This is a genomic window from Nostoc sp. UIC 10890, from assembly GCF_054786515.1.
The window spans coordinates 2,261,371-2,319,041 of record NZ_JBSGKF010000001.1 but is presented as its reverse complement, the minus strand read 5'-3'; the positions used below and the strand labels follow the sequence as shown (position 1 = coordinate 2,319,041).

Sequence of the window (57,671 nt, the reverse complement as noted above, 5' to 3'; positions counted from 1 at the left end):
CTACCAACTTGAAGCATATCAGCGTGAGCGGCGACTACTTCAATTTGGGAAATTGACATCACCTCAGTGACAACTGGCAGATTGTAATGCGATCGCACCTTTGCCAAAATCTCTAATCCTTCCACTCCCATACCCTGGAAAGCGTAGGGAGATGTGCGGGGTTTGTAGACACCCCCACGCAACCCATGCACCGATGCAGTAGCTAGTTTTTGGGCGACTATCTCCATTTGTTCTAAGCTTTCAACAGTGCAGGGGCCACCAATAATTACCAGTTCTTTGCCACCGAAAGCGACTTTTTTTGAGATTTTAACGATTGTCTGGTGGTTCACATGGGATTGTGCGGCAAGTTTGGCATTAATCATGGTTTTATTCTCCTGAAAAGTTAGTGATTGGGGAATGGGGATTGGGGATTGGGGATTGGGGATTGGGGATTGGGGAAAAAGTTAGAGTGGTAAGGTACAGGGGAGAAGATGGTCCCCTCTGCTTCCCAGTCCCTAGTCCCCAGTCCCAAATAACAACAAAAAAGCCCGAAACCTTTAAAAGTTCCGGGCGCGTTCTGATTTATCGGCATAACGCTATTTACCCGGAACTTACTCTGGGCCAAAAGTAAAAGCCATAAAACCAGCTAGTGAAATAAGTCATGACGATGAAATTCTCCTTAAAAAAACAAAAACCGCAGAGTTTCCTCTGCGGTTCACCGGTCGGTTTCCATTAGGAAACTCGATTCACTCCCGGTGAACCACCCTAAACCAAAAATAAAAGTAGGAATTTGTGTTAAGCATTTGCGGGGCTTTTGCTGGAAAACTTAAAAAATATACCTATGTAAGGTAACATTATCAGGAAGAGTAAGCGGTGTCAAGACCTCCACAAACTATAAAAAAGCGATAGACTCATTACAACTGTGGGGATCAACACTATAAAGCTTTGGGGAATTCAAAATCACGCCCTGTTCTAAATTGTTTGGTATGGCAATTTTCTAACGAATAGAATACAGCCAACTTAAGTTAATCAGAGAGAATTCTAAGCGGTGGCTTCCATCCTTTAGAAGTTCAAAGAGGAAGGATTGAGAAGTTAGAATATATAATTCTCCTGACTTATGACCTCATCTTGCGAAAGCTTATTGCAGACAATTGACAATCGCCATACATTATTCTTACCCAAGTCTTCATTGACAAGATCAACTTTTTAGGATCACCAGTTTCATTATGCCTAGTTCCAAAATCTTAGCCCAATCTTTCGACTATCATGGAGCTTACCCCTGCCCAGTCTGTCGGATAGGTAAGATTTCTCACATGCCATTGATGGAAGCTATGGCTTGTGACTTTTGCCAAGAGATTTTTACAGTCAACTTAGAACTACAGCAAATCAAGATGCCTTCTAGGCAACCACCCTTAACTTGGCGTTGGAATGGGTTTAGTTGGACAGAAGGCCAGCTAGAAGGTGTGGAATTAGGTTGGGGCTATGGACTAGCAGCAGCAGTTTTTGTAATTCTTCCCACTACTCTAATTGGCATAGTAGCTTACTATTTTCCTGCTAATCTGAAGGAACCCATTACCTGGATGCCCTATATTTGGACAATATTAACTTTTTTATCACATTTATCAATTATTGTTTGGATTTTTATTGAAGTCTATCAGATTCCAGTTGCAGCATATTGGAGAGCGATCGCTCGATGGAGAAACGGCGAAATGGGGAGATGAGGAAGCAGGGGAAGCAGGGGGAGCAGGGGAAGCAAGGGTGGAATAAACTAATACCCAATGCCCCATGCCCAATGCCCAGTCCCCAGTCCCCAGTCCCCAATCCCCAGTCCCCAATCCCCAATCCCCAATCCCCAATCCCCAATCCCCAATCCCCAATCCCCATAATCAATAACAAATGATGCAGCGGATAGATGGCTCCATCACTCATAATTAAGTTGATTGTCCACCAAAATATCGTATGAGCGATCTGGAGCGGTACTATAGAGTTTTGGAATTAGAGCCTGGAGCAACACTTGAGGAAGTGAACCAGGCTTACAAAGATTTAGTCTTTGTTTGGCATCCCGATCGCATTCCTAAAGACAATCTCCGTTTACAGCAGAAAGCACAAGATAAGCTGAAAGCCATAAATGAAGCTCGTGAAAAATTGCGCTCTCTAAAAACCAAACCTCAAAACACATTTAATTCACCGCCACCTCAACAGGAAAAACCATTTCAAACAACCCAGCAACCACCAAAGCAAAACTCAGATTTAAGTGGCAAAGACTACAGTCGGGCAAATCTGAGTAATAAAGACTTATCTGGCAGAAATCTGAGTTATGCCAATTTGAGTGGTGCTAATCTCAGCGATACTTTTATGCACAAAGTCAACCTCAGAGGTGCGAATTTATCTGAAGCAAATTTATTTCGGGCAAACCTACTTTTAGCGGATCTCAGGGAGGCAAATTTACGTGCTGCTAATTTGATTGGTGCGGATCTCAGTGGCGCCGACTTGCGAGGAGCCGATTTGACGGGAGCGCGGATTCGCTCTGGTGAGCGTCTTCTGGTTAAACTAATTGGTACTAACTTAGCAGGGGCAATTATGCCTGATGGTTCAATTTTTCAATAACCGAGGTTGCATTATCACACAGAATGCATAAATTAATCGCATAAACAAGCAAACAGGCATATTACTTTCTTAATATGCCTGTTTGCTTAAAATACCAAAATGAAGACGTAAACTGCCGAATATATTGCAAAAGCGATCGCAGAGGCTATCACAAACCCCAACATCCAAAAACGCGTATTTATTCTTTGGAAGTTCCTTCAGAGGTGCGATCGCTAATTATATACTTCTCTTAAAAAGCTTGTATAGTTTGTCCGAACCGTCATAGTAGTAGGATGACTTACACCTAAAGTCCGTTCACAAATTTTCAAAGCTTGCTCAAATAAGGGTTTGGCTTTCCTATAGCGTCCTCTATAACGGTAGAGTGCTGCGAGATTATTCAGACTGATAGCGACATCAGGATGGTTATCTCCCAGTAAGCGTTTACTCAGTTCTAAAGCTTGCTTATACAAGGGTTCGGCTTCGCTGTAGCGTCCTGTAGATTCGTAGAGTTGTGCTAAATTGTTCAGGCTAGTGGCAACATCAGTATGTTCTTCTCCCAGCAGGCGTTTTCTCAGTTTTAAAGCTTGCTTAAGTAGAGGTTCGGCTTCGCTGTAGCGTCTTGTATAACAGTATAATGCTGCCAAATTGTTCAGACTCGTGGCAACATTGGGATGTTCTTCTCCCACTAGGCGTTTCCACAGTTCTAAAGCTTGCTGATACAGCGGTTCGGCTTCGCGATAGCGTCCTGTAGATTCGTAGATTAATGCTAAATAGCTTAGGTTAGTGGCGATATCAGGATGGTTATCTCCCAGCAAGCGTTTTCTCAGTTCTAAAGCTTGCTCAAGCAAGGGTTCGGCTTCGCGATAGCGTCCTGTAGATTCGTAGAGTAATGCTAAATGACTCAGACTAGTGGCGACATGAACATGTTCTAAACCAAGACGATTTTGAGTCAATTCTACACACTGTTGCAACCAAGTTTCTGCTTGCTGATAAAGTCCTTGACTTTGATAAAACCAGGCTAGTTTGGTAAACAGAGTGATTAGATTTTCATCGCCCAGATATTGGGATAAATTGGTTGCAACTTCTGTAATATGTGGGATATGTGGAGTGAGGTTGAGAATATCTTCAGGGTTAGGCTGTTGCGGAATTAGCTTTGCTACCTCTAACATCATCGCTGCAAATTTAGTTTTTGCTTCATCTGCCTCACTTGATTTATCCAACTTTATTAGGAAAAGTTGCCGAATCAGTGGATTTAAACGATAAATTCCTTGACTTTTCTGTTGTAGTAAATGTAATTCTAGTAAATCGTCTATGGCTTTCTTATTGAGTTGTTGTTTTTGGTCATCTTCTATCGTCTCAACAGATAAGGGAATGTCAGCTAAGGCACACAAACTTAGCAAACAGCCAAAGCTTTGTGCATTTTCATCCAATTGTTCCCAATTTAATTCAAAAGCTTCAGCTACACCGTATTCATAAGACATCAATGAGTTAGCATTGACTACAGGTTCATGTTCCACTCGTTTCTTCTCTAGCCGCTTTAGCAGTGTTTCCAGAGACAAATCTGGCATTTTATCCAGATATTTCCCCACTAACTCTAATGCTAAAGGTAAATATCCTAAAAATTTACAAATTCTTCTCGCAACCCAAGCTTCTTGTTGCAATCGTTCCCGAACCACCAGCGTTTTTAATAATTTCATCGCCGCCAATGGTTTGAGGATATCCAATTCGCTATTATATTTTGCGCTTAGGTAAGCTTGTAACTTGTGTAGTTTGTCTCGACTGTTAGAAATCGCTAACTCAGGATAATTTTGGGAAAACTTGTCATATACCTCACCAATCCACTTTCTGAAAGCAGCAATGTCAACGTTTAATTCGCTGGCAAGTTTAGCTTCACTTTTTCCTAAGTTTTCTGTTTTAAAATATTTTGCAAAAGCTGCCGTTTGCTCTAGAGATAAGCTGTTAGTAGCAGCTTCTTTCGCTAGAAAATTAGCCCATTGCATAAACAGCTTGTGAATATTTATTTTTATTCTAGCTTTGTCTTCATTGGGAAATCTCCTCTCTTTGGGGTAGAAATCCTATTCGCATAAAAGCATATAAAAGCATTAACATAAGAATCAAACCGCCAAGAAAGAGAGAAGAGGGAGCGATCGCAGTTTGAGGTTACAATTGATAGTGATCGCTATTCCCTTGCTTGTTGTTTGTTTATTAGAGAGCAACGCCTGCGCTCTACTTTTCACTGTACTTTAGATATGAGGAGCGATCGCTTTTAAACTTGAAGCTACAACTGTTGTGTCGCATCAATTTGGTGTGATTTTGGGAGAAAGGGTGCGAGCATTAGCGATATGCTTCTGTTAAAAACTTTGCATAATTTTCCTGAACCGTAATTGTATCAGGATGACCTACACCTAAAACACGCTCATAAATTGCCAAAGCTTGCTGATACAGGGATTCAGCTTCGTTGTAACGTCCTGTAGAACGGTAGAGTGTTGCGAGATTGTTCATGCTTAGGGCGACATGGGGATGATTGTCTCCCAGTGAGCGTTTCCACAGATCCAAAGCTTGCTGATACAAAGGTTCAGCTTCGCTGTAGCGTCCTGTAGAATCGTAGAGTAATGCGAGATTGTTCATGCTTAGGGCGACATGGGGATGTTCTTCTCCCAGTAAGCGTTTCCACAGATCCAAAGCTTGCTGATACAAAGGTTCAGCTTCGCTGTAGCGTCCTGTAGAACGGTAGAGTGCTGCGAGATTGTTCATGCTTAGGGCGACATCGGGATGTTCTTCTCCCAGTAAGCGTTTTTTCAGTGACAAAGCTTGCTGATACAAAGGTTCAGCTTCGCTGTAGCGTCCTGTAGAATCGTAGAGTGCTGCGAGATTGTTCATGCTTAGGGCGACATCGGGATGTTCTTCTCCCAGTAAGCGTTTTTTCAGTGACAAAGCTTGCTGATACAAAGGTTCAGCTTCGCTGTAGCGTCCTGTAGAATCGTAGAGTAATGCGAGATTGTTCATGCTTAGGGCGACATGGGGATGTTCTTCTCCCAGTAAGCGTTTCCACAAATCCAAAGCTTGCTGATACAGAGGTTCAGCTTCGCTGTAGCGTCCTGTAGAACGGTAGAGTTCTGCGAGATTGTTCAAGCTAGTGGCGACATCGGGATGGTTGTCTCCCAGTAAGCGTTTTCTCAGTGACAAAGCTTGCATCTGCAAGGGTTCGGCTTCGCTGTAGCGTCCTGTAGAATTGTAGAGTACTGCGAGATTGTTCAAGCTAGTGGCGACATCGGGATGGTTGTCTCCCAGTAAGCGTTTGCCCAGTTCCAAAGCTTGCATCTGCAAGGGTTCGGCTTCGCTGTAGCGTCCTGTAGAACGGTAGAGTTCTGCGAGATTGTTCAGGCTAGCGGCGACATCGGGATGTTCTAAACCAAGACAATTTTCAGCTACTTCTACACATAGTTTGTACCAAGGTTCTGCTTGCTGATAAAGTCCTTGACCTTGATAAAACCAGCCTAAGCCTTTGAACGGTCTGATTAAATCTTCGTCGCTGAGATATTGGGATAGGTGGGTTGCAACTTCTGCAAGGTGGGGGATAAAGGGAGTGAGGTTGAAAATATCTTCACGGTTAGGCTGTTGAGGAATTCGTTTTGCTACGTTTAACATCATCGCTGCAAAAGCAATTTTTACCTCATCTGCATTACTTGACTCATCCAACTTCATTTGGAAAAATTGCCGAATCAGTGGATGTAGGCGATAAATTCCTTTACTTTGCCATTGTATTAAATGCAGTTTCCGCAAATCAGCTATAGCTTTCTCCCAGAATTCTTGTGCATCCTCATCTTCTATCGCCTCAACAGAAAAAGGAATATCAGCTAAAGCATACAAACTCAGCCAACAGCCAACACCTTGTGCTTTTTCATCCAGTTGTTCCCAACTCAATGCAAAAGCTTCAGCTACACCATATTCATAACGCATCAATGGGTTAGCCTTGGCTACTGCTTCGTGTTCCAGTCGCTTTTTCTCTAGCCGTTTCAGCAGTTTTTCCAGAGATAAGTCTGGCATTGTATCCAGATATCGCCCCACCAACTCTAACGCTAAAGGCAAATATCCCAAGAATTTACAAATTTTTTTCGCAACCCAAGGTTCGCTTTTTAGTCGTTCTCTATCAACCAGCGATTTTAATAATTTCATCGCCGCCAATGGTTTGAGAACACCTAAAGGTAATTGCGGCAAAGTTCTATCAAACCCCAGGCGCGTTGTTAGCAGTACTTTAAACCGGGGTGATTCTGGGGGTAGATAAAGCTGAACCTGTTTTTTGTAGTCGGTGACATCATCAAACACCAGCAGCACTTCACCTTGTTGCCAATTTTGCCAGCAGTATCTCAGCCTATCTGCTAATTCCCATTCGTCCGGTGCAATGAGTTTAAATTTCAGTTCAGCAAATCTGAGAATCTGAATTCCGACATCGATTCCCTGTGCTGATAACCAGCAAACCCCACCTTGATAATTCTGCAAATGCTGTTTGGCGTATTGAGTAGCAAGTTCAGTTTTGCCGACTCCACCCATACCCGCCACAGCTACAATCGCAACTTGCCGAGATGTTTGTAATTGCTGGTGCAGTTTTTCTAGTTCCACCTCACGTCCCACAAATTTTTCAAATGGGACAGCAGGGGGAATATTTTGATGAATTTCTTTAATTGTGGGGCGAACATCTTGCCCGCCATTATATTTGTTTGTCAGACAAGCCCGTAACTTTTCTAACTTACCCCGACTATTAGAAGTGGCTAACTCAGGATAATTCTTGGCGAACTTGTCATACACCTCAGTCATCCGCTTTTTGAAAGCAAGAAGACCGATTTTCAGTTCTGTGGCAACTTCCGTTTGACTCTTAACTGAGTTTTCAGTCTTTAAACATTCTACAAAAGCTGCCGTTTGCTCTGGGGATAAGCTATTAGTAGCAGCTTCATTGGCTAGAAAATCAGCCCATTGCATAGACAGCTTGTGAGATTTCTTCTCAATTCTACTTAATTTCTACTTTCTCTCTACTTTGTCTCCATTTTTAGGGAATCTCCTCTTCTTCTGGCAGAAATACCATTTGCATAGAAACGTTTAGAAGAGGTTTAGCCATGAAAACTGCCTTAACAACTCCAGTCAATTCCAATCAAACCACCCAAACTTCGCAATTAATCCCCGCCTCGCCAACATCGGTAGAGAATCCATCTACCTGGATGCGAGATGGATACAGTCCGACTGAAATTATTCTGGCGGCGGCATTTTTAACTTCATTGTCCATTGGGGGAATTGCCTCTGTGATTGTGGCGATTACGGGTTTAGTTAAAACTTTAGTACGCCCGACAAGCGAAAAAACAAAGTAAGAGTACTGGCAAAGGGAAATTCTTCGCTTCGTTGCTATCCCGCCTTGGAATCAATTCCGAGGCTAATAGCCTAAGTCCGTTCAAACGGACTAAATTTTAGTTAATTTGAGTCAGTTTTAACTGACTTATGCTGTTAGCCTGCGATTTGAATCGCAGGTGGGCTGAAGGTATCGCCCGTAATTTGAGCCGTTGAGCCTTTTAACCTCGACGTTGAGCCTTTTAACCTCGACGTTGAGCCTTTTAACCTCGACGTTGAGCCTTTTATCCTCGAAGTTGCACCTTTTATCCTCGACGTTGAGTCTTTTATCCTCGACGTTGAGCCTTTTATCCTCGAAGTTGCACCTTTTGACCTTGAAATTAGGATTTGCTACTCAAAACAGCCAGATAAATACTCTATTGCTTCTGCCTCCTCCCTCCTAATATTAAGGTGACTGATTTAACACCCACTTCAACCACTGCCTAAAGGAACTTATAGTATTCAACCTTTGAACTCCAGGCGCACGAGCGGCGGCGAGTCCATCAACGGCGACTAATGCGGCGTATTGCAAGCCCAAAAAACTATCAACTGCTGCATAAGGCCCACCTAAAGTAATCGCCCCAGCCGCATACATTTGACCTCTATCACTACGCATTTCTACTAATTCAAAATTGTTCGCTACAGTCAATCGCCCCAGGTGATTCACTGGGAGATTGTAATGTTTCACCAAATCTGCTAATAGGGGATTGGCATCTACCTTGGCATCCAGTCCAGTAGCATCAACAATAAAATCAGCTAGCAGTTTCATTTCCCCAAAGCTTTGTTCTCGGATACGGGTAATAGTCCGGTTTTGGGCATCTCGTTCCACATCCAACACTTCACCGAAGGTAATTTGATACCAGCCTTCGCTTAACCCTTGGGCGGTAATTTGCTGCCAGTCTTGGCGGTCGGCGGTGGTTGTTCCACCCCAGTCTGCTAGTAAACGCTTGCGTTCATCAGGGGTGGCTTTTTCTAACATTGCCCGGAGTTCGCCGCCCCAACAGGCTTTTGGCCAGTTAAAGGGTTGAAATTCGTAATGATTTTTGACTAGGCGCTGGGTATTTTGAAATTTGTTACCTTGGGGTTTAGGCGATCGCATTAAATGCAAAACTGCAATATTCCGATTTCGTTTTCTGGCTTCATAAATGCGCTGCACAATCCGCGAAGCCACAATCCCCCGCCCCCGAATCAACACCGTACCACCATGTTGCTCTAGTTGCTCATAAACATGATCATGGGCTTCATAAGCATTGACTACAGATTTAAAATCTTGATATTTTTCTCTATAAGCTTGCAAATCTGGAAGAAACTGAATTGCTGGATACCCAGTAGCTAAATGTAAATAACGACTAACTAAAAAAGCATAATTTCCTGGGCCGCGAGAATAGGCTATGCAATATCTGCCATCATCAGTTTTGCGAATTCCCCTAACTCGCCCATAGCGATAAATTTGATTCCAGCTAATGCGCTTCGCCTCTCGGTCTATAGAATCAAAGACATTACCCGCACGGGGAGTATAAGTTTCTGCAAATGTTGGTTCCGCAAACACTTGCCATAAATACTTGAATGCTGACTTGATCTCTCCCTTAACTAAGTCTCCCCAAGCTTCTCGCAAGGCATAACTAGGCCAGCCCCAAATATTATCAGGACAAGAGTCAGAATTAGAACGCAGTCTTTCATATAAGGGAATTTGCGAATTCAAACAAAGGCGTTTGTAACGGGCATAAGGTTCTGCCTCTAATCCCAAAGCCACAATTTTGTCAGCACGCACACCACTAATTCGCAGCAAATCAGCCCAAACAAAGCTACCCAATCCCGCGCCGATCGCAAGATAATCAGATTCATCTACTGGTAATCCCGTAGCATGAAGTGCTTGCACAGCGACCTTTTGAGCCTGAAATGCCAATGGTGGAAAATTACTTGCCACGGGCGTTAGCGGCTGGACTACAGGCAAACTGGGGTCTGGGTGATTGGTATTTGCGTTGAAATGAATCGTTGAAGGAGGGCTAGTATCTGGTGCAGAGGTGCTAGGAGCAAATGTCACCACTATCAGATATGGGCCAATTTGCAACGTATCGCCATTAGCCAGAATACTACGCGTTTGTGGTTGACCATTGATATACACACCGTTAACGCTGCCTTGGTCAATCACCACCAGATGGTCTTGTTCCCAGTCAATTAGGGCATGGTAGCGAGAAACTTCGTTACTGTTAAGCAGCATCCTAGAAACCCGCACTCCCCTAAGTTCAGCAGGTAAACGGGCGAATTCTCGACCAAAAGCGATCGGCATATTCAACCTTGGTTCTCGCCGTTCACCCGTTGCTGGATCGTCCCAACTCAATTGGATTTGTAAGTCATTTGTCATTTGTCATTTGTCATTTGTCATTTGTCATTTGTCATTGGTCATTAAGTCAAGAGTTAGGAATTCTTCCCCTGCTCCTCTGCCCCCCTGCTCCCCTGCTCCTCTGCTCCCCTGCCCCCCTGCTCCTCTGCCCCCCTGCTCCCCTGCTCCTCTGCTCCCCTGCTCCTCTGCCCCCCTGCTCCCCTGCTCCCCTGCTTCCTAATTCCTTGCTACTAAAACACTTACTGCCGCAGCTAAAGATGTGCCACACCAATGACAGCCAATTTGTAGATTCTCTCCTGGGGAAACTTTATGACATTTGGGGCATTCTAAGCCATAAACTCCTGGCGGTGGTGCGGGGGGTGTTGATGGATGGTGGTGATATCCAATGTTTACTGGTGGATTGGGTGGGAGCAAAATTGTTGCTGGAATGCTACCCGTGGAAACGCTAGTAACGTTGAGTTTTATTTGTCCCAAAGTGATACTAGTGCCCTGAGTTAAAGGCATTTCACCTTGGACTAATTGCCGTCCATCGATAAGGGGGGGATTTTGCGATCGCAAATTCCTGATATAAAAGCGCTGTTGCTGGTGATGAAAAAATATTTCAACGTGTAAACCAGAGACAGTGGGGTGACTCAGAACAATGTCGCACCGGAGGGGGTCACGACCGATACGGACAGTACCATGATTTTGACTTGGCTGTTGTTCGTAAATGTTCTGAGTTTTATCTTGACCAGCATCATGCCACTGTAAAGTTAGTGCGTTCATGGTTCTAACTTCGTAAATCGTATTTAGCTATTTCAACATCTTCCTGTGCGATTCCTAACACGATTGAGTAGGTGCAAGCAAGTATTTAGAAAAAACTTCAACAAGCTTTATTTCGCCGACGCTAATTTATCAGCAATGCGTGTAGTTTCTGGCAGCCGATATTTTGGCGTGCAGCGTAATACATAGTCAATTGCTGTCGGTAAACTAATTCGATGACCACTGGAGATGTATAGAGGTTTTACTCCTGTGCGCGATCGCAAAACTACCCCAATGGTTTCACCGTTATATATCAGTGGTTGCGTGCTGCCTTTGGTTTCTGCCAATTCCTCATGCTTACCTAGCAACCTAGACTTAGCTACACCAATTGTTGGCATATCTATAAGTAACCCTAAATGGCTAGCTATACCTAATCTGCGGGGATGAGCAATTCCTTGACCATCACACAGAATTATATTTGGTGTTGTTTTAATCTTTTCCAGGGCATCGAGAACGGCTGGAATTTCTCGAAATGAGAGGAACCCAGGAACATAAGGAAAGGTTGTAGGACGGTGTGCTAGGCTTGTCTCAATTATTTGCAAATCAGGAAAACTCAGTACTGCCACAGCTGCACGGCTAATTGTTCCATCAGCTTCAAAACCCATATCCACTCCAGCTACGTACTGAATAGGTTCTTGCAGTTGATCCTCAGTAATTACTTGATCTCGCAGCTTTTCTTGGATAACTATGGCTTCTTCCAGCGTCGAGGGCCAAGCATGATCTCGATAAAACTTCATATTCAAAATGGGAATTAAATTGATTAATATTAATCCTGTTAATTTGGCAAGGGCAAAAACCGATGTTGATACAGGGAAATATATTTTTTACAAAAGTCTGTGAAAGACTATCTTTATACTAAATATTTTAACCTAAGTTAGTTGATATTTTGCATCATAATGTTACTTAAGGCTGTTAAGAGGGAATTCTAAGAATATAAGTTTATTTTCCTAGAGTTTCTCTCTTAGTGGTTATGACACAGTCGAATATTCTGGAACTTGCAAAACAGGGAGATGTAGATGCGATCGCATCTCTAATGAACCGCCACCTACACCCCAAAGGGATCGCTGCAAAAGTTATCTTTAAAGATACTTGCTTAGAGGTAACGTTAAAATCTGACCAAGTACCAAATCAGCAAATTTTAGTTGCATTTATCCGCAAAGGTTTAACTGGTTTAGGGGCTGTATCTGTTGAAAACGTGAAAGTTTACGGACAACAAACGGGTAAGAAGTTTCCAGCTTGGAGTAAAGAGTTTAATCTAGGCATAGTAGAAAGTGAATTAGAAGCAGTAGATAATGAAGAGTCTTCTGTTGAAACTCAACTTCTAACTATTTTTATTAACTTAAGTGGCGAAACTGCACAGGAATTAACTAATCAAGAATTTGAATTTATTGCTCATCAAATAGGCACTGATATTTTATCATCTTGTACTGACGTTTTTATTCAAAAAGTAAGTATTAGTAATGGTAGCTCTGTAATTACAAAGGAACGTTAGTATTTAGCTTTCCTGATATAGAGGTGCAGAAAAAGCATCTAAAGCAGGGGCTTCTACCAAAAATCCAATAAATTAAGGAAATTTTAAATATATAGCTCTAACAATTTTGGAAATGTTGCTTTTGTCTATATATGGGGAATCCTAATATAGACGATAATTTATCAGCTTTTCGCATTTTTTAATTATGAAAAATCCTAATATTCAAGAATTTACTAAACAGAAACTACAAAAGTTTTACTGGCCTTTATGGTTTCCTTATCCTACTTCTTGGTTAAAAGCATTAATTTTGAATCTATTTTTGAGCTTTATTATATTTGTACTCAATAATCCTGGAAAAGTAGGCTACCAAATTACATATTTGGTAAAAAGCCCCGAATTATTTGTTATCTTGACAATACTGTTAATCCTATCTCCTATTCCTACAATTTCTTTTACTCATCACTTATTACACCTACTCATTAGTCGGTTTATATCAGAAATTCAAGCACCAGAAATAGGTAGAATCAAAGGGTTCTTTCCAGGAATAATGAGTTGGTGGGAAGGATTGTATGCTTGGCTTGTAATTGCAATTTCTACACTGATAGCAGCTTTTTTTTGTACAATGATTTTGCCATTATTTAATATAAGCTACACTAAGCCAGTTGAATCATATACAGAAGTTGAAAAGAATATAATACTAATATTTGGGCTGTTTTATATTTCTGCTGGGGCATTAACTTATCAAATTGAACATTTGGTAAGACAGCGAATAATATCTGCTTACTCTGGCACTAAAGAAACAGATGCAAGTAAATCCAAGACTGATTTTAATACAGATAAAGAACTTAATAAATTGGGCGGTGAAATGGGTGTACACCAAATGAAATCAAATTTTTCATCTAATAATGAAGAAACTGTAGTTACCAAGAATAAACATAAAAATCGTAATTTAAATAAAAATTGGCTGGTTATTTTTTTGATATTTTCAATTGCTATAGGAATATATGTATCTTCACAATTCATAGAAATACTTCCCCGAAGCTCTAAAAATCCAACACAAATACCATCAAGTTCTATATTAGTTACACCCTCACCAGTTATTTCAGAATCTCCGACTTTGTTACTTCAAACCGATACATTTCGAGAAGCAGTAAGTAAAGCAATTAATGCAGCTAACCTTACTCAATCAGCAAAATCTCCAGATGAGTGGAAGACAGTTGTGAGTCAGTGGAAAGCTGCGATCGCACTTATGAAAGCCGTGCCATCTTCTAGCCCCAATTATGCAATAGCCCAGCAAAAAATCATAGAATATCAAAAAAATCTTAACTACGCTGATAAAAATGCGATCGCACCTCAGCGTTAAACTAGAAAAAGCAGTGCGATATTCCGGCACTAGCGAGGATAAACTATCATGCTTAATGGACTCAGACAACAGGCGATCGTCAAACCTGGCGGTATAGTAGAAATCTGTTCTTGAGAACTTCCAGCAGGTGCAACTGTCGAGGTGATAGTCCTAGCTAAGATATTAGAATAAAAGTAATTTCGCCCCCGAAGCCAATCATGACAGAAGGAAAAACGCGGCGTAATTTCCTAATTACCAGCATTGCTGTGACTAGCGGTATTGTGGCAACTAATGCCTTACAGCAAAATGCTACCAACATCGCAACACCGCCAGCAATGATGCCAGAACGGTTACTGGGACGCACGGAAGTAAAACTCCCTATCTTCGGCTTAGGAGGAGCAGGACAAACGCCACTATCCTGGGAAGGAAAAGAGGGTGAAGCTGTGGCAATTATTCAAAGAGCGCTAGAACTTGGCATCCGCTACTTTGATACAGCCGCTAGTTATGGGCCCAGTGAAGATTATTTAGGCAAAGTGCTACCGCCCCATCGCTCAAAGCTGTTTCTAGCAAGCAAGACGGATCAAAGAGATCGGGATGGTGCATGGCGAGAATTAGAGCGATCGCTAAAACGTCTCAATACAGATTATCTCGATTTGTGGCAGTTGCATCACGTCTCTTTTTCGGAAGAACTCGACACCATCTTTAGTCCATCTGGTGCAATTAAAGCTTTAGAAGAAGCCATACAGCAAAAATTGGTGCGCTTCGCAGGTATTACCGGACATCACGACCCTCAAGTGATTGCCGAAGGGTTACGTCGCTATCCTTTCCACACTACACTGATTCCTGTGAATGCCGCCGACAAACACCACCCACGTCCATTTATCTCAGTAGTTCTACCAGTTGCTCAAGAAAAAAATGTCGGTGTGATTGCGATGAAAGTCCCGGCTTATGGGCGGCTATTCAAATCAGGTGGGTTGACAGGTATGGAGCAAGCTTTAGGTTACACAATGTCTCAGGCTGGAGTTCATTGTTGCGTAATTGCGGCAGAAACAGTTTCACAATTAGAGAATAATGTCAAGATAGCGCGGGCTTTTGTACCCTTGAAGGAGCAAGAATTGACTGCGATCGCACTGGCGACTGCTAACATCTGGGAAGATAGTACATTTTTCCGTGCTTGGACTTAGCCCAACCTTGCACATATTACAAAGTGTATTCTTACTATATGACTCATATTTGATTTCTGAAAAAAATCAATACAACTAAGAAGCCTTCTTGAATGTTGCCTATTGCCTATTGCCTACCTACGCAAATTAGTTCAGAAATCAAAGCGGATTCCTATAGTCACACTGATAATATTGTGCCGCTTGCGACATATTAAATTGTAATAGCTTTTCCTCTCCCAACTTGTATCGGAAACTCGGCTTAAAAGGCGATATATTCAAACTGCGAATAATTTCCGCCGCCACAGCCTTGGCTAGTAACGGTGGTACAGAGTTACCAACTTGCCGAAATCCGTGCCATTTAGTTACATGAAATCTAAACCAATCTGGGTAAGAGTGCAATCTCGCCGCTTCCCTGACTGTGATACAGCGGGGCGTAATCGGATGAATGGGTCTAGGAGATGTGAAAGAACCTCTGTATTTGTCTGTTCCGGCTCTTAAAGTATTACAGACACCAGCAGGATGGAGCTTATAAAAACGACTAATTTTTTCTCTCTCGCCTTGTTGAGTCTCCTGGAAACGTTGAATAGTTTCCGCAGAATGCTTTGTTCTTAAACTTGAATAAAGTATTCGCAAATCATATTCACGTTTGTAAGAATAATCATCCTTTAGGCATTTAAGTCCGCGAAGTACAAAAGCATATTTACTAGGTTTTTCGTATTCTGCTACAACCCAATCTCTTGTTAGCAACTCAGGATATTTTTCTATTTCTGGTAAATCTCTAATTGCATCCAATACTGTAGGACTTAATGGAATATCAGATTTTTTTTTAGAATTTAAATTATTTGGTAATGCTTGTTTAGTAATTGGCTGAGGGTATTTCGGTAACTCTACATCCTCCCTTGCACCTATAAGAAATAATCTCTCACGGGACTGTGGAACTCCATAATTTGCAGCGTTGAGAATTTGGTAGTTTTCTTCTACTTTATAACCGTAAATTTTAAATTCGCTAATTAAGCTTTGGAGGATTTGTTTATGTTCACCAACTGTAATCCCCCGGACATTTTCCATCACGAAGAATTTCGGTTTTAGCTCAAAAACTAGCCGATGGAAGTGAAACACCAAAGAATTCCGGGGATCATCAACAGCCCGTTTACCGATTAGAGAAAATCCTTGACACGGTGAGCCACAAATTACCACATCAATTTCGCGATCGCCAATCTTAGACCGATTCCTAATTTCTTCCCCAGTTGTATCCACAACACTTTTACATAACACTGAGCAATAAGGGAAGTTAAACTCATGTGTTGCACAGTGGATAGGGTCGATTTCCACAGACGCCAGCACATCAAAACCAGCTTGCTCAAAGCCAAGAGTCATACCGCCCGCGCCTGCAAACAAATCAACTGCGATCGCTCTTTGTTTTTTCATCTCATAAGCCATAACACCTCCAAGGGTATTGGGGATTGGGTATTGGGTATTGGGTATTAAATATACAAAATTTTCCCAGTCCCCAGTCCCCAGTCCCCAGTCCCCAGTCCCTAACCCCCACTCCTCGGCAGCATTTGCAAAATTTCTTGAGCAGCGCGATCGCACACTCCAATTTCTCCTAAACTCTGCCGCATTTCATCATAATCTGCCAAAGTTTGCTCTCTGCGACTGGGATTGAGTAGCAGTTCCATCGCTGTTTGGATGATATTCTCGGCTGTGGCTTCCTCTTGTAAAAATTCTGGCACAATTGGCTTCATCACTACTAAATTGGGTGGCGATGCAAAGCTTATAGAACCTTTGAGCATTTTACGAGCTATCCAAGCAGTCAGGGGACTGAGACGGTAAACTACAACTTGCGGCACGTTTAACAGAGCAAGTTCTAGGTTGACAGTACCAGATTTGCTAATGGCTAAATCAGCAGCGGCAAAAACTTCCTTTTGTTGACCTGATAGAACTGTAGCCCGCAAACCGTAACGCTCAATAGCCTCCTCAATTGGCTGTCTATAGACTTCTAGCGACAGGGGAATCCAGAAACGAACTTCAGGTAATTTAGCTTGAATAGTTTGGGCGGCTTGAAAAATAATTGGTAAAAGATATTTTAGTTCTTGGCGGCGAGAAGCGGGGAGGAGTGCGATCGCAATTTCTTCTGGTGCAATCCCCAGTGTTGCACGGGCTGCTTCCCTACTAGGAGCATCTTGCATTCGGTCAACTAAAGGATGCCCTACCCAGCTAACTTTTGCCCCTTGCTCGTGAAAGTAACGGGCTTCCTGTGGGAAGATTGCCAAAAGCTTATCTGTAAAACTAACAATCCGGTTAGTTCTACGCAAACTTAATGACCAAGCCCACTCTTGGGGAGCAATATAATACACCACAGGCACATCTGGTAACTGCCGTTTCATATAAGTCCCAATTCCTATATTCGGACTCATGTAATCGATCAGCACCACTAAATCAGGTGGATTTTGTTTTAAAAAAGCGATCGCCTGACGTTGCACCTGGAGAGTCGGTAAAATATAAGGCAGCCCTTCTAAAATACCCATTGAGCCAATACTACTAGTATTACCCAGTAAAATTGCCCCAGCCTCTACCATTTTTTCCCCACCCAGCGCCACAATCTCTAATTCCAACCCAATCACTACAGCTTGACGCTTCAGCGCTGTAATTAGTAGCGACCCTTGTAAATCGCCAGATACTTCGCCAGTGCTGATAAAAATCCGCATTTGATAATTGGTAATTAGTAAAAACTTAGGAATGAATAGTTAGAAATGAGGAGTTAAGAGTGAGGAGTGAAAAATTCAATTCATCAACTCATAACTCCTGTAGAGACGCGATTAATTGCGTCTCTACTCCCACCTTTTGTACAGACGCGATTAATCGCGTCTTTCCTAACTCATAATTCACGATTCATCACTCGTGCCTTTTTTCCCTCTACCGGGAATCAAGCCACGCCTTCCTGGCATCTGAGAAAGTAGCATAAAGCGGCGCAGATGTTGCAATTCTTCGCTATTCCCTAACAATTCCAACTGTTCCAAAGCATCCTTAAAGGACAAATCAGAGCGGTAGAGAATGCGGAAGGCTTTTTTCAGCATTTGCAAATCTGTTGAGTCCATACCAGACCGTTTGAGTCCGACAAGGTTGAGGGTTCGCACCCGCGCTGGATTTCCCTCCACGAGCATATACGGAGCCACATCCCGGTCAATACGTGCCATACCTCCCACCATTGCGTGTCTACCAATATGTACAAATTGATGGACACCTAAAACCCCACTCAGCCTAGCGCGTGATTCTATATGAACATGACCTGCCAACGCCACAGAGTTAGCAATCACAACCTGGTCTTCAATCACGCAGTTATGAGCCACATGGACATAAGCCATTAGTAAGTTACCATCACCAATTACCGTCGCTTCACCAGCACCGGTAGCGCGGTTAATGGTAACGTACTCACGAATCAAGTTGTTATCACCAATTTTGACCCAGGTTGGTTCTCCCACAAACTTGAGATCCTGGGGTTCCATGCCGATGGCTGCACCTGTAAAAATCTGATTTTGCGCCCCAATTTCACAAGGCCCCTCTAGCACTGCATGAGCGCCGATTATTGTTTCAGGGCCCACTTTGACATGCGCTCCAATCACAGCATAGGCACCGACTTGCACTGTATGGTGGAGTTCCGATTTAGGATGAATTACAGCAGTTGGATGAATTAGCGTTTTCAAGGGTGAATCTCCAGAACTGTCTTGATAAGTCAGCGCCAGGTAGGGTTTTTGAGGCAGCGTGTTACTCTGGTTAAGAGAGTTGTACAGACTATCTATCGTCCTATCGAGGCGACTGGTAGAGCGTAAAGTATTTCAGTGAACGAAAGTGTCGGGCAAAGCAAGTTAAGTGTGTTCGAGTAGCATCTCGTAAAGAGGGCGTCGAAAATCAAGAAATTATCAGATGCTGTTGTGGATTTTTTTTAACTGTTATCCTTTTTCAGGATTCAGTTGGGGCATTTCACGGCTATGCCATACCACGAAAGCAAACTTTTAGTTAACTAGAGAAAACATTAATTCCCCTTCACAAGCAAGTTGACCGTCAACTTCGGCACGACCTTGCATCTTACCGAAACGACGTTGTTTTACCCATAACAGTTCCACTGTCATGACTAGTTGATCCCCCGGTACGACCTGGCGGCGAAAGCGAACTTTATCGATACCAGCGAAGACAAACAGCCCGCCTTCTACCGAAGACATTTGAGTTAGGACAATGCCCCCAACTTGTGCCATTGCTTCGACAATTAACACCCCTGGCATCAGTGGACGTTCAGGGAAATGTCCTTGGAAATGGGGTTCGTTGATGGTGACATTTTTAACGCCAACTGCTTTTTTACCTGGAACGTAGTCAATTATTTTGTCTACAAGTAAAAATGGGTAGCGGTGGGGTAGCAATTTCTGAATTTCTTCAGATGTGAAAGTCGTTTTAATCACAGAACTGATTGTAGTCTCATTTATAGCCTGTGGTTCGGTAGATGTAGTCGTATCGATGGTATTCACTTCAGTGAGAATTGACATTGGCCGTGTAGTTGATTTTTCATTTTAAAGTTAAGTAGGCAGGCGTATATCCAAAGCCTTAATAATCCTGGATTTTAAGCTTTAGTTCTAATCCAAAATCTAAAATCCTAAATCTAAAATTCTTTGAGCCAGTTGAATGTGTAAATTATGACTGGCTTTATACGCCAAGAAATGAGCACGAGGAAAAGTTCCTAGTAAACTTAAATCTCCTACTAAATCCAAGATTTTATGACGGACTGGCTCATTTGCAAATCTCAACGGTGGATTTAGCCAGCCTTCTGGTCCACAAACGAGCGCATTATCCAAACTACCACCTTTGATTAACCCTGTTTTTTGTAAGTGTTCAATTTGATGCAATAACCCGAAAGTACGAGCAGGAGAAATTTCCGCAGCAAAGCTAGCAGAAGCTTTTTCTAGTTCAGCAGTTAGTGACCAACTATGCCATTGATTACCAATGGCGGGCAGGTTAAAATCAATACCGTAACTAAAGCGGGTTTCTGGTGCTGGGAGAGCAGATACAAAGGCATCCTCTTGATAAACCCATATTGGTTCTGTAATAGCCTTGGGAACTTGGTTGTTAACGGGTTGTGATACTAAACCAACTTGGGCAATGTTGGTTGTCCACACACTTGCTGAACCATCTAAAAGTGGGACTTCTGGGCCATCAATTTCAATCCGGGCATTATCTACGCCCATACCCGAAAGCGCTGCCAACAAATGCTCTACCGTGCGAACAGATACCTCACCCTTACCCAACTGAGTTGAGAGAACAGTGTGACTAACTGCCGCAACTTGGGCTGGAATAATCGGCAAATCGGGTAAATCTACCCGCACAAAGTAACGTCCACTTCCCGCCTCAGCTGGTAGTATCCGCACCTGGGTACTCACACCGCTATGCAGTCCCACCCCTATTTGGGTGATTTCCGCTGCTAGAGTGTGCTGTTGCATAGCCGAAAAGTCAATATATTTCCTTCAGTATTGTTCATCGTCTGTTTTGGTAAAATCCCTGATATTCCCCTAAAAATGTCATCAATCCCTTTATCGGAACAGTATTGAGGTAAATGTAAAAATTAGCAAGCTAATTAGGAAAAGAGAATTGTCATTAGTTCTTTGTTATTCACCAATGACAAATGACAAATGACAAATGACAAATTAAAATCTTTCGCCAATACCGAAATTAATCCGGCTATCACCATCATCGTTAATACCGTAGTCAATCCGAATTGGCCCCAGTGGAGACTGAACGCGAACGCCAAGACCATAGCCGAAGCCACTACCATTTTTGTTCAATACTTCAGCCGCCCTAGTACTAGTTCCCAAGTCGGTGCCGAGATCAAAAAATAGTGCGCCGCTGACTACTGAAAAAACTGGAAACCGATACTCAACTGATGCTTGCACATAAGAGCGTCCACTACCTAATGCTCCTTCTTCATAACCCCGGACGGAATTGCTACCGCCGATGGTAAAGGCCTCGTAGGGAGGCAAGTCACCAAGGATGGTTCCTGCTTGCACATTAAATGCTAAGGTTTGTGCCCCTTTGCTGAGGTTAATCAATTGAACAGGTAAATATTGGCTGTAGCTACCCCGCAATCTGGTAAGGAAAATGTTACCTTGTCCTATAGGCACTGACTGGTCTACCCCGAAGCGGAGGTAAGAACCGCTAGTGGGTTGCAGAGGGTTATTACGGAGATCGCGCTGTGCCCCTAGTTGCAATAGCACTAAATCATCTTCACCTGAACCAGAAAAGCTCAGTGGAACATCGGTTCCGGGGATAAGGTTGCCATTATCATCGAATACTGCACCATTTTCTCTGACATCGCCCTCGGCATCACGGGCGGAAACTCGTTGATACTGGAAACCCGCTGAGGCAGTCCAGACAGAACTTTTGTAGGGATTAGCAGATAGGGGACGAGTAAAGGTGACACCACCACCTAGACGGAGAATACGGGGGCGATCCTGAGAATCTGTATTACTAGGATTAACTGGGTCAAATGTTCTAATATCTTGATCTTTGCCATCAAAAATCAACGAAATGGAACTGCGGCGAAAAAGATTGGTTGTGTAAGAAGTCCGGTAAGGATCTCCCGCAATCCAGGGGTCTGTGAATCGCAGGTCAAACAGCAGTTCCCGTTCTCCCACCTGCACTTCTGCTCCCAGTTTTTGGTTTCTACCGTTCAGGTTTTGCTGTTGATAGCTAACTGTTCCAAAAAGTCCGCTAGCAGAACTAATCCCTGCCCCAGCGGCAATAGAACCGCTGCTACGTTCAGCTACATTCACTACTACATCCACCTTGCTGGGGTCAGTACCAGGGTCAAGGGACACATTCACATCTTCAAAAAGTCCCAGTCCATACACGCGCTGTAAGTCTCTTTGGACTGTGTTGCGATTGAATACTTGTCCTGGCTTCAACTCCACTTCTCGCGTAATGATGTAATCCTGTGTCCGTCCCCGAATAGGTTGTCCCTTCTCGTCTGTCTCCTGACCATCTTTATTGCGGAATCGGACTCTAATATTCTCTACTACCCCTTCTGCTACTTGTAAGGTAACAACTCCGCTTTCAGAGACTTGTGGCGCTCCAATCACGTTGGCTAGTACGTAACCTTGGTCTTGATACCGCTTATTTAACTGCTTGATGCCTTCTTGCAAGTCACGCAAGTTGAGGATTCTGCCATACTGCTCCTTAAATACTTCATCCACAGTATTAGCTGGGAGTACTGAAGCGACACCAGTGCCAGGATTGGCTTGCACTTCTACTTTGCTCAGGACTGGGTTAGGCTGCACAACAAAGCTCACCCGCACTCCCAAGGGGGTATCTTCTGGCGCTGCTTGGACGTTGGAGAAGAAGCCAGTCCCAAAGATGGCGTTAATATCTTCTTGCAGTTGGCTGCGGGTTGTCGTTTGTCCTGGTTGGGTACGAATTACTCTGTAAACTTGGTCTTCTAGTTCTGATGATAGTTGCCCAGTCTGTGATCTAATTACTACTTCCGACACTAGTACACGGGGGTCATTGGCTTCTGGGGCTATGTTGGGTTGTGTATTTTCTGGAGTAGTGCCTGGGGCTGGGGCAGGTGTTCGTTGTTGACTATCTGGAAATGGAATGTCGGGATTGGGAGATGGCTGTTGAATATCTCCTGGAGTTCCTGGGCTTGGGGCAGGTGTTGGTTGTTGACTACCTGGGAGTGGAATATCAAGAGTGGGAGATGGCTGTTGAGTATCTCCTGGAATTGTGGGTAATACAGGTTCCGTTACAGGGGGGTTGACATTTTCTGGGACTGGAGTTGTCTCAGGAGTTGGGGAAGGCGTTGTTTGTTGAATTTCTGGCGGTGGAATGTCTGGAGCGGGAGACGGTTGTTGAGTAGGGCTAGGAGTTATTTCATCAGGGGTTTGTGCCGTTTTTGATGTTGTGGAGGTTGGCACTATTAACCCTGGGGTCGCATAGGCGTAGCCCAACCCAGGCATCGCTGCTGGATTGGCAGGATAAACTGCAACAATGCGGGATTTCTCCGCCTCTATAACACCATTGGAATTAGGTCGAGATTCTAGACTTTTACTAGAGTCAACCTGACCTGTGTCCTTTTCTGGCTGCTGATTTGTTTCTAGTGTCAAAACTTCTGTTGTCTGTTTTGAACTGTTGGCGGTTTCTGCATTTGCACTCAATGAACCGCCCAAAGGGACTGTAATTGCTACTACTGCCAGCAATACGGGAGATAAACGCATTTTACTTATGATTCCTCTTCACGACCACACACCATCAAAATTAGTCATTAGTCGTTGGTGAACAACAAAGGACAACTGACAAATGACAATCCACACGAGTTTAATTGATTTTTACCCACTTAACTATTACTCTCTACTGCTTTGAGTACTCTTTGTAAAACCTCCTGGTAAGCATCCTCTACATTTCCTAAGTCTCGGCGAAAACGGTCTTTGTCCATTACCCGGCGGTTTAAGTCTTCTTCTGCGGTATCCCACAAACGGCAGGTGTCGGGGCTAATTTCATCTGCCAAGAGCAACTGCTGTTGTGAGTCCAAACCAAATTCTAGTTTGAAGTCTACTAGAGTAATGCCGCACCGCTGCCAAAAATTATTGAGAAATTCGTTGATTTGCAATGCAAGATGTGTAATTGCGTCTACTTGTTCCGCAGTAGCTAGTTCTAGCAGGTATAGGCGATCGCGTGTCAACAATGGATCTCCTAACTGATCGTTTTTGTAATAAAACTCAACCATTGGCTGTTTCAGAATTGTACCCACTGGTAAACCTGTTTGCTGACACAGACTACCAGCAGCAATATTTCTGATCACCACCTCTAAGGGTAAAATCTTTACTGCTCTCACCCGCATCTGATTCGGGGCAGGGCTATCGATAAAGTGAGTCTTTATACCATAAGCCTCTAGCTGTTTAAAAAGCTGGCTGGAAATGCTACAATTTATTTTTCCTTTCCCTTGGATATTGCCACGTTTTTGGGCGTTAAACGCCGTGGCGTCGTCCTTAAAATCAGCCAACAGGATTTCCGGATCGTCCGTTGTATAGAGAATTTTAGCTTTGCCTTCGTATAACTTGGAATTAACAGACATGGTGGCAGGTAAAGTTTTAGGCGATGGACACAAGTTGTCCTTTGAGGCTTCACCATTTTATCTTTAGTTATTAACTATTAGCCATTGTTGAAGAGGAAGCGGATCTACCGATAATCGGGCAGAGGAAAACAAGGGAAATAAAAGGGACAAGGAGGACAAGGAAAATAACCATGCCCAACGCCCCTCAGATTGCTGAATCTGACTTCTCACGGGTTCTGGAAAACCTCTGCTAAATATTCACTACTAAATCTCTAACTTTTAACAGAGGACAATTAGCTTTGGTATCTAGTATATTCTGCTAAGTAGTTTTACTGTTTAAATTGTAGCTATTCTTGCGGTTAAATTTTAGCAAGATATACGGATATGTTTTAATTGTTTTTGACTCCGGGTTTCGACTGAAGTTAATTACAATTGGAACTTCATAAATTAAGATGAGATAAATTGACAACTGGGAGGAAAATCAAATATTCTCTCTAGTTACTTTAGCAGAAACTTTTTTCTGTAACATTTACAACAAAAGTATTTTAAGCTTTCTCCTTTAGTATCAAAATCTGAGTCAACCAATTCCTACATCACCAATTGAAAAAGGAGTTGAATGATTTGATTTCCCCAAGTCTGACGAAAGTATAGATCAAGGCAGCTAGTGAGTCAGCTTAAGAGATCCAAAGACAAAGTAAATTGAATAAATGGAAAAAAACATAGTGAACAAAGATGATTTTCTCTTTCCTCGTGGCCGCTACTACGGTCAGGTAAAGCCAGAAAACTTGGTTTTTAATGCAAATCTACAGGAATTTGCCCAGCGAGTAAGCTACATTTGCAATTTAGAAACAGGTGGAAAACTGCCTCCAGGTGAAGCTTACAAACAAATAAAGGAGCTATGGAAACAGTTGAAACACTCAAAGAAAGAACTGCGAATTGGCGAAGACCCGTTTCAGGATGACCAGGGAGAGGTTCAAGATTGAAGGCGAGATGCAAAGGGGAGAAGCAGGGGGCAGGGGAGCAGGGGAGCAGGGGAGCAGGGGAGCAGAATTAATAACCAATTCCTCATGCCCCATGACAAATGACAAATGACAAATGACTACTTAGTAAGCATTGTCCAGACACCATCCCAGAACTCTGGGGGCGGCGTTTGTTGATAATTATGTGCACGTTCTAGGTGGATATCAACAGCTTGGTCTTGGGGTTGGATGCATTTGGCGGCTTTAAAACTGGCGATCGCTTGTGAGAAGTTGCGCGATAGATAAGCCGCGCGTCCAGTATGATAGTGAAACAAAAACTCTTGGATTTTGGCATCTAGGGGAGTATTGCGATCGCCAATTAACTCGTAGATATTAACTGCCTGGTGTTTCCCTTTGACTCGGATTTTATCTAACTGGCGCACCCAAATGCGATCGCTGCACAATTGGTAAGTAAATTCACTTAAAAGAATATCACAACCATAATCCTTGGTTATTGCTTCTAAGCGCGAACTCAAATTTACACCATCACCAATTACGGTGTAATCCATCCGTTTGCGGGAACCAATATTACCCGAAACCACGTCCCCAGAACTAATCCCAATACCAATACGAATTTGTGGCTGCGCTTGGATAATTCGCCGTTGGTTAAATTCCTCTAGACGGCGTCTCATATCTAACGCTGACTGCACAGCCCTCCAAGCATGGTTTTCTGTCAGTGGTAGCGGCGCACCAAATACCGCCATTAAGGCATCACCAATAAATTTATCGAGAGTGCCTTCGTAGTTAAAAACCGCCTCCACCATCGTTTCAAAATACTGATTAAGTAGAGATACCACCTCAGCTGCACCGAGATTTTCTGTAAGTGTTGTGTAGCCTCGGATATCAGAAAACAAGATGGTTACTTCCTTACGCTCACCCACCATTAAAGCGTCTTCCCCCAGTGCCATAACTTGTTCAGCGACATGGGGCGTCAGGTAGCGGGACATGGTAGTTTTCATCCGTTTTTCCTGACTGATGTCTTCCAACACGACCAAACCACCGCGGACACCGCCTTCTGGGTTAGTTAGGGGATTAACAGTGAGATTGATACTGCGCTCTAGTGTTTGTACCTCATCAGCGGTGAGAAACTCAGATTGGGGAGTGAGGGGTAGATTCCAGGGAATGAAAAAATCGGGGTTAGTGCGATCGCGTAGTGCGAAAATCGAATCCTGAGTTTTGAATTTTGAGTGTTGAGTTCCATTTTTAACTCCTAACTCCTCACTCATAACTTGATAAAGTCCCAGCATCAAACTTTGTTCTGGCACATAATGTTTAGCTCCAGTTTTTAAACTATCTTCTAGTCGCATTTGGAGATTTTCAATTGGCACAACTTCCCAAACTAAGCGGCCAATCAAATTTTGTTCCCATAAAAGCTTATTATTCTTGCTATTAGTCTCTCCTATTGGACAACCCAGCAATTGCAAGGCAGCATCATTAATTGTGACAATCTGTCCTGCCATATCTGTAGAAATCACCGCATCTGACAGACTTTGTAAAATGTCTTTTTGATACTGTTTTTCTAACAACACATTTTCAAACAGGCGGGCATTTTCTAAAGCAATTCCTGCCTGAATATTAAAAGCCCGCATAAATTCTTCATCAGAAGCAGTAAAACTGCTTTGTTGCTTATTAATTAATTGCGTGACTCCAATCAATTCATTTGCAGAATTAAATACTGGCAAACAGAGGATATTGCGAGTTACATAACCAGTTTTACTATCTGTCGTTGGGTCAAAGCGGGGATCTTTATAAGCATCGGAAATATTTACCGCTTCACCAGTGGAAGCTACATAACCAGCAATGCCACGGTTAGCGGGAATACGGATTTCTATCAAGTTTGTGCCATCCGCCGCCGCTGCAACTTTCGTCCAGAGTTCGCTCATCTCTTTACGATATAAAAACAGTGTGCTGCGGTCTGCTTGCATTAAAATCCGGGCTTGCTCCATGACTATCTGCAAAGTTGCTTCTAAATCAAGACTTTGCCCTAGTGTCTGAGTTGCCCGCAACAAAGCTGTTGCGCCTCTTTGATTACGAGCGGCTACATAAAAAGATTGGCAGCTTTCCAGAATAATACCAATAGAAGCAGCAAAGTCTCGAAAACGTTCTTCATCATCATGATTAAACGGAACATTCCCGGTTTTATTAGCCAGTTGCACTACCGCGACAGTCTGGTTTTTGCTACTAATAACGGGCATACATAAAATATTACGGATTTTATAGCCCATTTGTTTTTCAAGTTCTGGGCTAAATAGGGGATGAGTATAAGTTTCAGATATATTGAGATATTGACCGGTACTGGCAACATGACCGGGGATACCCACTGTAATGGGAGTCCGAATTTCTAAGAATTTTTGGCTATTATCTTGAGGAACTTTTGACCACAGTTGACCTTTATCATAGTCAACTAAAAAAATGGCTGTGTGTTCTGCTTGCAGGATTTGACCAATTTTGAGTGTGATAGCTTCTAGTACCTTCTCCAACATAGTTTCTAGAGCTTCATTATTGATCAGTTCAATAGCTCTAAGAAATTGCTGGAATTCAGCAGTTATGAAGTCGAGTAAGCAAACAAATTCATTAACAGATAAGTCTTTGACGCGACGCAGTAGAGCGTGAGTACGATTAACTTGAGTCAGTTCAGTTAATGTAGCCAAGACGCTGCCAGGATTGGGGAGTGTCATGGTAATTTTGGGGACTGGGGACTGGGGATTGGAGATTGGGGATTGGGGACTGGGGACTGGGGATGGGGATTGGGGATTGGGAATTGGATATTAAAAAAACTTTCCTCCAGTCTCTAGTCACCAGTCCCTAGTCCCCAGTACCCGTCCTGTTATTTTGCCAACTGTCGAGAAAATATCACCTTTTGATAGTAATCTTGTAGCTGCCTGGTGGCAGCCGCCCAACCCCAACTTTCTGCTTCCTGGCGAGCATTTTGACGAATGATGTCTCGTTGTTGTTTTTGTTCTAAAAGGCGGACAGTAGCAGCTAACGCTCCTTGAACATCTGCTGTTGGCTCAAAAAGATATCCATTTACCCCATCTGTCACAATATCAGGAATCCCCCCTGAACGGGCTGCTACTACCGGACAGCCAGCGGCCATCGCTTCTAGTAGTACTAAGCCTAGTGTTTCTGTACGGGAAGGAAAGATAAAGGCATCAGCACTCGCAAAGGCAGAACCTAACTCTTGCCCCATGAGATACCCAACAAAATAAGTGTTTGTGCCAGCAAAGTGTTTTTCCAGTGCTTGACGGTGGGGCCCATCCCCAACCAATGCTAACCGCGCTTGGGGAATTGCCTCTAAAATTGGTTTGATGCGCTCAATTTCTTTTTCAGCAGAAAGCCGCCCAACGTAAAGTAGCAATGGACTTTCTGGATGATTTTGTGATAGCTGCGATCGCATCTCTACATTAGCTAAATCGGGGTGAAATAATTCCGTATCTACCCCACGTTGCCATAAATCTACACGTTCGATACCGTGTGCTGTCAGTTCCTCCACCATTGCTGTGGAGGTACACAGATTCAAAGCTGCTTGATTGTGAGCGCCTTTCAACAGTTCCCAAAGAACACCTTCCAGCATACCCAAGCCATAATGCTGGAGATATTGGGGTAAATGGGTATGGTAAGACGCCACTAAGGGTATTTTGAGGATTTTGCTGTAAAATATGCCTGCTAAACCCAAAACGGCTGGATTCACGACATGAATAACATCTGGCTTAAACTCTTCTAAAACATAACCAATAGCTGGGCGGGGTAATGCCATTTGCAATTCTGGATACAATGGCAGAGGAAAGCCACTAACGCCGTAAACTTTAGCGCCTTTGTGTTCTGTGATGCCTCCATCAGGGGCAATCACCATCACTTGATTACCACTACGCTGTAGATGATCAACAGTATGGCGCAGGCGCGTTACAATGCCGTCAACCTTAGGTAAAAAGGTTTCGGTAAATAGAGCAATTCTCATATAAAACTATTCAGTCCAGGCAGATAATCTCAGCTTAAGAGTGCATTTTGCTTTAAACACAGAATAAACTGTCTCGTGTGCTGCAATCAATTTTGCACAGTCAAAATAACTGTAGTAAACGGCAAATTTAGTAGTAGCTGGACGATACGCCTGATAAATAATAATTGGTTGGTCGTCATATTGTGCTAAAATATGACGACCAATTTTAGACCCACGATTTACTGGGGTTTAACTTAATTTCTGTGCCAAGAGACTTTAGGCAGAATTTGTTTGTGATCAACTCGTTTCTGATACTTGATGGCAAAGTTTAACAGAGAATCGAGTAGAGAATCAGAGAGCAAGTGAGGCTGTAAACCTAAATCGAGCAATTTTGTATTTTTAGCGTTGAAATAATGTTCTTCTTTTTCAACTCTGGGATTATCTAGGTGATTGATTTCTACGCTCAATCCCATAGCGTTACCAGCTTTTTTCACCATCAAGGCCAAGTCGCCGACGCTGAATTGCTCGGTAAATTGGTTAAATACGCGGAATTCACCTGGTTGTGCAGGGTTAGCGATCGCTAATTCTACACATCTTACTGTATCCCGAATATCCAAAAATCCGCGAGTTTGTCCACCTTTCCCGTAAACAGTTAAAGGATGTCCAATTGCTGCTTGAATACAAAAGCGGTTCAGTGCTGTACCAAACACACCATCGTAATCCAGGCGATTAATCAATAGTTCGTCCATTCCCGTTTCTTCGGTTAAGACGCCATAAACTACACCCTGATTTAAATCTGTTGCCCGCAATCCCCAAATTCGGCAAGCAAAGTGGATGTTATGACTATCATGGACTTTGCTTAAGTGGTACATTGAACCGGGCTGCTTGGGATAAGGTAGGGTATCCTTGCGTCCATTGTGTTCAATGGTGATATACCCTTCTTCGATGTCGATGTTGGGTGTACCGTATTCGCCCATCGTCCCCAGCTTCACCAAATGACAGTCGGGGAAATCTTCCCGCATAGCGTACAGCAAGTTCAACGTCCCAACTACATTATTGACCTGGGTAACAACTGCGTGTTCTCGGTCAATCATGGAAAATGGGGCCGAACGCTGTTCACCAAAATGCACCAGAGCATTTGGCTGAAATTGCTGTAATGTTTTATGGAGAAACTCGTAATTCGTAATATCGCCGATGAACAAGTCGATCGATTTACCCGTCAAATCTTGCCAGCGCTGGAGACGTTGTTGAATTAGTGCGATCGGAGTGAGAGTTTCAACACCAAGTTCATTATCCCAGTGCCGCCGCACCAAACTATCTAAAATTCCAACTTCATAACCTCGATTGGAAAGGTAAAGAGCAGTTGCCCAACCGCAATATCCATCACCACCAATAACCAGGACTTTCATCTTCACCAGTTTTTACTCGCTGATAGCTAAATCTATCAGGTTTCTGTACCCTCTTAATCATCATTTTGAGGGAAATGTGGATTTTGGGGAATTGGAGAGTGGGGAAGGAGGGGAAGCAGGGGGAGAAGAATTAACAACCAATGTCCAATGCCCATATTTCAGAACTTTAAAATCCGATACTGCTGGGCAATGTAATAAAACAAACGATAGTAATCTGGAAATTCTTGGCCCTTGCTTCGTCCCTGTAAATAGTATTTCACTTGACTATGAGTTAGTGTCAGTGTCATCGAACCTACTCGTTGATCAACTTCTACAACCATTACTCCAGATACTCCTTGAGCGGTCTGAAAGTTGTGTTTTATCTTTTTCACAGACTCTTGAGTATTTGGTAGCTGATGACTTGCCCACCCACGAATTTCCACTGAGTTGTCCTGTGGTGAAATAAACGCAATTCCATCACCATTTTCTGAGGCTGCTAAAGAATTCCAGTTACTCGGATATGGAAATTCAAAGCCATAACGGGAGTTGCTATAAGTTTTCCAGGCGATCGCTCCGGCGTTAAAATCATTTCCAGTACAACCCCACAGGATTATTAACAGGGCAATGACTCCGCTAACGCTGGCGGCAAACCGATAAATTATTCGCCCCAAACTACAGGTTTTATTAGCAGTCGCCATTTACATTACACATTTTGTCAAACTCACTGATTTTATAGAAATACTAGAAACTCAGATATTGCACCATTCTCAATCAGCCAACTAGTAGTCTGCCACATTAGATTTGTAGTCAGCGATAAATCGCTCAATTTCAAGGGTTAGAGCCACTGACTACGAACCACAACCCATGAAATTTTCTGCTGTATACAGTTGATGATGGCTATTTATAAATAGCATCTCAGTCGAAAATGTAAACGAATGTAACAAAATTGGCGTCAAAACGCTTTACTGTCTTGACAACTAATAAAAGAACCTATAACTTGATATACATACCCGGGTAAGACCGTTAAAGAGTTATATGCAAACGCAAACTAAGCAAAAGGTCACTTTGTATTTATCGCCAGAGTTACACAAGAAACTGAAGATTCGTTCAGCAGTCGATTCCGAACCAATGTCAGAGCTTGCCGAACGTGCCCTCGTTTTTTACCTATCTAATTCAGAATTGGTTGACGAGGCAGAAGATTCTTCTTATGGGCGGACTCATAGAGTTTATTCATGCCCAACTTGTGATAGTTCACTAGTCTTACGTGATGGGGAACTGGTTGCTTTGGGCAATCAACCAGGATTAGTTGGTCAAGAGCATCTTTCCATTGATGAGATGGATGAAGATGAAACCAATCCCAAAGGTGAGGAAGAGTTAGTTCCTTGCTAAATAAATAGATAGGAATTATGAATTATTCATTCATGATTCGGTTGTCTTTACCAGAAGCAATGTCTCTACTGTCTCTATAAGGTCTCAAGTAGGTCGAAGTATGAAAGAAGAGCTCAATATCCTAATTCAAGCTCAATACCCTTTAATCTACCTTGTGACCTCCGAGGAAGAGAGGGCCGAGCAAGCAATTTCCACAATCGCTCAGTTGTTAAAGCCCCAGCGCCGAGTATTTATTTGGACAGTAACACACGGGATTGTGGAGTATGGTCAACCCCGGAATGTCACCCAACATAATACCGTGTCTCCAGAGGCGGCGATTGAGTGGATCATTAGGCAGAAAGAACCAAGTATATTTATTCTTAAAGATTTACATCCCTTTATAGATGCGCCTGCGACTAACAGATCGTTGCGTGATGCGATCGCTAGTTTCAAAGGTATGCAGAAGAACATCGTTTTGATGTCTCCGATGCAACAAGTGCCTATAGAACTGGAAAAGGAAGTTGTTGTTCTCGACTTTACTTTGCCAGATATGGTTGAGTTGAATAAAGTACTAACTCACCATATAGAGCAAAATCGTGGTCGGCGGCTGACAACAGAAGCCAGAGAAAAACTTCTCAGAGCCGCTTTAGGTCTAACTAAAGATGAAGCTGAGAAAGTCTACCGTAAGGCACAGGTAACAACAGGGCGATTGACGGAAGATGAAGTAGATATCGTTTTATCTGAGAAAAAGCAGCTAATTCGGCGCAATGGCATCTTAGAATACATTGAAGAAGATGAAACCATTGATGCTGTAGGTGGCTTAGAAGAGTTAAAAAGATGGCTCAAGCAACGCTCTAACGCTTTCACAGAAAGAGCAAGAGAGTATGGTTTGCCTCAACCAAAGGGGATGTTAATTCTAGGTGTTCCCGGTTGCGGTAAGTCATTAATTGCTAAAACTACTTCCCGGCTGTGGGGTTTACCACTGTTGCGGTTGGATATGGGGCGAGTCTACGACGGCTCAATGGTGGGACGAAGTGAGGCAAATCTGCGAAACGCCCTGAAAACAGCAGAATCTATTTCTCCAGCGATTTTATTTATCGATGAATTAGATAAATCCTTTGCTGGTAGTGGAGGTTCCTCTGATTCTGATGGAGGGACTTCGAGTAGAATCTTCGGCTCTTTCCTCACATGGATGCAAGATAAGAAGTCACCAGTGTTTGTCATGGCAACCGCCAACAGAGTAGAACGCTTACCTGGCGAGTTCTTGAGGAAAGGACGCTTTGATGAAATTTTCTTTGTGGATCTGCCAACACCAGAAGAACGGCAGGATATTTTTAATATCCACCTGACGAAACGTCGTGAAGACATCTCTCGATTCGATCTTGAGCAACTAGCCAAGATGTCTGATGGCTTTTCTGGGGCAGAAGTTGAGCAAGCGATCGTTGCGGCAATGTATGAAGCTTTTGCCCAAGATCGGGAGTTCACCCAACTAGATATTATTGCTGCACTGAAGGCAACATTGCCGCTGTCTCGAACGATGCAAGAACAAGTAACGGCTCTGAGAGATTGGGCCAGACAGCGTGCACGCCCCGCAGCATCCTCCGTAGCTGAATATCAGCGAATGGAGTTCTAAAAGCTTTCCTCTGCCATCCCAGGGGGAAAGGCTAGCTGAAAATGCTAGCAGTTATAAGAAAAGCCGCATCCTAATTAAGCGCGGCTTCGCCCAAAACAAACCGTTGTCGTTTTTCTCAATCTTCTCATTGGAGGAAACCCAAATGTCTCACTTTAGCACCCTGCGTACCAAGATCACCGATGCCGAAATCCTCAAAGCTTCTTTGCGCGACCTCGGTATCAGCGTAAAGACTGAAGCTGATGTCCGTGGTTATAACGGTCAGCGTGTCCGTTCTGACATCGTTGCCGTGTTGGAAGGCGAATATGACCTCGGCTGGTCTCGCAATAGCGATGGTTCTTTTGACCTAATCGCTGACTTGTGGGGCGTTGCTAAAAAGCACAACCAAACCGAGTTGATCAACTCAATCAACCAAAAGTATGCCGTTAACAAAACTTTGGCTGAAGTAAAACAGCGCGGTCTGCAAAACGCCAATGTGAAGTTGGTATTGCAATAACAATTTCTCTGCGCGTTCCCAAAGCTGCACGGGTTAACCATATAAATAGCGGTTAGCCCGCTTTTTTATCGGGACTGAGATTTATTTCTCAGTCCCTATTTTAATGGTTTATGCCAGTTAAAAAACCAAATCATGTCAGCGAGAGTAAGTTGAAGTCTCCAAGAGTTAATAATTCTTTGGCAAAGGGAGAACGCTCACAATTAGTAAATCCCAGTTTTAAATAGCTTCCTCTAAATTCCTGAAATCCCGGTCTATTATTGAGAATAATATAAGGATTTAGAAATATTTTGGAACTTCCTCCATAAACAACATAACCGTAACCAAAACAATTAGAATCTTCATATCCATAGGGAATGAAGCGACTTATAAGAAGATAAATTTTCTCACTTTTGTAGACAGCCAGTTCAGACAGATTATCATAACCTGCTGTTTCATAATCTTTGTAAGAACCAGAGGCTATTAATAAAATAGGACGCTGTTCTTTGATAGCTCTAGTTAGTAGAGGTAATCGACTAGTGTTTATTGTCAATTCATCCCCATCTTGTGCGTCAAAATGTGAACAGTAGCCTGCTTCTTTAGCTTTATGAATTTGAATATAAGTCGGGCCATGTAGTGTCGTAAATTTTGGTTGGTTTGCTACGGTTGTATTATTGAGAATTGGTTTATAGTAATCAATAGCTTGCTTCTCTAATTTTCTAAGAATCCCTGTTAAGTCTAGGTTTGTAGCTAATAAATCTTCTGTTAAAACACGGTAGCGGATGTAAGCATTTTCAATAGCCTCAAACTGTCCTTGACGATGATGGTTTATATGACGGCTTTTCAAATTATGCGAAAGCCCAACATACATAACTGGGAAACTACTATTACCTACGTAATAAATGCCAGGTTTTGCTGGTAGTTTTTTACGTTGGATGTAGGGTAAAACTGGCATCTCCTTATAATTGAGATTCAACTTCATAATTTTCTGTTTCTCCTAGTGATCATAAAATTTGACCACTAGGTTAGTTTGCCCATAATGTCTGCTTCAAACTCTCATACCTTAAATTTTTTTACTACCCAACTTGACTTAAATCTAAAATAAACCCAGGTAATAACGCTTCACCGCATAGTGTCTTAAATTACATTCTTCATTTATGACATTGGAACACATAATTACTAATTGCAAGTGAGAATAGAAAGGAGTATTTACAAGAGCTATGAGTACCCAAATTATCATTACCCTGCCAGACGATATTTACCAACGTGCAGAACGCTTTGCACGATTGGCAAATCGTGATGTTGCCAGCATTTTAGTAGATACTATTCAACTTTCAATTCCGCCTGTCAGTGGGGACATTAGCGATCTTGAGCCTGTCTCCGTGCTTTCTGATGAACAAGTCTTGGTGCTGACCGAACTGCAAATGGAATCGGAACAGGATGCTCGGTTAAGCGAACTGCTCGATCGCCAACAATCAGGTACTCTTAATGAAGGCGATCGCTCAGAGTTACAAACCCTGATACAGGTCTATCAAGAAGGACTTTTAAGAAAAGCCACTGCGTTGAGCGAAGCTGTAAAACGTGGGTTGATTGAACCCTTAAGCTAGTGAGCCAGATTCCTGAACAAGTCCGGGCGCAGATACGGATACAGGCGAATCACCAGTGTGGTTATTGCCTTAGTCTCCAAAAGTATGTTCTGGGAATTTTAGAAATTGAACACATTATTCCCAAAGCAGCAGGTGGTACTGACGATGAGGAGAATCTGTGGCTTGCGTGTAGGTTATGCAATGCCTACAAGGGTATTCAGACTCATGCCAGAGATCCGGTAACGAACCGTAAAGTCAAACTCTTCAATCCTCGTCAACAAAAATGGTCACGTCATTTCACTTGGGCAAACAACGGCACTCAGATTACAGGTTTGACTGCCTGTGGTCGTGCAACCGTATTAGCTTTGCAACTGAATAATCCTTATGCTGTAACTGTCAGGCAAGCTTGGGTGTCTGCTGGCTGGCATCCACCAACTTAAATTTGAACAGAAATACTGCTCTTTAACTGTTAAACACTATTAAATTCTTGAATTTATCTCTTACCAAACCTAACTTAAATCTAAAATAAACCTACTATTGCAACCAAACCCTACACCTGTACCATCTTGCTTGTTTCTGGTAATGTGTAATGTGCGATCGCAGAAGATCCACTTTTGTACACTTATTTTCATGAAAGTCTTTTTCCATAAAGTATTTTCGGTAATTGATATCTATGCTGATTCAATTTTTGTTTTCAGCGTGCGGGTAGTTGGTTCTATTCCCAAAGCTGCGGTGTATGCTGGGATAAAGAGCGATATCTACGACGGGCTATGCCTACGCATTATTTAGCTAACTCTCCTAATTAGTGGTGGATTAGCAGGTTTAGCTGGTGTCTGCGAAGTCCTTGACCCTATTGGTTAACTATTATTTGAGGAGATTCAATGTGTCCAGTCGTAAATTATCTTTGTTACTTAAATTAGTAATCATTACATTGCTTACTGGTGCTAGTAGTTTAGGTATTAGTTTGCTTTTAGCTACAAGCGGATTTGAGAATCTGTGGGAAATTATCAAGCCAAAAAGCGAGAGTAGTAAAGTTAGTCAGAACAAGCTGATAAGTGCATCTGCACAGAATATCAGCCCAGCTACAGACCAAATGAATCAAGTGCCAAAAGCATTTCAGGGAACAATCATTTATCAAGCAAAACTCAAAGCAAATGAGAAAGTTATCGCCCTAACTTTTGATGATGGGCCCAGCCCCAAAAATACGGCGCAGATTTTAGAAATTTTGAAGAAAAATGATGTTAAGGCAACGTTCTTCATGCTTGGGCAAATGGTGAAATATTTTCCCCAAGTTGCCAAGCAAGTGGCTGCTGATGGTCACGTAATTGGTAACCACACATGGCATCATTGGTATTTTCAAATGGATGGGGCGACTGCGGCTAGTGAAATTGATCGCACAGCAGACATCATCTACAAGACTACAGGAGAGAAAACTACTCTGTTTCGCCCCCCTGGTGGCTTTCTGAATAATGGACTAGCCCAATATGCCAAAAACGAGAAGTACGCTGTCATAATGTGGTCTGAAGAGTCGGGAGATGCTAGACTTCGTTCGCCTCAAGTAGCAATGCTGGTTAAAAATGTGCTGAAATATGCTAGACCTGGTGCAATTGTATTGATGCATGATGGGGGCGGAAACCGTTCCAAATCTGTTAAGGCTTTACCAGGAATGATCGCAGGTTTGAAGGCTCAAGGCTATCGATTTGTGACGATTCCTCAACTTTTGGAAATGCAAGCCAAAGAACAAAACCTGCTGGAGGTAGCTTCACCTACAGTTACAAAAGATGAACATCCAAACCATCAGCTTAATCATCAGTGATAAAGACAATGCAACCTCCATCTTTTCAACCAATTACACAACGTCCAGTATTAAAATTGCCGAATAATGCCAGAGTTGCTGTGTGGGTGGTGATGAATGTAGAACATTTCACTTTTGGCAAACTAGGAACAGCAATTCAACCTCATTTAAATAGCCACCCAGAAATTGCTAACTATGGTTGGCGAGACTATGGGAATCGCGTTGGTATTTGGCGTTTGTTTAAACTATTTGATGAATTAGAAATTCCGGTAACAGCCGCAGTTAATGGCGACATTTGTACATTTTATCCCGAAATTATGGCAGCCATACAACAATATGGCTGGGAAGTGATGGCGCATGGAATTAATAATTCTACTGGACATAGCGGCATAGATCGGGAAACAGAAATAGATATAATTGATAGAACTCTAATTTTGCTCCGTCAAGCTACTGGTAAAACTCCTAAAGGTTGGTTAACACCAGGATTTTCGATTACCGAGTCAACATTTGAATTATTGCATTCAGCCGGAATTCTTTATACTGCTGATTGGGTAAATGATGACCAACCTTATTGGTATCCATTACCTAATTGTCGCTTGTTGGCAATTCCTTATACTATCGAAGCAAATGATATTAGCTTGTGTTTAAGTAACCGCTTTTCTGGTGTAGAATTTGCCCAAGCAATAACAGACCAATTTGACCAACTCTGGCAAGATGGAGAATCTGAAGGACGAGTAATGGCGATTGGCTTACATCCATTTATTGTTGGTCAACCACTGCGGTTAAAATATTTAAAACAATGTTTACTACATATTAAAAATAAACCTAATACTTGGCTAACTACTGGTGAAGGTATTTACAATTGGATAAATAAATCACAATGAAATTATGACTATTTCACAAACCCAAATTCTAAAAATACCCGTAATCGAAGCCAATACAGAAAACATCAAACCCTATGGACATCTCTTAGGCGATGATGTCAGCAAACCCGGATTAGGAATTCCCTTTTATCAAGAAAGGGTACTAGAAGGCGAAAATATTGATTTTACTTATCGGGGAACAGCAACTTTCCGAACAGCCAAAATTATGCCAGGATATCCGCCGATTGTCTGGCTAGAACGCCATATACACATGACCCAAATGTTTATCGGTTTGGGACAATCACCATTTATTATGGTCTTAGCGTCGCCTAATCACGATAATGGCGAAACCTTGCCAGACTTAAATCAAGTGAAAGCGCTACGGTTTCCTCCTGGCTACGGACTATTGCTGCATATTGGTACTTGGCATGATTTTCCCATAGCTTGCGATCGCTCCGTTATCATCCTCACGGCAAATTCTGATGAAGTCGTAACCGCCTTGAGTCAAATGCAGACACCAGACGAGATGAATCAAGGCGATGTTTATAAGATTTCCCTACCAAAAAGATTAGGTTATACAATTCAGCTAGATATTTGAAAAAACCTCTGCGCTACTCTGCGTTTAAATAAAAGATGGATTTGCCAAACGTCGAAACTTATTTAAATCCTGATAATATTCAAACTATCACTAATTGGGGTGAAGATTGGGCTTGGTTAGCGGGTGGAACATGGCTATTTTCTGAACCACAACCACATCTGAAAGCGCTGGTAGATATTCAGCATTTGGGATGGTCAGAGATTGAAGTTAAAGAAAATTATTTAATTATTGGTGCGACTTGTCCATTAATTAAATTATTAGAATATCCTTGGTTAGCGGAATGGACAGCAGTCGAAGGATTAAAAAGTGCGGTTGCTGCATTAGCCGCATCATTAAAAATAATTAATGTGGCGACGGTGGGAGGTAATATTTGTCTAGCTTTATCAGTGGGAACCTTAGCACCATTGATGGTGGCGTTAGATGCAAGTTACGAAATTTGGAATATCAAAGGAGAGTCGCATCAAGTTTCGGCAAAAGATTTTCAACTTGGTTTCAAATCCACAATTTTGCAATCAGGAGAAATATTAAGGCGGGTTTTAATTCCGCTATCTAATTTAAAATGGAAGGTTAATTATCAACGATTTGGTATTGCTACAAGTGACCCAGCTTTAGCAATAGTTGTCAGTGCTAGAAATCATCAAGAGGTGCGCTGTGTGATTGGTGCTAGTGTTGCTGCACCTGAACTGCTGGAATTAAACGATATAGAGACGCAAGATTTCGCGTTTTTACAGAAGGTACGTTTTATTGAAGATGCCAAGGCGAGTGCAATTTATCGCCGAGAATTGACGGCAGTTTTAATCAAGCGATCGCTATCAGCTTTATTATGCCAGAACAGTTAAAATTTAAAGTTAATCATCAGTCTTATACAGAAAATTGTCACCCTGGAACTAGCCTTTTAAGTTTATTGCGTCAATTAGGCTGGTTTGGTGTTCATCGTGTTTGCGATTCTGGCGATTGTGGTGCTTGCACAGTTTGGGTAAATGATACACCTATCCATAGTTGCATTTATCCGGCAATGCGAATTAAGAATCAATCGGTAACTACTATAGAAGGACTTTCCCAGAATGGTGAACTTGCGCCGATGCAGCAAGCATTTCTGGAAGCACAAGGTTTTCAATGTGGTTTCTGCACACCTGGGATGATTATGAGTGCAGCAAAGTTACCCGAATTATCAGATGATGAACTGCGTTTAGCTTTAAAAGGCAACCTCTGTCGTTGTACTGGATATCAAGCGATTATTGACAGTATTCAACTTTCTCAAAACTCACCACTCCCGACTCCCGACTCCCCACTCCCTACTCCCCATTCAGTAGGAGAAAGCATTCCCAAACAAGATGGTACAGCCATTGTCACCGGGAAAGCGTCCTATACAGGAGATATTTCACCACCTGGATTATTACATCTTAAAGTACTGCGATCGCCACATCCCCACGCCCGTATCTGCAAAATTGACACCCAGGAAGCCAAAGCACTCCCCGGTGTTGTTGCCATTTTCACCCACGAAGATGTACCCAGAATACCTTATACCACCGCTGGACACGCTGAACCAGTACCCGATCCGTTAGATCATTACCTATTAGATAATAAAGTAAGATTTGTAGGCGATCGCATTGCGGCTGTAGTTGCAGAATCAGTAACTATTGCCGAACAAGCTTGTCAATTAATTGCCGTCGATTATGAAATATTACCCCATGTCATCGACCCAACACAGGCAATGAATGATAGCGGTGTTGTGATTCATGATGAACCAGAATCATCACAAATTCCTGATAGAAATCGCAATATCGCTGGACATATATTTCTCGAATCTGGTGATTTAGAACAGGGATTTTCTGAAGCAGATTTAATTGTCGAGAACACTTACAAACTACCAGCAGTACAACACGTCCACCTCGAACCGCATATAACTATTAGTTGGCTAGAATCAGATGGTAATCTAGTTGTGCGTTCTAGTACTCAAGTTCCATTTCATTGTCAGCGGTTACTCTCACAAATTTTCAACTTTCCTCAAGATAAAATCCGCGTTTATAAAGCACAACTTGGCGGTGGATTTGGTAACAAACAAGAAATTTTATCAGAAGACCTCTGTGTTTTAGCAACCCTCCGCACAGGTAAACCCGTGCAGTGGGAATTTACCAGAAAGGAGGAATTTATTGCCACAAATAGCCGCCATGCTATGACAATAAAAATTAAAAGTGGTGTCAAGGCAGATGGTACGATTATTGCCCAAGATATGGAAATAATTGGTAACACTGGTGCTTATGGTAATCATGGACAGACAGTAGTATTTTTATCAGGTTATATCCCTCTAGGTTTATATCGTTGTCCAAATAAAAGATTGCGGGGTTTTGCCGTTTATACAAATACAATGCCAGCGGGTGCATTTCGCGGTTATGGTGCAACTCAAGGCACTTTTGCAATGGAAAGTCAAATCGATGAAATTGCTCATAAGCTCAATATTGACCCTATAGAAATACGTTTGAAAAATCTCATTCGTCCGGGAGATGTAATTAATTTAGGGAAGTCTGAAGACCACTTTAACTTAATTGGTAGTTACGCGGTTATTGAATGTTGGGAAAATGTTACCCAGTCACTTGGTTACGTTCCTGGTACACCACCAAGTGTAGAAGGTTCTCGCCGCCGTGGTGTCGGATTCGCTGTTTCTATGCAAGGTAGTGGATTATCTAAAATTCATCTTGCGAAAGTCAAATTATCACTTTTAGCTGATGGCAAATATGAATTAAGAACTGGTTCTGTAGATGTTGGGACTGGTTCAGATACCACGTTGCGGCAAATAGCAGCAGAAGTTTTAGGCGTGAGTGTTGGAGATATCAATATTATTTCTGGAGATACTCAACGCACACCTTTTGATGCTGGTTCTTATGCTTCTGCGACAATTTATATTTCTGGACAAGCAGTTAAACTAGCGGCGGAAAAATTACGGGAGAGATTAGAAAACGAACCGCAGAACCGTGGAGATAACAGAGAAGAATTAAGTGAAGAGGTAACTTATGCAGCAGATGAATCAACTTTAACTTTCGCTGTTCAAGGTGTGGAAGTAGAAGTTGATATAGAAACTGGTAAAATTCAAGTTTTACGATGTGTGCAAGCTATTGATTTAGGTAAAGCAATTAATCCGCGAATTTGTCATGGACAAGCAATGGGGGGAATAGCAATGGGAATTGGCTATGCTTTAAGTGAAGAACTATTATTTGATCAACAAGGATGTATCTTAAACCCCACATTGCGAGAATATCGCATCCCCACAGCGGCAGATATGCCACCAATAGAAGTAATTTTAGTAGAACAAGCCGACCCCCACGGCCCTTATGGCGCTAAAGGAGTTGGGGAAATCACCACCAATTGTACAGCGCCAGCCATCGCAAATGCAATTCGCGCTGCGATCGCTACAGATTGTAGACTATACGAACTTCCCATAACACCCGAAAGGGTTTGGCAAAAACTAAACAACTTTTAAACTGAAACTCTTTTCTTCTTTTGTGTCCTTTGCGGTTCGTCATCATCAATGCTTGACTTCTACCAACAACTAGCGAAAACTTTAAAAAAAAGCCCTGTAGTTTTAGCTACTGTCACCAGCATCAAAGGTTCCACACCCAGAGAAGTAGGCGCGAAAATGTTCATTAGCGCCGATACTAAAACATTTGGAACAATTGGCGGTGGTGCTGGAGAAGCAAAAGTTTATCAGCAAGCTTTGCAAGTACTGCAAACAGGTAAAAAACAATTTGTAGAAATTGATTTATCTGGCGCACCGCAACGAGAAACTCAAGGCGTTTGTGGTGGCACAATGCAAGTATTATTAGAGTTATGGTCAGGTAGTGAAAGCTTAAATTTAGTTAATCAGATTATAGATACTTTAACATCTGGGCGTTCTGGAACAATTATCACGCCCTTGAGTACAGATGAAAAACCTTATCTACTACTAGAAACAGAGGTAATTGCATCTTTACACACCACAGCATTAATTGAACCTTTGCTAGCACCACCAATATTATTGATTATTGGTGCAGGACATATTGCTGTTTCTCTAACGCAAGTTGCAAAAATAGCAGGTTTTCAAGTTATTGTACAAGACGATCGCTCAGAGTTTGCCACAAAAGAAAGATTTCCTGATGCGTCGCAGGTGTTAGCAGAACCTATCACGTCAATTCAAGAGATATTAGAGAAAAATACTAATTTATATATCGCTTTAGTTACTAGAGGTTATCTTCAAGATTTAGCCGTTTTACGCTTGCTATGCAAGTATCCAGTAAAATATATCGGTATGGTTGGTAGCAATAAACGAGTCGCCACTGTGTACAAAATCCTGCAAAACGAAGGTTACGAACCGGAATTTCTACATCAAATATATGCACCAATTGGTCTAGATATTGGTGCTTTAACGCCAGAGGAAATTGCAGTTAGTATCTGTGCTGAGTTAATTAAAGTTCGTCGTGGTGGTTCTGGGACTTCTTTATCTGCAAAAATTTAAGTCTGGATGATTATAGCACAATACAGTTCAGAATGAGCAACAAAACCCTTGTAGAGACGGCGATTCATCGCGTCTTCAAAGACAAATTATCTACACCAGTAACCTTAACTGAACCGTATTGGATTATAGTGCTGCCAATGCAGTAATCTAAAATCGAGTTTCATACTCAACTAAGAATCGGTTTTCATCTCCCAAATTACTTGAGCCTCGCATCAGAATTTCATCATTGACTCGATAGAGAACGTTGTAAAGAAAAGATTCATTGGTAGAAAGAGGACGTGATAAAGAAAGAGATATGTTTCTATTGATGTCAAACACACCTTCTGCTGATAAATTAAGAATTGAACTTCTGGATGCTTCGTTGGTAGATGGAGTAGGAAATATCCGAAATTCACTAAAACCAACAGCTTGTCCGATCGCAGTGATTGTTCCTTGTAAACCACCTAAAATGGTAGAACTAGCGAAATTAGTCAGCCCTTGGGTTGCATTTGTTTGACCGAAAGAATTTAGAATCGAGCCACCCAACAAAGCAACTATTTCTCCCCGACTACGATTCGGTTCACTCGTCAGTTCTAGATTGTCGCCTAATCTACTAGCTGGCCCGTCCACCCTGGCTTGAACGCGAACGCTACGTAAAGTCCCAAAGTTGTTTACAGAAACATCACTAATTTCAGCAGACAATGGTGATTCCAATATTCGACTGTTTCTTGCTGATGCTTCCGGGACAATTGCAATCAGTCGGACATCCAGATTCGGGTCAAGTCCTTGACTGGGAATAAACTGCGCGGTGTGGTCGAAGCCCCGCGCTAAGGTAAACTCAGTGGAAAATATGCTCAGTCGTCCTCCTGTCAAGCGAATGACTCCTTCAGGAAGCGGCTTGGCTAATGTTCCATTAATGGTCAAATCGCCTTTTGCGTCAAAGCTCAATATCGGCTGACTAAAAGCGGCTCCTCCTGGTACAAAGTCGAGTAGAGACTGACTAGTAACACGAACATCGTCGTCTAGAGTCAATTTTAAATCTGCAAACTCTATAGGTAAATTGGGTGGAGTGACTGCGCTAGTGCTACTTTCCGGTGTAGCTACTGGTTCAGCGCTATTCTCTGGTGTAGGTTTGAGGTTAGGGTTAACCTCTTCTCTATTTATGACATTAGTATTAGCCTCTGCTGTCGCTGCTGCTGTTTTCTCAGCAGTAGCCGAACTTCCAATAATTACCTGACCATCACTCAGTCGAATATCTCCACCAATTACAGGTTTTAACGCTGTTCCGCGAATTACGATATCGCCGCCGACACCGCCTTCATACAGTCCGGCAATTTCAAAGTCGAGTTTGTCTGCTATTGAGACTGTGAGAGGATTTGCTGCTTGCTGAGGATCAAAAATCGGCAGGATGCCTGATACATTTATTTGCCCTTCGTTGTAAGTACCTTGGATACTTTCAACATTCACAGTATTACCATTAAATTGGGCTGTTCCTGTGACATTTGTTAAGGGTTCAGATAAAGCTTCAGCGCGAAAAGTTGCATTATTAAGTGTGGCATTGCCGTTAATAATCGGTTCTTCTAAAGTACCTTGAACATTTAAATCTACTTGTCCTTGACCGTCTACCCAAGCGACTTGATTATTAGTAAACAGGTTTAACAATGCCAATCCTTCATTGTTCACATTGGCGTTGATGCTGATTTGATTGCTATCCGGTTGCACTTCGGCAAAAGGTAATGGAGCAGGTACGCTACCTGTAATGGCAACTGGCTGGGTTCCTGTCACTAATAAGGTACTATCAAAATTCAAACGAGCATTGTTGTAATCAAAGTTAACTTGTCCTGTTTGCACAGGTTGTTTGTTAAGAGTCGCATTTGCTAACATCACTTCCCCTTTAACACTAGGGTCTTGTAAACTACCTGCTAATGTGGCATCAGCATTTACATTACCAGTGATATCTATGGGGTATTGTTCGATGAAAGGCTCTAAAAGTGATAAAGGTAAACTTGCTACATTCAAGTTTCCAGAAAGTTGCTCAGTTCCTAACTGTCCCGAAAACGCCACTAATCCTTGATTGATGCCAACACTTAAGGGCGAAAGTGTGACGATACCATCGGCAAAACTGCCTTGAGCAACGACTTGATTAATGGAATAATCTCCCCATTGCCAGTTAGCACCTTGAAAATTAAAGCCGACGTTCAACCCAGATTTTAACGAGCCACTAGCTGTAATTGCTCCGCTCAAAGCACCTGTTAATTCTGCAAGGGTTGGCAAAGATGGGGTTTCTTGTGTCTCTTCTTGGCGTTGTTGTGCTACCAATGTTGCAATATTCGAGAAATATGCCAACTGTGTGAGCAAATCTGCATTGGGTAAACTGACAGACTCAGTTTGAAGTACTTCTGCTCCGGCTAATGTCGGTGGCTGTAACCCGGTGCCAAGGTCTTGAAAGTCGAAGATATTGAATGCTTGTAAAAGTCTCTCAATTCTGGTTTGACCAAAATTAGCTTGGAATTGAAATTGCGGGTCATTGCCTGTTTGCACATTTCCACTGAGAGCGATGTTGCTATCTCCAATCCGCAATTGACCATTAGCCAAGCTAGCAGTACCATCAGCATAATTGATGCTGCCGCGAAATTCATCTGCTGTAACTCTGGCAACACGAGGCGCTGCGATCGCAACGTCTCCCGCAATGGCATAATTATTCAGATTAACAACTAAGTTTCCCGATAGTTGCCCTCCCAATGGTTGCAATTGATTGTTCGGTAAAAAGCCGCCAATCAAAGCGATGGGAAACTCTTGAGCATTGATGAACAAGTTTTCCCCTTCAGTTCTACCTGTGGTGATAGCTTCATCACGTTGAACTAAAAATGAAGTTGGACGATAATCTGCACCCAAGTTCAACGCTATCCTATCTTGCTGCCCAGCTAATCGCAGACTTGCTCCTTGTCCCCCTTGAAAATTCACGTTTCCGGTTAACAGTGGGTCAAATGCCAAGTCACTAACCTGGAAATTCCGCAGCCGGATATTACCAGTGGCTTGCGGTACATCTGGAGTCCCTGTAACTTGTCCTTTAAAATCGAGTAACCCTGCGATGGCTACGTCACCAGGAACTTCAAAGCCAGTATTTTGTAAGTTGAAATTCTGCGCCAGTACATTTAAATTAAATCCGGCAATTTCTGGTGCGCCAGTTGGTGGAAACTGAATAGCGATCGCACCATTAGCATTCAATCCTGGGGTACTTGCGTTTTCAACTATAATCTGCTGTCCATTCCATTGAAATTGAGCGGTGAGCGGTTTTGCCAGCAGCGCTACTCCTTGGGAAAGGCGGATTTGTCCGGCGGCGCGAATATCTGCAAGCTGGAAAGATTCTGTTGTACCTGCTAACTGAATATTGCTATTCAGCCGTCCTCGCAGTTCTGGTGAGAAACGGTTGAGTTGAATTTGAGAAGTACTGACAACTCCTTGCCAACGTTGTTGTGCCAGTTGACCTCTAGCTCTGACTGTCCCCCCTGCGACATTCAAAACCGCATCTGGAAAGACAATATTTTCTCCTTGTTGAGCAACAACAACTCGTCCCGTAGTGGGATAGGTGGCGGTAGGTGCTTGCACCCGCGCTACTGCTTGTAATTTGCTCAGAGTGCCGGAAACATTGGTATTTGCAGATACATTGCCAATGGTGATGCCGGGTGAAGAATTGTATGCTCGTGCGATCGCATCTCCTGGCAAATTTTGTGCTTGAACATTCAACGCTACCCTACCTTGGGGTGCAAGCTGAAGTTGACCGCTAGCTGTTATTTGCCCGCCCACCTCTGGATTTGCCTGAACACGAGCAACATTGACGTTTAAGGGATTACCCAGAGAACCAGAAACTCTAGCGTTCGCAGATATACCACCAATATTGAGCGGAGTTGAAATATTGTAACCTTGAGCGATCGCATTTCCTGGTATACCTTGAGCTTGAATATTTACGCCTACCTGACCTTGGGGAGCGAGTTGAATTTGACCATTGGCTGTGATTTGTCCCCCGCCTGGCGGCGTCACTTGAACGTTGGAAATATTAAGGTTCAAGGGCTGTTTGCTAAGTGAGCCAGAGATTTGTGCTTTTGCTGAAACATTGCCAACTGCGATCGGTAGAGTCACGCCATAACTGCGTGCTAGTATATCCCCTGATATACCATCAGCTTGAGCGCTAAACATTACCTCATCTTTAGCTCCCAGTACAGCTTCACCGCCGCCTGTAATTTGACCACCAGCTGCGGGGATAATATTCAAATTGGAAACAGCAAGTTGAGATGCAGTTTCAGAGACATTCAAGCGGAAATCAGTATTGATAGTTTTAAATTGAATGCGGTCAACTTGAATCGGTTTGGTGTTGCTTACTTTACCGCTCAGGACTGGTTTTTGAAGTGCGCCTAGTACTTGAATATTTGCTTGAATTTCGCCATTAGCCGGAACTGTCGAATTTACATTCAGCGTATCTAAGATATTTTTTGCACTAACAGGTTTTATTTGAGCAGAGACATTAAAACCTGTTTGAGTATTAATTGTTCCATTAGCAAAAAGGGGAACTTTACCAATGTTCGTACTCAGATTATCTAAAGTAACAGTCTGACCTTGAAATATAAATCTCCCATTAAAATTAGAAACTTGTTGAGGAATATTTGGAATTTTAGCAGTGACTTGATTAGCGCTAGCTGTTCCTGTAACGGCTATTTCTGACAGCTTGGCTGGAATCTGAACCCCTAAGTCAGCATTTAAATCCCCTCCTTGCAGCGCAATAGGTAACTGAATTAAACGACTGATATCAGATGCTTTTAAATTTTGTGCTTGCAGTTGGAGGTTAGTTTGTTGAGCTTTTAATTGTGTTTCGCCAACAATTTTAACAGCGCCTCCCCTAGTGAGTTGAGCATTGATGTCATAACCGATTCTTTGATTTTGTTCTGAAAATCGGGCAACACCACCAACTTGATCTAATATTACCGAGCCTTTCGGTTTAGTTGGTGCGGCGAATGGCATCAACTCAATATCGCCATCTTGAATTTGAAGCGTCTGCAACTCAGTTTGAATAAAACCTTCTCCCTCCCCAGCCTTAACTTCGGCTGTCACCCAACGACCATCTTTATCCTCTTGAATGTAGACATTGGGTTGAACTAACATGACATTTAATACCAGTTTTCGGCTGAGGATAAGTTGCAATGGCGAGAATTGCACCTCCAAAGCTTTTACTACCACTTGATCTTGATCAGTAGGAGTTGCTGGTATCGATAGAGAGCTAAATCTTAGACTAGAAAGCGAAAAACGTTCAACATCTCCAACTTTTACGGGACGCCCAAGCAATTGCTCAAGATTTTGCTCCACTAATGGCGCTAAATCTTTATATACATAGCTTCTAGCCCACCAAGCACCAATAGCAATTCCAACTAGCAAAACCCCACCCAAAGCCAAACTGGTACGTCCTAAAAGCAGGAGCCACACACGACGATTAGATGGTTCCTGATTGTTTCCTGAATTGGGAGATGGCGTCATGATTGTTACCAGTACCAGTACTTTTTTCTGGAGTGAGCCTATAGACAGGCTAGTTGCAGTTGTATTAACTAGTCACAAGCTATGTTTTCACAATATTAGGACTTAAGCAAGAACTTTGCAGCAAAGTGATTATATTCTCTATTAGAGGCTGCGCCAACGAGACGCACTGCAAAGCTATCAATGTTATTTCATAATTTGGCGTAATTCCTGAATATATTTTGAGTAATACTTTGTCATCAGATATTATTTTTGTTTGGCTCCAATTTTGGAAATCTTGCTGAAACTAGGAGAAGTATTTAGAAGTTACTAAATCTGGGCAGCATTTAAGGTAATTCTATAATCATTTAAATTGAAGATATATTTTTTAATAAAATATTTGTCTGAATAAATTAGATAATGTTTTATTATTAAATTACTTTGTGATAACTCCTGTATATACAACCCTGGTTATAGAAATTAATCTTTGTAGAATCTAACTTAGTATAGATGACGATGGTAAGTAATCTTAGGTTTGGGAGTAATGTAGAGTGGAATGTCACTTCCTGAAGCTAGATTTAGATCCCCGACTTATTGAAGAAGTCGGGGATCTGAGTAGCAACTTTGCTATTGTCCTCGCAGCGGGTAAATCTACTCGCATGGGTACTTGCAAAACTTCACTCCCTTGGGGTGAAGGTAAAACATTATTAACTTATCAACTAGAACAGTGGTTAAGTGTAGGTTTTAGCCCTGTTGTAGTTTTAGGTTCACACAACAGCAATAAACAAAAAGATTGTCCTGATGGCAGTTTTGCTGTCATTAATCCTCATGCCAATGTTGGTAAAACAACTTCTCTGCTCACAGGATTGCAACATATTCCCCCAAACTTTGAAATATTAGCAATTTCCGCAGTTGATCAACCCAGAGAATTAGAGATTTACCAGCGATTAATCCTAGCACACCAGGACAATTCAGCAATGATTACTGCACCCAGCTATGAAGGTAAGATGGGACATCCATTGTTATTCAGTAATCGGATGCGATCGCACTTACAAAATATCCGTGAAGAAAGCTTAGGTTTACGCCAAATTATCAAAGAATTTTATCCAGTAATTCATCAAGTTAAATTTGATAATCCGGCTGTACTATTAGATATCAACACGCCAGAAATATATCAGGAACAACTGCATAATATTGGATAGCAATAGATTCCTAACAAGATTCCCGACTTCTTCAAAAAGTCGGGAATCAAAGCATTTCGATTACTCTTTTACAAACCCAATCAATCTTCAGTTGGATCATCAATCATTTCCGGTACTAAAGCTGGGTTACTTTTACGTTCTTCTGGTGACTGCTCCCGAATAACATCGTCTATTCTCGCAGGGTGTTTGATTTTGTCCAGCACCTCTGGACTTAATTGTGCTGCATCACCTTCTGGACTAGACTTTTCAGCTTGACTAGGAACTGTTTCCTTATTCATCACTATTTCCCCAAACTTATACACCAAGCTTAGTTCTTCTATGTTGAGGTACACACTATCTTGGGACTTAATTTTACGCAGCGATGGGGAATAAAAGCGTAGGCGTAACCCGTGGGAGACATCGCTCTTTGTAGAACAAAAATGATTCACTAAACGAAATAGCATATACCATAAAATACGTAAATATTCAGTACTATCCGTTTCACAAATAGGAAATAAGCAGTGTTACCAAAGAAACCTTCCGCTACCAATGAAACTCAACGCTGGACATTTGCTCAACTTTTTGGGCTGGTAAAGCGTAATCCCGTGATGATTTCACAGTGGGTGATCAGGTGGGTAGTTGTGGGGACTGCTGGTGGTCTATTTGCAGCGTTGTACTGGAATGTTTTAGAGTTTTTAACTCACAGACTCCAGCGATTTGAAGGTTTTAACCTCTTGATAGTGATGCCACTTAGCGGTTTAGTTATCGGTCTGGTGATTCATTTTTTGGGAAATCCCGGTGAAATCGCTGTGATTGTTGATAATATTCATTTTCGTGGCGGACGCCTAGATGTTCGCAAAAATCCTTCAATGATTCTTGCTTCTTTAGTCAGCATCTCAGCAGGCGGTAGTGCTGGCCCAGAAGCGCCACTGGTACAGGTAACAGGTTCTTTTGGTACTTGGGTTGCCGATCGCTTAAAACTCCAAGGTGAAGACCTCAGAACCATAAGTTTAGCAGCAATGGCGGCTGGCTTCACTGCCTTGTTTGGCGCACCTCTTGGCGGTGCAATGTTCGCCTTAGAGATTTTACACCATCAGCATATTGTGGAATATTACGAAGCTTTGATGCCAGCCATTGTTTCGAGTTGCGCTAGCTATCTGGTGTTTGCAGCAATTACCCACTTAGGAATTGCGCCCACTTGGCATTTTCCTCAGTATCACTTAGAAAGAATTGATGATTTTGCGATCGCGATCATGTTTGGAATTATCGGGGCGGTGGCGGGATGGATTTTTATGGGCCTTTTTCGGGGCTGCGATCGCATCTTTGCCCTGATTCCCGGCCCCATTTATGTACGCACAACACTAGCAGGATTCGGACTTGGCAGTTTAGCAGCTTTATTACCGCTAACCCGTTATTTTGGACATGAAGAGTTAGATTCAGTCCTCACTACTAACTTTGGTGCTGTTTTTCTCTTAACTCTCGCTTTTGGGAAAATGGCTGCCATTAGCATTACGGTAACAGGTGGGTGGCGCGGTGGATTCATCATTCCCCTATTTTTCACTGGTGCTTGCATTGGTAAAGCAGTAGCAATCTTAATTCCAGGGCTTAATCCTGCCCTTGCCATGATTTGTACAATGGCGGCTGTCAATGCAGCCGTAACCCGCACACCGATAAGTACGACTTTGCTACTGTCAAAACTGACTAACTTGAGTCCTTTTACGCCAATCCTTTTTGCCAGTTTGATTGGGTTTTTTCTTGCCCCTAAAGTTCCTCTGATCGCATCTCAACTCAAATCCCAGAGAGAAGCTACAGATTGAGCAATTGCCTGAGTTTGCTGCCCAGGCAATAAAAAGCAATATATGCTAAGATTGTATCAAATTATAGCAATTATTCAAGAGCAATTTAGAATAATTTTGCGCTTTGTTGAGTAAAAAAGCTAAAATCTACGATTTTTGGAGATTTTTAGGTTATGACAACCTCACAGGAGAGGATTATCCCGACGGACTTGCGAAACGAAATGTCGCAGTCTTATCTGGAATACGCCATGAGCGTGATAGTGGGTCGGGCGCTGCCAGATGCCAGGGATGGTCTAAAACCTGTGCATCGTCGCATTCTCTACGCAATGCACGAGCTAGGTCTGCTCCACGATCGCCCCTTTAAGAAATGCGCCCGTGTGGTTGGGGAAGTGCTGGGTAAATATCACCCCCACGGCGACACGGCTGTGTATGATGCCTTGGTGCGGATGGCACAGGATTTTTCCATGCGATCGCCCCTAGTTAACGGACATGGTAACTTTGGTTCGGTAGACAATGATCCGCCAGCCGCCATGCGGTACACCGAATGTCGCTTACAAGCTTTAACTAGTGCTGGTTTACTCCACGACATTGAGTATGAAACCGTAGACTTTGCTGATAACTTCGACGGTTCCCAGCAAGAACCGACAGTTTTACCAGCACGGATTCCCCAGTTATTGCTCAACGGTTCCTCTGGGATTGCCGTGGGCATGGCTACCAACATTCCGCCGCACAATTTGGGCGAATTGATTGATGCTTTGGTGGCTGTAATCCACAATCCAGAAATCACCGATCTCGAATTAATGCAATATGTCCACGGCCCAGACTTTCCGACTGGGGCGCAAATTTTAGGAACATCTGCCATTCGAGAAGCTTATACTACCGGGCGTGGTTCCATTACCATGCGTGGTGTCGCTAACATTGAAACCGTTGAACAACGGGGACGCCCAGATAGAGAAGCAATTATCATCACCGAATTGCCCTATCAAACCAACAAAGCGGCGCTGATTGAAAAAATCGCCGAAATGGTCAACGAGAAGCGTCTAGAAGGGATTGCAGATATCCGGGATGAAAGCGATCGCGATGGGATGCGAGTTGTCATCGAACTCAAGCGTGATGCTTATCCCCGCGTCGTTTTGAACAACCTCTACAAACAAACGCCACTGCAAGCCAACTTCGGCGCAAATATGCTGGCGTTGGTGAATAGCGAACCCCAAGTACTCACCCTCAAGCAGTTCTTAACCGTCTTCTTGGATTTCCGCATCGAATCCATTGCCAGACGCACCCGCTACGAACTGCGGAAAGCTGAGGAACGCGACCATCTTCTGCAAGGGTTATTAATAGCCCTATCTCATTTAGATCCAATTATCGTCTTGATTCGTCATGCGCCAGATGCGCCCACAGCTAAAGGCGAATTAATCACAACTTACGGACTCTCAGAAGTACAAGCAGATGCGATTTTGCAGATGCAATTACGGCGGTTGACTGCTTTAGAAGCAGACAAAATTCGTCTGGAACACGAAGAATTACAAGCGAAGATTACCGACTTGCAAGATATTTTGGCACGTCGGGAGAGAGTGCTAGAAATCATTGAAACTGAAGTCGGGCAACTCAAAACTAACTTCGCCACACCCCGCCGCACGATAATTTTACCAGGGGAAGGGGAATTAGACGATCGCGACCTCATTGCCAATGAAAAAGCGATCATTCTGGTGACAGAGCAAGGCTACATCAAACGGATGCCAGTCAACACCTTTGAAGCCCAAAGCCGCGCTACCAGAGGTAAAGCCGCAGCCAAGGTGAAAGATGATGACACCATTGAGCATTTTTTGACTTGCTGCGATCACGACAGTATTTTATTCTTTAGTGAGCGTGGTGTCGTTTATTGCCTGAGAGCCTATCAAATTCCAGCGAGTTCGCGTACCAGTCGCGGGACACCAATCGTCCAAATGCTACCGATTCCCAAAGAGGAAAAAATCACCTCGATTGTACCCGTTGACGAGTTTAGCAACGAAGAATATCTAGTCATGCTCACTAAGGGTGGGAATATCAAGAAAACCGAATTGGCAGCCTTTAGTCATATTCGCGCCAATGGTTTGATTGCCATTTCCTTAGAAGAAGGTGACCAACTCCGCTGGGTGCGACGCGCGAGAGTAGAGGACAGCGTAATCATTGGTTCTCGTAACGGGATGGCGATTAACTTCCGGTGCAACCACGAACAACTGCGTCCTTTAAGTAGGGCGACTCGTGGGGTGAAAGCCATGAAACTCAAGAATAAAGATGAACTAGTGGGTATGGATATTCTTCCCGCAGCAATTCTTGAAACTTTGGATGTTACAGAAGCCGAAATTGAAGATATCGAAGCAGTCGAAACAGTCGAAACAGAAGATATCGAAATTACCGAAACTACTGAAGAGTCCGCAGAAGTGCCTAGCACTGGCGTAGTTGGCCCTTGGGTGTTGGTAATTACAATGGGAGGATATGGTAAGCGCGTACCGGTTGCCCAATTCCGTCTGCAAAATCGTGCTGGACAGGGTTTAATGGCAACTAAGTTCAAAAACCGCAAAAACAAAGATAAGTTGGCAACCTTACGCATTGTCAACAACGATGATGATGAAATCATGATGGTGACAAATCGCGGTATTATCATCCGTCAAGCGGTAAATGCGATTTCTATCCAATCGCGATCGGCAACTGGAGTCAGAGTGCAGCGTTTAGACGAAGATGACGCTATTACCGGAGTAGCAATAGTTCCACCTGATGCTGTCGATGCAGAAGAAGCAGAGTAAAAAGCAGGGGGAGCAGGGGAAGCAGGGGAGGCAGGGGGAGAGGTTAACCTCTTTACTGCCTTACTTGATTGCCTTAGCTAGCGGCATTTCAATGGGGCTGACCGTCGCTCCAGTAGGCGCATGGTTCTTGGCTTGGATTGCCCTAGTTCCCTTATGGGTGTTAATTGTCACTTCAGCCAAAAACCAAAACCAATCCCCCCCTGCTCCGCCATCTCCCCCTGCCCCCCCTGCCCTCTTCTGGGGTATCGCTTATCACGGTGTCGCCCTATCGTGGATTACGGGAATTCATCCGATGACATGGTTGGGCGTTCCTTGGTTGCCGAGTTTGGCAATTACTCTTTTTTGTTGGGGATTTATCAGCCTCTTGGGAGGCGTATTTGTTACTATCTGGGCGGCTGTAATAGTTCGCCTAGCCGGACAAAAACCGTGGCTACGTATATTGATTGGTACAGCCGTCTGGTGCGGCTTAGAGAGCCTATGGAGTGCCGGGCCTCTGTGGTGGAGTTCCCTTGCTTACACCCAAAGTCCGCATAATCTCGTAATTGTACATCTGGGTCAACTCTCTGGGCCTAATACTGTGACAGCAGCAATAGTTGCTGTTAATGGTTTAATTGCTGAAGCGTATATAAACCGCCAAGATACCAAGATGTCATCTGCGCCTTCTCTACAAGACGCTATGCGAAGGTGGTTCGTTAATAAATACTTAGTTGTCGCCACAGCACTATTAATTACCTTACATCTCATTGGTTTTATCTTATATAGCAGTCCCATCGCCCAAGTACCAGAAGCAGCCTTAAAAGTGGGGATTATTCAAGGTAATATCCCGAACCGACTTTTACGAAGTTCCGAAGGGTTTCGTCGCGCCCAAGAAAATTACACCAATGGGTATTTAACTTTAGCAGAGCAAGGTGTAGATGCAGTCCTCACCCCAGAAGGAGCCTTACCTATTTTCCAGCGTAACTTGATGGAAACTGCTTTAGTCGCAGCAGTGAAGAAAAAAGGTGTAGTTGCTTGGATTGGGGCTTTTGGCGAACGGGGAGACAGTTATACAATTAGCTTGTTTACTTTCAACAATAAGGGTGAAATTGTCAGCCGCTACGATAAAGCCAAACTAGTACCTCTGGGAGAATATATTCCTTTTGAAGAAATTTTAGGCGGACTAGTTCAACGTTTGTCGCCTCTGGAGGCACACCAAGTTCCTGGTTCAGCAAATCAGATATTTGACACTCCATTTGGTCGTGCGATCGCTAGTATATGTTACGAATCTGCTTTTCCTGAGCAATTTCGCTATCAAGCTGCGGCGGGTGGGCAATTTATCCTCAGTTCTTCTAACGATGCCCATTACAGTGCATCTATGCCATTCCAGCACCATGCACAGGATATCATGCGGGCAATTGAGACTGATCGATGGTCAGCACGGGCAACTAATACCGGATATTCAGCCTTTGTAGATCCTCATGGTAGAACCTTATGGATATCTGGATATAATACCTACGAAACTCATGCCGAAACAATTTATCGGCGACAAACACAAACTTTATATGTGCGTTGGGGCGATTGGTTAACACCGTTGTTGTTGATATCCTCTGGAGGAGCTTGGCTGTTAATTAAACTTAGCAATACAAAGAAATTGAGTAAGTAGCAGTCAGGTATTTCATCCAAAATTGGATTTACTGTTAATTAAAGTGTAAATAATATTGCTGGTGTATTGTTTTTCTTTCTCTTACATTAGAGATTTAGGAAAAGGTTTCAGTATTATTATGACTATTTATACACACAGGTTGATCCAATTTACAATTATCCATAAGGCTGAAATTTAAATACAATATTTCATACCAAATTAAGTTAAAAAAAACTATATAAGCGATAATTTGCTGACTTTAAGGTGTTTTAATAAAGTTATTACCGAAAGTCTAGTAGAAGCAAAAACATGAAAGGTTTCAGGAAGTTATCCTCAATAGCGCTATTGCTATGTGCCTTTGTGTATCCGCCCTCATTAGCTGAAGCAAAAGATATTTCTTTAGATAATGCTCGCAATGAACAGAGCGCTGCACCAGAAGCTAACCTAGTTGGAGATAAAACTGGAGAGCTTTTAATTGCTCAACGGCGGCCAGGAAGATACCGAATGATCCGACGACGGCAAATTATCCGACGGCGGCAGTACTTAAGACGATACCCAAGTATCCGACGCCGACAGTCCTTAAGACGATACCCAAGTATCCGACGGCAGCAGTTAAGACAACGGCAGATTATCCAACGACGGCAGCCTTACGGACGATACGAAAATATTCGCCGTCGTTATTAACGACAGATGATGTCAATACTTGTCGGGTTTTGGGGAAAAGGGAAAGAAAAAACCTTTAACCTTTTCTCCAAACCAAATTCTGAGTTAAAAATGCAAAATCCGAGCAATATTGCGGCTGATGTAACTAACTAGTGGTTAGTGGTTTAACCACTAACCACTAACTATTATTATCTTTTAATGGCTTGCTACTACCTCTCCTTCAAGGCGAACTAGTCGGTCTGCCAAAAGTTTCTCAAGGTCTTCTAGTGCCTTGGTGAAACCTTTAATGCCCTCGTCTAGTTTGTCAGTTGCCATGCGGTCAGCAGCGTGCATTTTGTCATAGCTAGCTTTGTCAATGGATATCTTTTCGATTTCCAAGCTTGCTGCCTTGGCGGGGTCAAGTTTACGTGGCAGTTCTGCAACAGTTGACTGCAATTCAGCCAAAAGTGACGGTGAAATGGTCAGCAAATCACTACCTGCAAGTTCAGTAATTTCACCAAGATTGCGGAAGCTAGCTCCCATAACTTCGGTTTTATAGCCGAATTTCTTGTAGTAGTTGTAGATTTTGGTGACTGACAAAACTCCTGGATCTTCGGCTGCTGGGTAGCTATCGCGTCCGGTATCTTTTTTGTACCAGTCGAGAATTCGACCGACGAAGGGAGAAATTAGGGTGACGCCGGCTTCTGCACAAGCGATCGCTTGGTGAAGACCAAACAACAATGTAAGGTTACAGTGAATACCTTCTTTTTCCAGAATTTCCGCAGCGCGAATGCCTTCCCAAGTGGTGGCAATTTTAATTAAAACGCGATCGCGGCCAATTCCGGCAGCTTTATACTGGGCAATTA

46 protein-coding genes (2 of these 46 only partly in view) are annotated in these 57,671 nt (G+C 42.8%); 24 read left to right on the top strand and 22 right to left on the bottom strand.

Features of this window, described 5'->3' with window-relative positions; translation table 11 throughout:
* A protein-coding gene (gene aroF, locus ACWATR_RS09035; RefSeq protein WP_460340301.1) for a 3-deoxy-7-phosphoheptulonate synthase crosses the window boundary here: on the bottom strand, positions 1-398 show its start. 508 nt of this gene lie to the left of the window's left edge; 398 of the gene's 906 nt are visible here — the first part of the coding sequence; its start codon is at positions 396-398; its stop codon lies off the left edge, out of view.
* A gap of 807 nt (positions 399-1,205) precedes the next feature.
* On the opposite strand from aroF, the gene ACWATR_RS09030 reads away from it, so the two are divergent.
* Together ACWATR_RS09030 and ACWATR_RS09025 are read left to right on the top strand one after the other, a co-directional pair.
* Positions 1,206-1,700 (top strand): hypothetical protein, encoded by a 495-nt coding sequence (locus ACWATR_RS09030; RefSeq protein WP_069068945.1) that lies wholly within the window; start codon positions 1,206-1,208, stop codon positions 1,698-1,700.
* Positions 1,701-1,938: 238 nt separating this feature from the next.
* Positions 1,939-2,586 (top strand): pentapeptide repeat-containing protein, encoded by a 648-nt coding sequence (locus ACWATR_RS09025; protein ID WP_460331561.1) that lies wholly within the window; start codon positions 1,939-1,941, stop codon positions 2,584-2,586.
* 212 nt (positions 2,587-2,798) lie between these two features.
* Here ACWATR_RS09025 and ACWATR_RS09020 read toward each other — a convergent pair whose 3' ends face one another.
* Positions 2,799-4,565: a tetratricopeptide repeat protein gene (locus ACWATR_RS09020; protein ID WP_460331559.1), complete on the bottom strand. Its 1,767-nt coding sequence runs from the start codon at positions 4,563-4,565 to the stop codon at positions 2,799-2,801.
* A 334-nt stretch (positions 4,566-4,899) separates the two neighbouring features.
* Positions 4,900-7,542: a tetratricopeptide repeat protein gene (locus ACWATR_RS09015; RefSeq protein WP_460331557.1), complete on the bottom strand. Its 2,643-nt coding sequence runs from the start codon at positions 7,540-7,542 to the stop codon at positions 4,900-4,902.
* 134 nt (positions 7,543-7,676) lie between these two features.
* Here ACWATR_RS09015 and ACWATR_RS09010 point away from each other — a divergent pair, with 134 nt between their 5' ends.
* Entirely contained in the window at positions 7,677-7,925 is a 249-nt protein-coding gene (locus ACWATR_RS09010) for a hypothetical protein (protein ID WP_460331554.1), read from the top strand.
* A gap of 422 nt (positions 7,926-8,347) precedes the next feature.
* Here ACWATR_RS09010 and ACWATR_RS09005 read toward each other — a convergent pair whose 3' ends face one another.
* The 3 genes from ACWATR_RS09005 to nfi form a co-directional block, all read right to left on the bottom strand.
* Positions 8,348-10,306, bottom strand: coding sequence for an FHA domain-containing protein (locus tag ACWATR_RS09005; RefSeq protein ID WP_460331552.1), 1,959 nt, complete (start codon positions 10,304-10,306; stop codon positions 8,348-8,350).
* A 195-nt stretch (positions 10,307-10,501) separates the two neighbouring features.
* Positions 10,502-11,050 (bottom strand): FHA domain-containing protein, encoded by a 549-nt coding sequence (locus ACWATR_RS09000; protein ID WP_460331550.1) that lies wholly within the window; start codon positions 11,048-11,050, stop codon positions 10,502-10,504.
* 107 nt (positions 11,051-11,157) lie between these two features.
* Entirely contained in the window at positions 11,158-11,823 is a 666-nt protein-coding gene (nfi, locus tag ACWATR_RS08995) for a deoxyribonuclease V (RefSeq protein ID WP_069069257.1), read from the bottom strand.
* Positions 11,824-12,056: 233 nt separating this feature from the next.
* Between nfi and ACWATR_RS08990 the strand changes: the two genes are divergently transcribed.
* The 3 genes from ACWATR_RS08990 (at position 12,057) to ACWATR_RS08980 (ending at position 15,083) form a co-directional block, all read left to right on the top strand.
* A complete protein-coding gene (locus ACWATR_RS08990; RefSeq protein ID WP_460331548.1) occupies positions 12,057-12,578 on the top strand; it encodes a hypothetical protein in 522 nt (173 codons plus the stop codon).
* A 184-nt stretch (positions 12,579-12,762) separates the two neighbouring features.
* Positions 12,763-13,920 (top strand): hypothetical protein, encoded by a 1,158-nt coding sequence (locus ACWATR_RS08985; RefSeq protein ID WP_460331546.1) that lies wholly within the window; start codon positions 12,763-12,765, stop codon positions 13,918-13,920.
* A 197-nt stretch (positions 13,921-14,117) separates the two neighbouring features.
* Complete coding sequence (locus tag ACWATR_RS08980; protein ID WP_460331544.1) at positions 14,118-15,083, top strand: aldo/keto reductase; 966 nt, start codon at positions 14,118-14,120, stop codon at positions 15,081-15,083.
* 138 nt (positions 15,084-15,221) lie between these two features.
* Here ACWATR_RS08980 and ACWATR_RS08975 read toward each other — a convergent pair whose 3' ends face one another.
* From ACWATR_RS08975 to purC, 7 genes are all read right to left on the bottom strand, one after another.
* Positions 15,222-16,502: a DNA cytosine methyltransferase gene (locus ACWATR_RS08975; protein WP_460331542.1), complete on the bottom strand. Its 1,281-nt coding sequence runs from the start codon at positions 16,500-16,502 to the stop codon at positions 15,222-15,224.
* Positions 16,503-16,600: 98 nt separating this feature from the next.
* Entirely contained in the window at positions 16,601-17,770 is a 1,170-nt protein-coding gene (gene lpxB, locus ACWATR_RS08970) for a lipid-A-disaccharide synthase (RefSeq protein ID WP_460331540.1), read from the bottom strand.
* Positions 17,771-17,947: 177 nt separating this feature from the next.
* A complete protein-coding gene (gene lpxA, locus ACWATR_RS08965) occupies positions 17,948-18,766 on the bottom strand; it encodes an acyl-ACP--UDP-N-acetylglucosamine O-acyltransferase (RefSeq protein ID WP_181931570.1) in 819 nt (272 codons plus the stop codon).
* A gap of 309 nt (positions 18,767-19,075) precedes the next feature.
* Positions 19,076-19,600, bottom strand: coding sequence for a 3-hydroxyacyl-ACP dehydratase FabZ (fabZ, locus tag ACWATR_RS08960; RefSeq protein ID WP_460331537.1), 525 nt, complete (start codon positions 19,598-19,600; stop codon positions 19,076-19,078).
* Between the two features lie 99 nt (positions 19,601-19,699).
* Complete coding sequence (gene lpxC, locus ACWATR_RS08955; RefSeq protein WP_460331535.1) at positions 19,700-20,548, bottom strand: UDP-3-O-acyl-N-acetylglucosamine deacetylase; 849 nt, start codon at positions 20,546-20,548, stop codon at positions 19,700-19,702.
* 204 nt (positions 20,549-20,752) lie between these two features.
* Complete coding sequence (locus ACWATR_RS08950) at positions 20,753-23,317, bottom strand: BamA/TamA family outer membrane protein (protein ID WP_460331533.1); 2,565 nt, start codon at positions 23,315-23,317, stop codon at positions 20,753-20,755.
* A gap of 119 nt (positions 23,318-23,436) precedes the next feature.
* A complete protein-coding gene (gene purC / locus ACWATR_RS08945; RefSeq protein ID WP_460331531.1) occupies positions 23,437-24,174 on the bottom strand; it encodes a phosphoribosylaminoimidazolesuccinocarboxamide synthase in 738 nt (245 codons plus the stop codon).
* Between the two features lie 686 nt (positions 24,175-24,860).
* Here purC and ACWATR_RS08940 point away from each other — a divergent pair.
* Positions 24,861-25,136, top strand: coding sequence for a DUF7219 family protein (locus ACWATR_RS08940; RefSeq protein ID WP_181931565.1), 276 nt, complete (start codon positions 24,861-24,863; stop codon positions 25,134-25,136).
* Between the two features lie 116 nt (positions 25,137-25,252).
* Here the strand turns inward: ACWATR_RS08940 and ACWATR_RS08935 are convergent, their stop codons facing one another.
* From ACWATR_RS08935 to ACWATR_RS08920, 4 genes are all read right to left on the bottom strand, one after another.
* The gene (locus tag ACWATR_RS08935; RefSeq protein ID WP_460331529.1) at positions 25,253-27,850 is read right to left on the bottom strand and encodes a GAF domain-containing protein; all 2,598 of its coding nucleotides are present in this window, start codon (positions 27,848-27,850) and stop codon (positions 25,253-25,255) included.
* A gap of 149 nt (positions 27,851-27,999) precedes the next feature.
* A complete protein-coding gene (locus ACWATR_RS08930) occupies positions 28,000-29,130 on the bottom strand; it encodes a glycosyltransferase family 4 protein (RefSeq protein ID WP_460331527.1) in 1,131 nt (376 codons plus the stop codon).
* A 233-nt stretch (positions 29,131-29,363) separates the two neighbouring features.
* The gene (locus ACWATR_RS08925; RefSeq protein WP_069074701.1) at positions 29,364-30,518 is read right to left on the bottom strand and encodes an NAD-dependent epimerase/dehydratase family protein; all 1,155 of its coding nucleotides are present in this window, start codon (positions 30,516-30,518) and stop codon (positions 29,364-29,366) included.
* A gap of 158 nt (positions 30,519-30,676) precedes the next feature.
* Positions 30,677-31,195, bottom strand: coding sequence for a hypothetical protein (locus tag ACWATR_RS08920; protein WP_460331525.1), 519 nt, complete (start codon positions 31,193-31,195; stop codon positions 30,677-30,679).
* Between the two features lie 337 nt (positions 31,196-31,532).
* Between ACWATR_RS08920 and ACWATR_RS08915 the strand changes: the two genes are divergently transcribed.
* From ACWATR_RS08915 to ACWATR_RS08905, 3 genes are all read left to right on the top strand, one after another.
* Positions 31,533-31,886 (top strand): slr0373 family blue light stress response protein, encoded by a 354-nt coding sequence (locus ACWATR_RS08915; protein WP_435024312.1) that lies wholly within the window; start codon positions 31,533-31,535, stop codon positions 31,884-31,886.
* A 100-nt stretch (positions 31,887-31,986) separates the two neighbouring features.
* Positions 31,987-33,498 (top strand): stress-responsive protein Ycf46, encoded by a 1,512-nt coding sequence (gene ycf46, locus ACWATR_RS08910; protein WP_069074698.1) that lies wholly within the window; start codon positions 31,987-31,989, stop codon positions 33,496-33,498.
* A gap of 142 nt (positions 33,499-33,640) precedes the next feature.
* The gene (locus ACWATR_RS08905) at positions 33,641-33,991 is read left to right on the top strand and encodes a DUF1257 domain-containing protein (protein ID WP_015136553.1); all 351 of its coding nucleotides are present in this window, start codon (positions 33,641-33,643) and stop codon (positions 33,989-33,991) included.
* A 130-nt stretch (positions 33,992-34,121) separates the two neighbouring features.
* On the opposite strand, the gene ACWATR_RS08900 is transcribed toward ACWATR_RS08905, so the two are convergent.
* Complete coding sequence (locus ACWATR_RS08900) at positions 34,122-34,949, bottom strand: hypothetical protein (RefSeq protein WP_460331521.1); 828 nt, start codon at positions 34,947-34,949, stop codon at positions 34,122-34,124.
* 238 nt (positions 34,950-35,187) lie between these two features.
* Here ACWATR_RS08900 and ACWATR_RS08895 point away from each other — a divergent pair, with 238 nt between their 5' ends.
* Complete coding sequence (locus tag ACWATR_RS08895) at positions 35,188-35,574, top strand: hypothetical protein (RefSeq protein WP_460331519.1); 387 nt, start codon at positions 35,188-35,190, stop codon at positions 35,572-35,574.
* Positions 35,574-35,993, top strand: a complete 420-nt coding sequence (locus tag ACWATR_RS08890) for an HNH endonuclease (protein WP_460331517.1) — start codon at positions 35,574-35,576, stop codon at positions 35,991-35,993. The genes ACWATR_RS08895 and ACWATR_RS08890 overlap by 1 nt, the downstream gene beginning before the upstream one ends.
* A gap of 69 nt (positions 35,994-36,062) precedes the next feature.
* Here ACWATR_RS08890 and ACWATR_RS08885 read toward each other — a convergent pair whose 3' ends face one another.
* Positions 36,063-36,185: a hypothetical protein gene (locus tag ACWATR_RS08885; RefSeq protein ID WP_460331515.1), complete on the bottom strand. Its 123-nt coding sequence runs from the start codon at positions 36,183-36,185 to the stop codon at positions 36,063-36,065.
* Here ACWATR_RS08885 and ACWATR_RS08880 point away from each other — a divergent pair.
* The 7 genes from ACWATR_RS08880 to ACWATR_RS08850 all read left to right on the top strand — a co-directional run bounded on the left by ACWATR_RS08880 (position 36,184) and on the right by ACWATR_RS08850 (position 43,298).
* Complete coding sequence (locus ACWATR_RS08880) at positions 36,184-36,342, top strand: hypothetical protein (protein WP_460331513.1); 159 nt, start codon at positions 36,184-36,186, stop codon at positions 36,340-36,342. The genes ACWATR_RS08885 and ACWATR_RS08880 overlap by 2 nt on opposite strands.
* A 94-nt stretch (positions 36,343-36,436) precedes the next feature.
* Positions 36,437-37,369, top strand: coding sequence for a polysaccharide deacetylase family protein (locus ACWATR_RS08875; RefSeq protein ID WP_460331511.1), 933 nt, complete (start codon positions 36,437-36,439; stop codon positions 37,367-37,369).
* A gap of 8 nt (positions 37,370-37,377) precedes the next feature.
* Positions 37,378-38,232: a polysaccharide deacetylase family protein gene (locus ACWATR_RS08870; protein ID WP_460331509.1), complete on the top strand. Its 855-nt coding sequence runs from the start codon at positions 37,378-37,380 to the stop codon at positions 38,230-38,232.
* Between the two features lie 4 nt (positions 38,233-38,236).
* Positions 38,237-38,809, top strand: coding sequence for an ureidoglycolate lyase (locus ACWATR_RS08865; RefSeq protein ID WP_460331507.1), 573 nt, complete (start codon positions 38,237-38,239; stop codon positions 38,807-38,809).
* Between the two features lie 35 nt (positions 38,810-38,844).
* The gene (locus ACWATR_RS08860) at positions 38,845-39,648 is read left to right on the top strand and encodes an FAD binding domain-containing protein (RefSeq protein WP_460331505.1); all 804 of its coding nucleotides are present in this window, start codon (positions 38,845-38,847) and stop codon (positions 39,646-39,648) included.
* Entirely contained in the window at positions 39,633-42,287 is a 2,655-nt protein-coding gene (locus ACWATR_RS08855; RefSeq protein ID WP_460331503.1) for a molybdopterin-dependent oxidoreductase, read from the top strand. Before ACWATR_RS08860 ends, ACWATR_RS08855 begins: the two co-directional genes overlap by 16 nt.
* A 48-nt stretch (positions 42,288-42,335) precedes the next feature.
* On the top strand, positions 42,336-43,298 hold the full coding sequence (locus tag ACWATR_RS08850) for an XdhC family protein (RefSeq protein WP_460331501.1): 963 nt from the start codon (positions 42,336-42,338) through the stop codon (positions 43,296-43,298).
* 147 nt (positions 43,299-43,445) lie between these two features.
* On the opposite strand, the gene ACWATR_RS08845 is transcribed toward ACWATR_RS08850, so the two are convergent.
* Complete coding sequence (locus ACWATR_RS08845; protein WP_460331499.1) at positions 43,446-48,803, bottom strand: translocation/assembly module TamB domain-containing protein; 5,358 nt, start codon at positions 48,801-48,803, stop codon at positions 43,446-43,448.
* 527 nt (positions 48,804-49,330) lie between these two features.
* Between ACWATR_RS08845 and ACWATR_RS08840 the strand changes: the two genes are divergently transcribed.
* The gene (locus ACWATR_RS08840; protein ID WP_460331497.1) at positions 49,331-49,981 is read left to right on the top strand and encodes a nucleotidyltransferase family protein; all 651 of its coding nucleotides are present in this window, start codon (positions 49,331-49,333) and stop codon (positions 49,979-49,981) included.
* 80 nt (positions 49,982-50,061) lie between these two features.
* Here the strand turns inward: ACWATR_RS08840 and ACWATR_RS08835 are convergent, their stop codons facing one another.
* Positions 50,062-50,424 carry a hypothetical protein gene (locus ACWATR_RS08835; RefSeq protein WP_460331495.1) on the bottom strand — a complete coding sequence of 121 codons (363 nt, stop codon included), beginning with the start codon at positions 50,422-50,424 and terminating at the stop codon, positions 50,062-50,064.
* A 57-nt stretch (positions 50,425-50,481) separates the two neighbouring features.
* On the opposite strand from ACWATR_RS08835, the gene ACWATR_RS08830 reads away from it, so the two are divergent.
* The 4 genes from ACWATR_RS08830 to ACWATR_RS08815 all read left to right on the top strand — a co-directional run bounded on the left by ACWATR_RS08830 (position 50,482) and on the right by ACWATR_RS08815 (position 56,847).
* Positions 50,482-51,777: a chloride channel protein gene (locus ACWATR_RS08830; RefSeq protein ID WP_460331493.1), complete on the top strand. Its 1,296-nt coding sequence runs from the start codon at positions 50,482-50,484 to the stop codon at positions 51,775-51,777.
* A gap of 152 nt (positions 51,778-51,929) precedes the next feature.
* A complete protein-coding gene (gyrA, locus tag ACWATR_RS08825; protein WP_460331491.1) occupies positions 51,930-54,542 on the top strand; it encodes a DNA topoisomerase (ATP-hydrolyzing) subunit A in 2,613 nt (870 codons plus the stop codon).
* Positions 54,523-56,184, top strand: coding sequence for an apolipoprotein N-acyltransferase (gene lnt, locus ACWATR_RS08820; RefSeq protein ID WP_460331489.1), 1,662 nt, complete (start codon positions 54,523-54,525; stop codon positions 56,182-56,184). Before gyrA ends, lnt begins: the two co-directional genes overlap by 20 nt.
* A gap of 288 nt (positions 56,185-56,472) precedes the next feature.
* Entirely contained in the window at positions 56,473-56,847 is a 375-nt protein-coding gene (locus ACWATR_RS08815) for a hypothetical protein (RefSeq protein ID WP_460331487.1), read from the top strand.
* Positions 56,848-57,021: 174 nt separating this feature from the next.
* Here ACWATR_RS08815 and ACWATR_RS08810 read toward each other — a convergent pair whose 3' ends face one another.
* Positions 57,022-57,671, bottom strand: the 3' portion of a protein-coding gene (locus tag ACWATR_RS08810) for a transaldolase (protein ID WP_460331485.1). The gene runs 355 nt beyond the window's last position; the window shows 650 of its 1,005 coding nt (coding positions 356-1,005); its start codon lies off the right edge, out of view; its stop codon occupies positions 57,022-57,024.

Bases quoted from the DNA above. Each gene is read 5' to 3' on its own strand.
- ACWATR_RS09025 (WP_460331561.1), top strand. From the start codon at position 1,939: ATGAGCGATCTGGAGCGGTACTATAGAGTTTTGGAATTAGAGCCTGGA.
- ACWATR_RS08895 (WP_460331519.1), top strand. From the start codon at position 35,188: ATGAGTACCCAAATTATCATTACCCTGCCAGACGATATTTACCAACGT.
- ACWATR_RS08930 (WP_460331527.1), bottom strand. From the start codon at position 29,130: ATGAGAATTGCTCTATTTACCGAAACCTTTTTACCTAAGGTTGACGGC.
- lpxC (WP_460331535.1), bottom strand. From the start codon at position 20,548: ATGCAACAGCACACTCTAGCAGCGGAAATCACCCAAATAGGGGTGGGA.
- nfi (WP_069069257.1), bottom strand. From the start codon at position 11,823: ATGAAGTTTTATCGAGATCATGCTTGGCCCTCGACGCTGGAAGAAGCC.
- ACWATR_RS09030 (WP_069068945.1), top strand. From the start codon at position 1,206: ATGCCTAGTTCCAAAATCTTAGCCCAATCTTTCGACTATCATGGAGCT.
- ACWATR_RS08920 (WP_460331525.1), bottom strand. From the start codon at position 31,195: ATGGCGACTGCTAATAAAACCTGTAGTTTGGGGCGAATAATTTATCGG.
- ACWATR_RS08900 (WP_460331521.1), bottom strand. From the start codon at position 34,949: ATGAAGTTGAATCTCAATTATAAGGAGATGCCAGTTTTACCCTACATC.
- ACWATR_RS08990 (WP_460331548.1), top strand. From the start codon at position 12,057: ATGACACAGTCGAATATTCTGGAACTTGCAAAACAGGGAGATGTAGAT.
- ACWATR_RS08950 (WP_460331533.1), bottom strand. From the start codon at position 23,317: ATGCGTTTATCTCCCGTATTGCTGGCAGTAGTAGCAATTACAGTCCCT.
- ACWATR_RS09020 (WP_460331559.1), bottom strand. From the start codon at position 4,565: ATGCAATGGGCTAATTTTCTAGCGAAAGAAGCTGCTACTAACAGCTTA.
- ACWATR_RS09010 (WP_460331554.1), top strand. From the start codon at position 7,677: ATGAAAACTGCCTTAACAACTCCAGTCAATTCCAATCAAACCACCCAA.
- ACWATR_RS08880 (WP_460331513.1), top strand. From the start codon at position 36,184: ATGAAAGTCTTTTTCCATAAAGTATTTTCGGTAATTGATATCTATGCT.
- ACWATR_RS08940 (WP_181931565.1), top strand. From the start codon at position 24,861: ATGGAAAAAAACATAGTGAACAAAGATGATTTTCTCTTTCCTCGTGGC.
- ACWATR_RS09000 (WP_460331550.1), bottom strand. From the start codon at position 11,050: ATGAACGCACTAACTTTACAGTGGCATGATGCTGGTCAAGATAAAACT.
- ACWATR_RS08835 (WP_460331495.1), bottom strand. From the start codon at position 50,424: ATGCTATTTCGTTTAGTGAATCATTTTTGTTCTACAAAGAGCGATGTC.
- ACWATR_RS08865 (WP_460331507.1), top strand. From the start codon at position 38,237: ATGACTATTTCACAAACCCAAATTCTAAAAATACCCGTAATCGAAGCC.
- gyrA (WP_460331491.1), top strand. From the start codon at position 51,930: ATGACAACCTCACAGGAGAGGATTATCCCGACGGACTTGCGAAACGAA.
- ACWATR_RS08815 (WP_460331487.1), top strand. From the start codon at position 56,473: ATGAAAGGTTTCAGGAAGTTATCCTCAATAGCGCTATTGCTATGTGCC.
- ACWATR_RS08870 (WP_460331509.1), top strand. From the start codon at position 37,378: ATGCAACCTCCATCTTTTCAACCAATTACACAACGTCCAGTATTAAAA.
- ACWATR_RS08860 (WP_460331505.1), top strand. From the start codon at position 38,845: ATGGATTTGCCAAACGTCGAAACTTATTTAAATCCTGATAATATTCAA.
- ACWATR_RS08885 (WP_460331515.1), bottom strand. From the start codon at position 36,185: ATGAAAATAAGTGTACAAAAGTGGATCTTCTGCGATCGCACATTACAC.
- fabZ (WP_460331537.1), bottom strand. From the start codon at position 19,600: ATGTCAATTCTCACTGAAGTGAATACCATCGATACGACTACATCTACC.
- lnt (WP_460331489.1), top strand. From the start codon at position 54,523: ATGCAGAAGAAGCAGAGTAAAAAGCAGGGGGAGCAGGGGAAGCAGGGG.
- purC (WP_460331531.1), bottom strand. From the start codon at position 24,174: ATGTCTGTTAATTCCAAGTTATACGAAGGCAAAGCTAAAATTCTCTAT.
- ACWATR_RS09015 (WP_460331557.1), bottom strand. From the start codon at position 7,542: ATGCAATGGGCTGATTTTCTAGCCAATGAAGCTGCTACTAATAGCTTA.
- ACWATR_RS08975 (WP_460331542.1), bottom strand. From the start codon at position 16,502: ATGGCTTATGAGATGAAAAAACAAAGAGCGATCGCAGTTGATTTGTTT.
- ACWATR_RS08980 (WP_460331544.1), top strand. From the start codon at position 14,118: ATGACAGAAGGAAAAACGCGGCGTAATTTCCTAATTACCAGCATTGCT.
- ACWATR_RS08845 (WP_460331499.1), bottom strand. From the start codon at position 48,803: ATGACGCCATCTCCCAATTCAGGAAACAATCAGGAACCATCTAATCGT.
- ACWATR_RS08850 (WP_460331501.1), top strand. From the start codon at position 42,336: ATGCTTGACTTCTACCAACAACTAGCGAAAACTTTAAAAAAAAGCCCT.
- ACWATR_RS09005 (WP_460331552.1), bottom strand. From the start codon at position 10,306: ATGACAAATGACTTACAAATCCAATTGAGTTGGGACGATCCAGCAACG.
- ACWATR_RS08855 (WP_460331503.1), top strand. From the start codon at position 39,633: ATGCCAGAACAGTTAAAATTTAAAGTTAATCATCAGTCTTATACAGAA.
- ACWATR_RS08915 (WP_435024312.1), top strand. From the start codon at position 31,533: ATGCAAACGCAAACTAAGCAAAAGGTCACTTTGTATTTATCGCCAGAG.
- ACWATR_RS08935 (WP_460331529.1), bottom strand. From the start codon at position 27,850: ATGACACTCCCCAATCCTGGCAGCGTCTTGGCTACATTAACTGAACTG.
- ACWATR_RS08985 (WP_460331546.1), top strand. From the start codon at position 12,763: ATGAAAAATCCTAATATTCAAGAATTTACTAAACAGAAACTACAAAAG.
- ACWATR_RS08925 (WP_069074701.1), bottom strand. From the start codon at position 30,518: ATGAAAGTCCTGGTTATTGGTGGTGATGGATATTGCGGTTGGGCAACT.
- lpxB (WP_460331540.1), bottom strand. From the start codon at position 17,770: ATGCGGATTTTTATCAGCACTGGCGAAGTATCTGGCGATTTACAAGGG.
- ACWATR_RS08905 (WP_015136553.1), top strand. From the start codon at position 33,641: ATGTCTCACTTTAGCACCCTGCGTACCAAGATCACCGATGCCGAAATC.
- ycf46 (WP_069074698.1), top strand. From the start codon at position 31,987: ATGAAAGAAGAGCTCAATATCCTAATTCAAGCTCAATACCCTTTAATC.